50 protein-coding genes (1 of these 50 running past the window's edge) are annotated in these 57671 nt (G+C 48.3%); 36 read left to right on the forward strand and 14 right to left on the reverse strand.

The genetic code is table 11. From position 1 onward, the window contains the following. The first annotated feature begins 5 nt into the window (after positions 1-5). The 7 genes from KTH90_RS02250 (at position 6) to KTH90_RS02280 (ending at position 7176) form a co-directional block, all read left to right on the forward strand. Complete coding sequence (locus KTH90_RS02250; RefSeq protein WP_158352663.1) at positions 6-584, forward strand: Maf family protein; 579 nt, start codon at positions 6-8, stop codon at positions 582-584. Positions 585-639: 55 nt separating this feature from the next. Next, entirely contained in the window at positions 640-1290 is a 651-nt protein-coding gene (locus KTH90_RS02255; RefSeq protein ID WP_158352662.1) for an HAD family hydrolase, read from the forward strand. 46 nt (positions 1291-1336) lie between these two features. Next, positions 1337-2128, forward strand: a complete 792-nt coding sequence (locus KTH90_RS02260) for an HAD family hydrolase (protein ID WP_158352661.1) — start codon at positions 1337-1339, stop codon at positions 2126-2128. Between the two features lie 177 nt (positions 2129-2305). Next, complete coding sequence (locus tag KTH90_RS02265) at positions 2306-3121, forward strand: Cof-type HAD-IIB family hydrolase (RefSeq protein WP_158352660.1); 816 nt, start codon at positions 2306-2308, stop codon at positions 3119-3121. Positions 3122-3134: 13 nt separating this feature from the next. Then, positions 3135-3398: a glyoxalase gene (locus KTH90_RS02270; RefSeq protein WP_158352659.1), complete on the forward strand. Its 264-nt coding sequence runs from the start codon at positions 3135-3137 to the stop codon at positions 3396-3398. A gap of 32 nt (positions 3399-3430) precedes the next feature. After that, on the forward strand, positions 3431-4582 hold the full coding sequence (locus tag KTH90_RS02275; protein ID WP_158352658.1) for an exonuclease SbcCD subunit D: 1152 nt from the start codon (positions 3431-3433) through the stop codon (positions 4580-4582). Continuing rightward, the gene (locus KTH90_RS02280) at positions 4579-7176 is read left to right on the forward strand and encodes an AAA family ATPase (RefSeq protein ID WP_158352657.1); all 2598 of its coding nucleotides are present in this window, start codon (positions 4579-4581) and stop codon (positions 7174-7176) included. The genes KTH90_RS02275 and KTH90_RS02280 overlap by 4 nt, the downstream gene beginning before the upstream one ends. Positions 7177-7187: 11 nt before the next feature. Here KTH90_RS02280 and KTH90_RS02285 read toward each other — a convergent pair whose 3' ends face one another. From KTH90_RS02285 to KTH90_RS02300, 4 genes are all read right to left on the reverse strand, one after another. Next, positions 7188-9824, reverse strand: a complete 2637-nt coding sequence (locus tag KTH90_RS02285) for an ABC transporter permease (RefSeq protein WP_158352656.1) — start codon at positions 9822-9824, stop codon at positions 7188-7190. Next, positions 9824-10510 (reverse strand): ABC transporter ATP-binding protein, encoded by a 687-nt coding sequence (locus KTH90_RS02290; protein WP_158352655.1) that lies wholly within the window; start codon positions 10508-10510, stop codon positions 9824-9826. The genes KTH90_RS02285 and KTH90_RS02290 overlap by 1 nt, the downstream gene beginning before the upstream one ends. 82 nt (positions 10511-10592) lie before the next feature. Further along, positions 10593-11582: a sensor histidine kinase gene (locus KTH90_RS02295; RefSeq protein ID WP_158352654.1), complete on the reverse strand. Its 990-nt coding sequence runs from the start codon at positions 11580-11582 to the stop codon at positions 10593-10595. Beyond that, entirely contained in the window at positions 11569-12255 is a 687-nt protein-coding gene (locus KTH90_RS02300) for a response regulator transcription factor (RefSeq protein ID WP_158352653.1), read from the reverse strand. The genes KTH90_RS02295 and KTH90_RS02300 overlap by 14 nt, the downstream gene beginning before the upstream one ends. Positions 12256-12639: 384 nt before the next feature. Here KTH90_RS02300 and KTH90_RS02305 point away from each other — a divergent pair, with 384 nt between their 5' ends. The 10 genes from KTH90_RS02305 to KTH90_RS02345 all read left to right on the forward strand — a co-directional run bounded on the left by KTH90_RS02305 (position 12640) and on the right by KTH90_RS02345 (position 22475). Further along, complete coding sequence (locus KTH90_RS02305) at positions 12640-13662, forward strand: ROK family protein (RefSeq protein WP_158352652.1); 1023 nt, start codon at positions 12640-12642, stop codon at positions 13660-13662. A gap of 411 nt (positions 13663-14073) precedes the next feature. After that, the gene (locus KTH90_RS02310) at positions 14074-15099 is read left to right on the forward strand and encodes a zinc-dependent alcohol dehydrogenase (protein ID WP_158352651.1); all 1026 of its coding nucleotides are present in this window, start codon (positions 14074-14076) and stop codon (positions 15097-15099) included. Between the two features lie 137 nt (positions 15100-15236). Next, a complete protein-coding gene (locus KTH90_RS25420; protein ID WP_408626271.1) occupies positions 15237-15461 on the forward strand; it encodes a PF20097 family protein in 225 nt (74 codons plus the stop codon). 359 nt (positions 15462-15820) lie between these two features. Further along, complete coding sequence (locus KTH90_RS02315; RefSeq protein WP_158352650.1) at positions 15821-17140, forward strand: aspartate kinase; 1320 nt, start codon at positions 15821-15823, stop codon at positions 17138-17140. Between the two features lie 143 nt (positions 17141-17283). Beyond that, complete coding sequence (rny, locus tag KTH90_RS02320; RefSeq protein WP_158352649.1) at positions 17284-18831, forward strand: ribonuclease Y; 1548 nt, start codon at positions 17284-17286, stop codon at positions 18829-18831. A gap of 504 nt (positions 18832-19335) precedes the next feature. Next, a complete protein-coding gene (locus tag KTH90_RS02325) occupies positions 19336-19875 on the forward strand; it encodes an NUDIX domain-containing protein (RefSeq protein WP_158352648.1) in 540 nt (179 codons plus the stop codon). A 74-nt stretch (positions 19876-19949) separates the two neighbouring features. Continuing rightward, complete coding sequence (locus tag KTH90_RS02330; RefSeq protein ID WP_158352647.1) at positions 19950-20564, forward strand: stage II sporulation protein M; 615 nt, start codon at positions 19950-19952, stop codon at positions 20562-20564. Positions 20565-20800: 236 nt separating this feature from the next. Then, a complete protein-coding gene (xerD, locus tag KTH90_RS02335; protein WP_158352646.1) occupies positions 20801-21685 on the forward strand; it encodes a site-specific tyrosine recombinase XerD in 885 nt (294 codons plus the stop codon). Positions 21686-21900: 215 nt separating this feature from the next. After that, entirely contained in the window at positions 21901-22188 is a 288-nt protein-coding gene (locus tag KTH90_RS02340; protein ID WP_158352645.1) for a type II toxin-antitoxin system RelB/DinJ family antitoxin, read from the forward strand. A 5-nt stretch (positions 22189-22193) separates the two neighbouring features. Further along, positions 22194-22475 carry a type II toxin-antitoxin system YafQ family toxin gene (locus KTH90_RS02345; RefSeq protein WP_158352644.1) on the forward strand — a complete coding sequence of 94 codons (282 nt, stop codon included), beginning with the start codon at positions 22194-22196 and terminating at the stop codon, positions 22473-22475. Positions 22476-22522: 47 nt separating this feature from the next. Here KTH90_RS02345 and KTH90_RS02350 read toward each other — a convergent pair whose 3' ends face one another. After that, on the reverse strand, positions 22523-23551 hold the full coding sequence (locus KTH90_RS02350; protein ID WP_158352643.1) for a 3-deoxy-7-phosphoheptulonate synthase: 1029 nt from the start codon (positions 23549-23551) through the stop codon (positions 22523-22525). Between the two features lie 734 nt (positions 23552-24285). On the opposite strand from KTH90_RS02350, the gene KTH90_RS02355 reads away from it, so the two are divergent. Beyond that, the gene (locus tag KTH90_RS02355; protein ID WP_238726190.1) at positions 24286-28281 is read left to right on the forward strand and encodes an efflux RND transporter permease subunit; all 3996 of its coding nucleotides are present in this window, start codon (positions 24286-24288) and stop codon (positions 28279-28281) included. Beyond that, the gene (locus KTH90_RS02360) at positions 28281-28880 is read left to right on the forward strand and encodes a TetR/AcrR family transcriptional regulator (protein ID WP_158352641.1); all 600 of its coding nucleotides are present in this window, start codon (positions 28281-28283) and stop codon (positions 28878-28880) included. Before KTH90_RS02355 ends, KTH90_RS02360 begins: the two co-directional genes overlap by 1 nt. Before the next feature lie 116 nt (positions 28881-28996). On the opposite strand, the gene KTH90_RS02365 is transcribed toward KTH90_RS02360, so the two are convergent. After that, entirely contained in the window at positions 28997-33241 is a 4245-nt protein-coding gene (locus KTH90_RS02365) for a 2-hydroxyacyl-CoA dehydratase (RefSeq protein WP_158352640.1), read from the reverse strand. An 879-nt stretch (positions 33242-34120) separates the two neighbouring features. On the opposite strand from KTH90_RS02365, the gene KTH90_RS02370 reads away from it, so the two are divergent. The 3 genes from KTH90_RS02370 to KTH90_RS02380 all read left to right on the forward strand — a co-directional run bounded on the left by KTH90_RS02370 (position 34121) and on the right by KTH90_RS02380 (position 36458). Beyond that, positions 34121-34360 (forward strand): LysM peptidoglycan-binding domain-containing protein, encoded by a 240-nt coding sequence (locus KTH90_RS02370; protein ID WP_238726191.1) that lies wholly within the window; start codon positions 34121-34123, stop codon positions 34358-34360. Positions 34361-34435: 75 nt separating this feature from the next. After that, on the forward strand, positions 34436-35887 hold the full coding sequence (gltX, locus tag KTH90_RS02375) for a glutamate--tRNA ligase (protein ID WP_158352638.1): 1452 nt from the start codon (positions 34436-34438) through the stop codon (positions 35885-35887). Positions 35888-35966: 79 nt separating this feature from the next. Further along, positions 35967-36458 (forward strand): GNAT family N-acetyltransferase, encoded by a 492-nt coding sequence (locus KTH90_RS02380; RefSeq protein WP_158352637.1) that lies wholly within the window; start codon positions 35967-35969, stop codon positions 36456-36458. A gap of 134 nt (positions 36459-36592) precedes the next feature. Here the strand turns inward: KTH90_RS02380 and KTH90_RS02385 are convergent, their stop codons facing one another. Further along, positions 36593-36940: a DUF1292 domain-containing protein gene (locus KTH90_RS02385; RefSeq protein ID WP_158352636.1), complete on the reverse strand. Its 348-nt coding sequence runs from the start codon at positions 36938-36940 to the stop codon at positions 36593-36595. 414 nt (positions 36941-37354) lie between these two features. Between KTH90_RS02385 and KTH90_RS02390 the strand changes: the two genes are divergently transcribed. Next, positions 37355-38401, forward strand: a complete 1047-nt coding sequence (locus tag KTH90_RS02390) for a M15 family metallopeptidase (RefSeq protein WP_158352635.1) — start codon at positions 37355-37357, stop codon at positions 38399-38401. Between the two features lie 175 nt (positions 38402-38576). Next, positions 38577-40166, forward strand: a complete 1590-nt coding sequence (locus KTH90_RS02395; protein WP_158352634.1) for a peptide chain release factor 3 — start codon at positions 38577-38579, stop codon at positions 40164-40166. A gap of 173 nt (positions 40167-40339) precedes the next feature. Here the strand turns inward: KTH90_RS02395 and KTH90_RS02400 are convergent, their stop codons facing one another. From KTH90_RS02400 to KTH90_RS02415, 4 genes are all read right to left on the reverse strand, one after another. Next, positions 40340-40975 (reverse strand): ABC-2 transporter permease, encoded by a 636-nt coding sequence (locus tag KTH90_RS02400; protein ID WP_158352633.1) that lies wholly within the window; start codon positions 40973-40975, stop codon positions 40340-40342. A 75-nt stretch (positions 40976-41050) separates the two neighbouring features. Continuing rightward, on the reverse strand, positions 41051-41692 hold the full coding sequence (locus KTH90_RS02405; protein ID WP_238726192.1) for an ABC-2 transporter permease: 642 nt from the start codon (positions 41690-41692) through the stop codon (positions 41051-41053). Between the two features lies 1 nt (position 41693). Continuing rightward, positions 41694-42551: an ABC transporter ATP-binding protein gene (locus KTH90_RS02410; protein ID WP_158352631.1), complete on the reverse strand. Its 858-nt coding sequence runs from the start codon at positions 42549-42551 to the stop codon at positions 41694-41696. An 18-nt stretch (positions 42552-42569) separates the two neighbouring features. After that, the gene (locus KTH90_RS02415) at positions 42570-42941 is read right to left on the reverse strand and encodes a GntR family transcriptional regulator (protein ID WP_158352630.1); all 372 of its coding nucleotides are present in this window, start codon (positions 42939-42941) and stop codon (positions 42570-42572) included. A gap of 363 nt (positions 42942-43304) precedes the next feature. Between KTH90_RS02415 and KTH90_RS02420 the strand changes: the two genes are divergently transcribed. From KTH90_RS02420 to KTH90_RS02440, 5 genes are all read left to right on the forward strand, one after another. After that, positions 43305-43871, forward strand: a complete 567-nt coding sequence (locus KTH90_RS02420; protein ID WP_158352629.1) for a glycerol-3-phosphate responsive antiterminator — start codon at positions 43305-43307, stop codon at positions 43869-43871. Positions 43872-43992: 121 nt separating this feature from the next. Next, entirely contained in the window at positions 43993-44223 is a 231-nt protein-coding gene (locus KTH90_RS02425) for a PF20097 family protein (protein WP_238726193.1), read from the forward strand. A 286-nt stretch (positions 44224-44509) separates the two neighbouring features. Then, entirely contained in the window at positions 44510-45946 is a 1437-nt protein-coding gene (locus KTH90_RS02430) for an NAD(P)/FAD-dependent oxidoreductase (RefSeq protein ID WP_238726194.1), read from the forward strand. Between the two features lie 14 nt (positions 45947-45960). Continuing rightward, positions 45961-47235, forward strand: coding sequence for an NAD(P)/FAD-dependent oxidoreductase (locus KTH90_RS02435; RefSeq protein ID WP_238726195.1), 1275 nt, complete (start codon positions 45961-45963; stop codon positions 47233-47235). Positions 47236-47264: 29 nt separating this feature from the next. Beyond that, on the forward strand, positions 47265-47669 hold the full coding sequence (locus tag KTH90_RS02440) for a DUF1667 domain-containing protein (RefSeq protein ID WP_158352760.1): 405 nt from the start codon (positions 47265-47267) through the stop codon (positions 47667-47669). A 129-nt stretch (positions 47670-47798) separates the two neighbouring features. On the opposite strand, the gene KTH90_RS02445 is transcribed toward KTH90_RS02440, so the two are convergent. From KTH90_RS02445 to KTH90_RS02455, 3 genes are read right to left on the reverse strand one after another with little or no spacing between them, the layout of a single operon-like run. Then, complete coding sequence (locus KTH90_RS02445) at positions 47799-48320, reverse strand: hypothetical protein (RefSeq protein WP_158352625.1); 522 nt, start codon at positions 48318-48320, stop codon at positions 47799-47801. Between the two features lie 15 nt (positions 48321-48335). Continuing rightward, positions 48336-48899, reverse strand: a complete 564-nt coding sequence (locus tag KTH90_RS02450; protein WP_158352624.1) for a chromate transporter — start codon at positions 48897-48899, stop codon at positions 48336-48338. Further along, complete coding sequence (locus tag KTH90_RS02455) at positions 48896-49480, reverse strand: chromate transporter (protein WP_158352623.1); 585 nt, start codon at positions 49478-49480, stop codon at positions 48896-48898. Before KTH90_RS02455 ends, KTH90_RS02450 begins: the two co-directional genes overlap by 4 nt. A gap of 167 nt (positions 49481-49647) precedes the next feature. Here KTH90_RS02455 and KTH90_RS02460 point away from each other — a divergent pair, with 167 nt between their 5' ends. The 7 genes from KTH90_RS02460 to KTH90_RS02490 all read left to right on the forward strand — a co-directional run. Then, complete coding sequence (locus tag KTH90_RS02460) at positions 49648-50532, forward strand: LysR family transcriptional regulator (RefSeq protein ID WP_158352622.1); 885 nt, start codon at positions 49648-49650, stop codon at positions 50530-50532. A gap of 230 nt (positions 50533-50762) precedes the next feature. Next, the gene (glpK, locus tag KTH90_RS02465) at positions 50763-52250 is read left to right on the forward strand and encodes a glycerol kinase GlpK (RefSeq protein ID WP_158352621.1); all 1488 of its coding nucleotides are present in this window, start codon (positions 50763-50765) and stop codon (positions 52248-52250) included. Positions 52251-53253: 1003 nt separating this feature from the next. Beyond that, a complete protein-coding gene (cas6, locus tag KTH90_RS02470) occupies positions 53254-53994 on the forward strand; it encodes a CRISPR-associated endoribonuclease Cas6 (protein ID WP_158352620.1) in 741 nt (246 codons plus the stop codon). A 15-nt stretch (positions 53995-54009) separates the two neighbouring features. After that, positions 54010-55995, forward strand: coding sequence for a TIGR02556 family CRISPR-associated protein (locus KTH90_RS02475; protein WP_158352619.1), 1986 nt, complete (start codon positions 54010-54012; stop codon positions 55993-55995). Then, the gene (gene cas7b / locus KTH90_RS02480) at positions 55988-56863 is read left to right on the forward strand and encodes a type I-B CRISPR-associated protein Cas7/Csh2 (RefSeq protein WP_158352618.1); all 876 of its coding nucleotides are present in this window, start codon (positions 55988-55990) and stop codon (positions 56861-56863) included. Before KTH90_RS02475 ends, cas7b begins: the two co-directional genes overlap by 8 nt. Positions 56864-56873: 10 nt before the next feature. Then, complete coding sequence (gene cas5b, locus KTH90_RS02485) at positions 56874-57605, forward strand: type I-B CRISPR-associated protein Cas5b (RefSeq protein ID WP_238726196.1); 732 nt, start codon at positions 56874-56876, stop codon at positions 57603-57605. A gap of 38 nt (positions 57606-57643) precedes the next feature. After that, a protein-coding gene (locus tag KTH90_RS02490; protein WP_275061299.1) for a CRISPR-associated endonuclease Cas3'' crosses the window boundary here: on the forward strand, positions 57644-57671 show its start. 1085 nt of this gene lie beyond the right edge of the window; the window shows 28 of its 1113 coding nt (coding positions 1-28); the start codon lies at positions 57644-57646; the stop codon falls past the right edge of the window.

The following is a 57671-nucleotide window of genomic DNA, read 5'->3' on the forward strand; positions in this document are numbered from 1 at the left end:
GAAACATGAATACTCGAATTATATTGGCTTCGGCTTCACCTAGAAGACGGGAATTGTTAACGCAGATCGGTCTGAACTATGAGGTGCTGCCGAGCCGGAAAGAAGAGGCGTCCAAAGCTCTCGAACCGGCGGAGCTGGTAGCGGAACTGTCCGCTTTGAAGGCGGAGGATATCGCGTCATCCATAGAGGCTCCGGCCCTGATTATCGGGGCGGATACGATCGTTTGCCATAACGGGCGGATACTGGGCAAGCCGCAAAGTGAGGAGGAGGCCGCCGGGATGCTGGCACTTTTGCAGGGAGATACCCACCAGGTATATACGGGGGTAACGATGATTCAAAAATCCGGGAATGAAAATAGAGAGATCCATTTTGCCGAGATGACAGAGGTGGAGTTCGGGCCGATGGATGAATCTGAGATACGGGAGTATATAGCCACCGGGGAACCGATGGATAAGGCGGGGGCTTACGGAATACAGGGATTTGCGGCCCGCTATATTGTATCCGTCCGGGGAGACTACAGCAACGTGGTGGGCCTGCCGGTAGCCCGCCTCTATGGGGAACTGAAAAAGCTGGGTGTATTGTAGAGGGGAAATAAAATCGAAAGTATTACCATATAACCAAAAAGAGGAGAATGATACAATGTGGAAAGCAGTACTATTTGACCTGGACGGAACACTTGCGGATACGCTTAAATCTCTGCACTACTGCACCAATCGCTCGCTGGAATACTGCGGCCTTGCCGGACATCCCATGGAAGCCTATAAAACCATGGTCGGAGACGGCGCAGCCAAGCTTTTGGAGCGGGCGTTGATCGCAGCAGGAGATACACAACTTAAGAACATGGAGAAAATAACCGCGAAATATAAAGAGGTATTCGCTAAGGATTGTATGTATGAAGTGAAACCCTATGACGGAATTCCGGAACTGCTGGACACTCTGAAGGAGCGGGGGATTAAGATCGCGGTCTTATCCAACAAACCCCATGCCCAGACTATTAACGTGGTGGAGACACTGTTTGGAAAAGGCTATTTCGATCATGTCCAGGGACAGCAGGAGGGTATTCGCAGAAAACCTTATCCGGACGGAGCTCTGGCGATCGCCGCGGAATTCGGGATAGAGCCGGCCGACTGCCTTTATCTGGGAGATACGAATACGGATATGCAGACGGGAAATGCTGCAGGGATGCATACGGTAGGCGTTACATGGGGATTCCGGGACAGGGAAGAGCTGGAAGCTAATCACGCGCAGGATATTATCGATTATCCTATGGATCTGCGCAGGCTTTTGTAAGCATTGAAAATGTATTACAGCATGTAAGGGTTAGGAGTAAATAGATATGATACGATTAGTTGCCAGCGATCTGGACGGTACTCTGCTGTTAAACGGCAGTCAGAAGCTGAATCCGGAAGTCTTTGACCTGATCCGGGAACTTAAGAAAGCGGGTATTGTGTTTGTTGCTGCCAGCGGCAGGCAATATCCGAATTTAAAAAGACTGTTTGCGCCGGTGGCGGATGAGATCGCCTATATCGCGGAAAATGGGGCGTTGGTGCTCTATCAGGATCAGGTGCTTTCCCGAAAAACCATCGATCGGAGCCTGGGACGTGAGATTCTGACTGCCATCCAGGAGCGGGACCAGTGTGAGATTCTGCTGTCGGGCGTGAAAACCTGTTATCTTCAGCCAAAGATCCATGACTATGTGGATCATATGAAATATGTGGTGGGAAATAATGTCACCATTGTGAATGATATCATGGAAGTAGAGGAAGAATATTTAAAGATATCCGTCTATGAAAAAGGAGGCGTGGACCGGTGCGAAACTTATTTCCGGAAGCGCTTTGAGGGTCGGGTCAAGGTGGTTACCGCGGGACATGCCTGGCTGGATATGATGTCTCTGGATGCCGGAAAAGGTCCGGCTATAGATACGCTGCTGGAACATTTTAAGATCAGCCCCGGGGAAGCCATGGCTTTCGGAGACAATGAAAATGATATTGAAATGTTAGAGAATGTATTTTATAGTTATGCTATGGAGAATGCAAAGGAAAGCGTAAAAAAAGTCAGCCGGTTCCAGACAGATCTGGTGGAAAAGACACTGCGGAATCTGCTGGATGGGGGATTTCCGGTGGAATAAATGCGGCACTGGAGGAACGCGTAAGACGCATACCTGAAATAGAGCCGCAGTAAATGCGGCGCTGGAGGAACGCGTAAGACGCATACCTGAAATAAGCCGCAGTAAATGCGGCACTGGAGGAACGCGTAAGACGCATACCTGAAATGAGCCGCAGTAAATGCGGCGCTGGAGGAAATTATGATTAAATTGGTAGTTACGGACATCGATGGAACCCTGACCACGGAAGGAACTGATCAGGTCAGCGAAGAGATTTATGAACTGGTGCTGGAGATGAAGAAGCTGGGGATCGTGTTTGCGGCGGCCAGCGGACGGGAATATGACAGCATTTACCGGGTGTTCGAGCCGGTTAAGGACGAGATGATATTTATCGCGCAGAATGGCGCGTATGTGGTGTGCAGGGGTGTGGAAATTTCCAGGAAGCCGATCCGGCGGTCTGTCTTTGAAGATCTTTTGCGGACTCTGAAAGCCAGAGATGATTGTCAGTATTCTACTTCGGCGCCGGAAGGCATATATCTGGATTATCAGAATGATTATTTTTATGACGTGCTGACGAAGGGTTATAAGAATAACGTCTATATGGTGGATGATGTAACTAAGGCGGATGCGGATTTTGTGAAGGTGTCTGTGTTCCAGAAGGACGGTATAACCCAGCAGATCCGGGATGACCTGCTGATTCCTCACTGGCAGAAGGATCTGCAGGTGGTGGTTTCGGGAAAATACTGGATCGACTTCATGGACAAATCTGTGGATAAGGGCCATGCGGTGGCAGATATCCAAAAGGTACTGGGAATCTCCCGGGAGGAGACCATGGCTTTTGGAGATAACGGTAACGACATCGGGATGCTGAAACAGGCTGGTGAGAGCTATGCGGTGGCCAATGCCAGAAACAGTGTGAAAGAAGTTGCCAGGCACGTGGCCCAGGCCGGTCCCGACGGAGGCGTGATCAAAGTTCTCAAGGAACTAATCAATACAATGAAAAACGAAAACAAGTAGGAGGGTGTATCGTATGTACGAGTATGATGATGAGTGTTTGGCTACATTTCTGAGGAAGCAGTCGCAGCTGTTTGATGAACCGGTCGCGGAGACACTGGAGGAGGCGGAGGCTTTCCTGGAAGACTGTATGGCAGTGGTACTGGATTCACTCAGTGATGTCCGGGATTATTTTGATGAAAATGGTATGGATATCGATGGTATGAGCGATGATGACCTGGAGGACGCATCGGAAGTTTTCTCCCTGCCGAACGGAAAGTATCTGGTAGTGGAAGGATAGTAGCCGCAGTAAATGCGGCACAGGAGGAACGCATGAAGTTTATTCATACGGGGGATCTGCATATCGGGAAGGTATTGCATGAATGTGACTTGCTGTCTGACCAGCGGTACATACTCGGTCAGATCGCCGGGCTGGCGGTCAGGGAGAAAGTGGATGCTGTGGTACTGGCCGGGGACATCTATGACCGTTCTATTCCCACGGCGGAAGCGGTGACGGTTCTGGATGAGTTTCTGACGGATCTGATTGAGCAGGGGATCTGTGTGCTGGCGGTCAGCGGCAATCATGACTCACCGGAGCGTTTAAGCTTTGCCGGGAATATCCTGAAGCGGCAGGGGCTGCATCTGGCCGGGGTCTGTGAGAAGGAGATTCGGAAAGTCACTTTTTCTGATGATTTCGGAGAAGTGGCTTTCTTTTTGCTGCCGTTTATGAAACCGGGAGACATGAAGCTGTATCTGAAAGAAGAGGTCAAAAGCTGCAATGAAGGTGTTCAGAAAATGATCGGCCAGCTTCAGCTTGATCCAGCCGAGAGAAATGTACTGGTTACTCACTATTTTGTGACCGACGCGGGCAGTGAGCCTGAACTTTCCGACTCGGAGACGCGGGTGGTCGTGGGAGGGCTGGACCAGGTTGAGGCTTCGGTCTTTGCGTGCTTTGATTACACGGCATTGGGACATATCCATAAGCCCCAGCAGATGAAAGAGCGGCCGGTCTATTATGCGGGAACTCCGTTAAAATACTCTTTTTCGGAAGCGCTGCAGGAGAAAAGCGTGAATCTGGTGGAGATGGGAAAAAAGGGAGAGGTCCTGGTGACAAAGATTCCGTTAAAACCGCTGCGCGAGATGCGGATTCTGAGAGGAGAACTAAAGCTGCTGCTGGCCGATGCGGCTTATCAGGGTGAGGGGACGGATGATTTTATCCGCGCGGTGCTGACGGACAAGGATGAACTGGACGATCCGATCGGCAGGCTTCGGACCGTGTACCCCAATGTCCTGCAGGTCGTGGTGGAGCGGCATTACCGGGATACGGACAAGCTGAAACTGCAGGAGATCGAGAAGCCGGACAAGTCCATTCTGGAGCTGTATTCCGACTTTTATCAATATGTGACGGACGAGGAACTGGATGAGGAACGTCGGCAGATCCTGACCGAAGTCATCCGTGATTCGCTGGGGAGGGACTGCCTATGAAACCGGTCATTCTGACCATCAGTGCCTGGGGACCTTATAAGGACCGGGAAGTGATTGAGTTTGAAAATGTGGCGCGAAAAGGACTGTTTCTGATCTCGGGTCCCACCGGCGCCGGTAAGACCACGATCTTTGACGCGATTACCTTTGCCCTGTATGGGAATGTGAGCGGAAGTATCCGGGAGACCAGGCAGCTGCGCAGTGACTTTGCCCAGCCAGAGACAGATACCTACGTGGAACTGTGCTTTCTGCATAAAGGGGAAGAATACCGGATCCGGCGGACCCCGGAATATGAACGGCCGAAGCGGAAGGGAAGCGGGATGCTCCTGGCTAAGCCCACAGTGTTGTTGACGATGCCGGACGGAAAAGAGTATGACCGGCTGCTGGACGTGAAGGCGAAGGTGGAAGAACTGCTGGGCCTGGATTATGGTCAGTTCAAACAGATCTCAATGCTGGCCCAGGGGGAATATACACAGCTTCTGGTGGCGGAACCGAAAGAACGCCGTAAGATACTGAGCAAAATATTCGATCTGAATATGTACCAGCAGTTAAAATTCAGCCTGCGGGACAGGGAGCGGCGGTTGAAGGAACAGATGACCGAACTGATCAATAAAATCGATGAAGCCCTCTCAGCCGTGGTGACGGACAGGGAAGACTGGCATGCGGCTTACCGCTCTGAGAACCGGAATTATCAGGAATTGAGCCGGATCCTCCTGGATCTGATCCGGGAGGACCGGGAGAAAAGACGGATACAAAGGGAACAGTGGGAACGGCTGGAAAAGGAAGAAAACTCCATGGTGGCAGAATACACCAGGGCCCGGCAGACGAACCAGCTTTTCACACAGCTCACCCAGGTAAAAGAAGAGCTTATCCGCCTTCAAAAGCGGCAGGATGAGATAGGGCAAAAGAAAGAAAAACTCTCTTCAGCCGGCCGGGCCCGTCTGGTCAGACCATATGAAGTGGCGTATGAAAAGGCGGACCAGCAGTATAAAGAGGCGGGAGAAAAGCTAGAGAAAGCCAGAGAGAACTGGGTACGGATCAGCCGGGAAGCCCAGGCTCTCGAACTGGAGAAACAGAAGCTGCTGCCGGATGGGGAGGAACATCTGGTCCCTTTTCTCACAGCGTGCAAGGATCGTCTTACGCATATAAGTCTGTTGGAAGAACAGCAGAAGCTGCTGAAGCAGGCGGAGCAGAAGCTGGCCCAGAAGCAGAAGGAATACCTACGGCTGGAAGCGCAGGAAGAGAGAAAGCGCAGACGGTACGAGGATAAGGACCGGGCTTACCGCAGAGCCGCCATCGGTCTGGCTGCCCAGGAGCTAAAGGAAGGGGAGCCCTGTCCGCTGTGCGGTTCCACGGAGCATCCGAAGAAAGCGCGGGTGACGAAGGAGGTCCCGGACGAAGAGACCCTGAAGCGGCTGAAGCAGGAATATCAGGAGGCCGGGGAACAGCTGGCAGCAGTGCAGCAGGAAGCGGCCGGCCTGAAAGGGGAACGGGACCGTACGAAGCTTACGGTGGATCAGCACCGGAACCTGGCGAGAGTGGCCATGGATCAGGATGCTTCCGCCCTTCGAAAAGAAATCGCACATCAGATCCGGGAACTGGAGAAATTACAAAAAGCACTGCGCGCCAGCCAGCTGAAAACAGAAGGCCAGCGCACGATTCTGGAACATATGGAAGAAGAGCTCCCCGAAGCGCTTAAAAACCTGGAACAGGGGGAGAAGGAATTTCAAAAGATCCTGAACCGGCAGGGCTATGTAAGCCCGGACAGCTACCGTCTCAGCTTTCTGGACGAGAAGACGGCCGGTGCCCTTGAACGGGAGATCCGAAGCTATGAACAGCAGCTGCATCTGGCCCTGGAGAATCAAAAACGTCTGGAGCGGGAAACGAAGGGAAAAGAGATCAAAGATCTGACAGAGCTGACCCTGGCCCTGGAGGAAAAGCGCAGGGAAAAACAAAAACAGTCCAAAGAAAAGGAGACGCTGGCCGCCAGGCTGGAAGGCAACCGGCGGGCCAGCCTGTCTCTGGGAGAAAAACTGGGCGAGTGGGAACAAAAAAACGACCTGTTCGGAAAAGTCAGCGATCTGGCCCAGGTGACCAGGGGGGATGGGAAGAACCATTTGAAGCTCTTATTCGAGGATTACGTCAGCGGCAGTTATTTTGATCAGGTGCTCTATGCCGCGAACTTCCGTCTGCGGGATATGACCACCGGGCGCTATGAGCTGTCCAGGATCGACCGGGCCGCCCACGGACATGACAGCCTGGAACTGATGGTCTTCGACGCCCATACGGGAAAACACCGTCCGGTGCGGACTTTGTCCGGCGGCGAGGCTTTCCAGGCGGCCTTATCCCTGGCATTGGGGACGACGGATGTGATTCAGAATCATATGGGCGGAATCCGGATCGAGACGCTGTTCGTAGATGAGGGCTTCGGTTCGCTGGACTGCGAGGCGCTTGACCAGGCGGTGCGCACCCTGATGTCCCTGGTGGAAGGTGACCGGCTGATTGGGATCATTTCCCATGTGGGGGAATTGAAGGAGCGACTGGATAACCGGATCGAGGTGGTCCGGACACCGGCTGGAAGCCATATCAGAACCTGACGGAATTTGGATCAAGTCATGTCATCCCGCAGTGCGTCTATAATATTTTCTTTTTTGATCTTGCCGACGGCATACATCATGGTGACAAATATTACCAGGAGAACGCTGCATACGCTGATCCCGATACTGGCCCACGGGAGCGCAAAAGCAATGCTGTCTGCTCCGGCTATGAACATCCCTCTGTGAATAAGCAGGGAAGAAACAACTGCTAAAGGAAGCCCGATAAGCAGAGCTCTCATACCGTAGAATACACACTCAAAACGCATCATTTTGTTGAAATCCCGGTCGGACATACCCACAGAGCGAAGCATGGCCAGCTCCTGCCGGCGCAGCTTGATATTCGTTGAGATCGTGTTGAACACATTAGCTACCGCGATCAGGGAAATCATAATAATAAACGTATAAGCGAACACATTGGCAATAAAGACATAATTTCGGCTTTCCTCAAGCATCTCAGATGTATTCAAAAGGATATATGCGGATGTGATACCCGCGCCCTGAATCACGGTTTTCATTTCCGCCGTCGACTTCGAGGGATTTTCTGACTGAAAAGTAAGGCCTTTGACCCTGACATCTGCCGGGCTATCGGATGGAGCGAGCTTATCCTTAAGCGACCAGGGAGCCAGCGCTTGGAAAAAGTATGGTGTCTGTTCAACAGTACCTGCGATCGGGGGAGTATCCGGAGGCACTATATCCACAAAGGTAAGATTTACATTTTGTCCTATTTCCGTTTCAGACCCGTTGTTTGTTTGAGGGAAGATGGTAAAATCCATGGAGGGATCTGTGAACAGAGCGCGAAGCTGTTCAACCTTCTCCACCTGACTGCTGTTGCTCTGCATTTTGGCAACGGCGATGATCTTCCCGCTCTGCCCGGTATATTCCTCTTCAGGCAGTCCCAGGCTTTCCAGAATGCCTAGGTAAGCGCTGTCATCCAGAAACTGGATTCCCATGGACAGATGCACCGTCCCATCCGCCGACATCGCATCCGGAGACTCATCCGGAGAAATCTCATCCGGCGAACGTCCTCCAGCAGATTCCCAATAATCCTCTGAAAGTCCGTCTGCGGGGACAATACAAGAATACTCCATATATGCCTGATAGGAGCTTTCATAAACACCATCAGCGTTTTTAAGCTTGTCGTAAAGCTGCAGCATTTCGCCGTCATCCATTTCCTGTGTACCAAAACCGATGTCATAGCTGGTAACCATTTTTGTCTGATCCGAAGCTTTTTTCAGATCCATTACGAAGGCACTGGTTGATATAAACAAAACGATGCTTAAAACTAGTGACAGCACAATACTGCGATAACGTTTCCTGTTCCTTTTGAAATTCTTCAGTGCAAGGATTCCCTCCAGGCCGTATATGCGCTGCGATAGTTTTGAGGTTTTCACGGATTTGGATTCCATTTTCACTTCGTTCGTCTGGCGGATACATTCCATCACCGGCGTGCCGGCGGCCTTTTTAGCCGGAATATAGGCAGAAATCAAAATCGTAACGATACTGACGGCCGCTGCTCCCGCAATAGCGAGAGCGGATACATGCAAGGTTAAAGGAACATCGGCGTAGAGAAGGGTTCCAAAATTCTTGGCGACAACGATAATCACAAGCCCGATACTGCCAATGCCGACGAGAACACCGATGGGGATGCCGACCGCTCCGATGCAAAGCCCTTCAAAGAGCACCGAATTACGCAGTTGTTTTGCGGTGGCGCCCACAGAGGAAAGGATCCCAATCTGCCGCGTACGTTCGTTCAAGGAGATGCTGAAGGAGTTATAAATCAGAAAGATTGAGCCTATCATGATAATGGCTATCACAATTCCGCCAACTGTGTACAGAAGTCCATTGAATATCTGATCGGATGGATCGTCCGATAATCCCATAAAACGTAGAACATCATTATTCAGAATATAAGAATGGCCGTCCGCCGCAGTATCTACATACGAAAGAACCTGGCGCGGATTTTTCAGGGTGACAAATAAACTGAGATTATCCGCCGTGTCTGCAGTATCTGTCCTGGTTATCAAAGTGTAACCCGGCGAGGAATCTTTCTCAAAAACAGGTGTCTGACAGATACCGACAATCCTGTAGGTTCTCTTGGCTTCCGGCAGAAGAGTTTCATCCCCGGCTGTGTACGGATCACTCTGACCCAGCTTCTCATCTCCTTTCATGCGGCTTCCCACGGCAAGGGAAATCGTATCGCCTACCGCGTAGGATACACCGCCGTTGGACGCGACTTTCCCCGAGACCAGGATCTCGCCGCTGTTTTCAGGAAGCCTGCCTGAGAGAAGGGGGATGGGCAGGGCATCAAAGGTTTCCGGATGGTAGCCGGCTATGAAAAGATACGGTTTATCCGGATCCGAGCCGCTGTCAAGCGCTGCATAACCGATATTTTCAAAGGTTACCGTGTCTTTCACTTCTTTATTCAGCTGTTGCTCCTGTACAAAGGAAGAATCTACGTCCAAAAACGCGGCCTGCCAACCACCGTATTTTTTGGCCGCGCCCTTTGTCATATAATCCAGCAGAGAAACGCCAAAAGTGGCGACTGCCGTAATCATGGCGGCAGACAAAATAACGCCGATAATTGTCACAATCGTTCGTGTCCGGTTCTTTTTCAGACCTTGCAGGGCAACTTTATTGAAAATATTCATTACCCTTCCACCTGCCTTTCATCCCGCATCACTTTACCGTCTGCGATGGTAATGATCCGGTCTGCCTGCAAAGCGATATTTTCGTCGTGGGTGACGATGATCAAAGTCTGGTGATACTTCTCGTGGCTTTCCTTCAGCAGATGGATGATTTCCTGTCCGTTGCGGCTGTCCAGGCTGCCAGTGGGTTCATCGGCCAGCATAACTGCCGGGGCATTCATCAAGGCGCGCCCGATCGCGACACGCTGCTGCTGACCGCCGGAGAGCTGATTTGGCAGATGGGTTTTGCGGTCCTGAAGCCCTAACAGATCCAGCAGATCGTTCAGCCTTTCTTTGTTTACTTTTCGTTTGTCCATCAGAATTGGCAGGGTAATGTTTTCCACCACATTCAAAGTGGGAATGAGATTGTGAAACTGATAAATCAGACCAACCTGCCGTCTGCGGAAAATGGCAAGTTTTTCATTACTTTGCGCATATACATCCTGTCCGTTCAAATACACCTTCCCGCTTGTCGGTACGTCCACACCGGCGATGGTGTGAAGCAATGTGGATTTGCCGGAACCGGAGGAACCGATGATTGCGGTGAATTCCCCCTTTTCAATGGTAAGAGAAACATGATCCAGCGCGATAACCTGGTTTTCGTCCCTTCCGTAGACCTTGCACAGATTTTCAATTTTCAAGAACTCCATTATGTGAGCCTCCTTACTTGTGGTTTACCCATATAATAGATCTTTGCCCTTACATCATTGTGACTTTTCGGTGAGAGATTCGTCACTTTGGGAAACGGATGGTAAATACAGCGCCGCCCTGGGGATGATTTTTTGCGGTAATTGTACCGCCCTGACGGATGATAATTGTCTTGCAGAGGGCCAGTCCGATCCCATACCCCGTCGTGCTGGAATTTTTCCCGCGGTATAACCTGTCAAATACATGGGGCAAATCTTCCTGCGCAAAGCCTGCTCCGCTGTCATGGAGGGTAATACGCGTAAACAACAGGGTGTCCTCACAGACGATTTGGATCTTTCCGTCCTCACCTGCGCTTTCGATGCAATTTTTAAGGATATTTTGGATTGCCTCTGAGAGCCAGCCGGAATCGCCGGTGACCGAGATTCCTTTTGGTATTTCCGTTTGTACCTGAATATTGTGCAGCTCCATGGAAATCAGAAATGGCCGGAGTGCGGTCTGTATCAAGTCGTTCACGTCTGTTTGCTCACTTTGGAAAACCACAATACCGGCGTCCAAACGGGATAGTTTTAACAGAGAGGTAATCAGCCAGTCCATCTGTATAAACAACTCATCCGTCTCACGCAGCAGAGCCATCCGCTCTGCTTTTTCGGGGTTATTCTTCAGCAGAGAAAGAATGAGGTTCGCGGAGGTGAGGGGGGTGCGCAGCTGATGGGCAATGTCGGCCAGAGAATCCGCGAGGCGGGTTTTCTCTTTTTTCAATGCGTCGTTTTGTTCCCGGATGCGCAGCGTCATTTTAGTAATTTCGCTTTGCAATATGGAAAGCTCGCCCTCGTCCGATTCGCTGATAAATGTATGGCCGGCATTGTGAAGTACAAGATCGATCTGATCGGTAATCCGAGCAATACTTCGGTAGCGGGCTTTGGTAAACAGAAAAAATGCTGTTCCAAAGGCAATGGCTGTGACAAGAGCCAGTATCCCCGCTGCCGGATGGACAGCGAACCCCGCCGCCGCAGAGGCGGCGGTTATTAGGGCTAACAACACGGCAAACTGCCGGATCTCTCTATTCCGAAACATAGCATCCTCCCAGCCTATACCCAGTACCGCGCACGGTGAGTACAATCTGCGGATCAGCCGGGTCGTCCTCGATCTTTTCACGCAGCCGTTTGATGTAGACAGTTAGGGTATTATTATTGACAAATTCACCTGCGGCATCCCATAATTCATCCAGCAGCCGGTCACGCGTGATAATGCTTTTGGGATTATTGATGAATACCAGCAGCAAGCGGTATTCCAGTGCGGAAAGATAAACCTCTTTCCCATATTTTTTCACGACCCCGCTGGCGGTATCGGCCTGAAGCCCGTGAATCTCAAATACCGACCCGGGGCGCACGCTTCTTCGCAGAGCAGTTCCGATCCGCGCGATCAATTCACGGGGACGGAAAGGTTTGGTGATATAGTCATCCGCGCCAAGATTCAGTCCGGTAACAACGCTCCCCTCATCATCGGAAGCCGTCAGGAAGATGATGGGAATGTCCTGAGCATCTTTGATTTCCGTGCAGACCGTAAAACCATTTCCGTCAGGCAGGGAAATATCGACCAGCGCCAGGTCGAAATGATTGCCCCCAAGCGCGGCAAGAGCCTGCGCCCGCGTAGGAGCGTGGGTAACCGCGTAACCCTCAGAGCGGAGCAATCGGATAAGGTTCCTGGCGATCGCTTTATCGTCCTCGACTAAAAATATCTGTTTCATGTATTTCCTCCATCGTCAATAGGTAGTGCAGTGTAATAGGGGGGACTGCTTTCTCAGATCTATTATATTTCTTTTGACGCAAATATACCAGCAGGGGATAAAATTATCGGGGCTGCTAAAGTGTTGAAAATAAAAAAAATCTATTGTATACTTATAAAAAGAGTTTTGTAAAAGATAAAATAAAGCGGGAAGATTGAATTAAGACGCATTCACTGCGTCACTGGAGGAAATGGTTACACCATACCTGAATTAAGACGCAGTAAATGCGTCACTGGAGGAAATGTGAAAAGTTCTGGAGTTAGCATAGAAATAAAAAAACAAAACCGAAATAATATATTTAAATATATCCTTCGGAGCAAAACAACCTCACGGCAGGATATTTCTTTGGCACTGGGTCTTAGTATGCCGACGATTCTACAGAACGTTAAGGAATTGCAGGAGCTGGGAGTCGTGGAGGAGAGCGGCCGGTTTGAGTCCACAGGCGGAAGGAAAGCGAATGTAATTACAAGTATCTCAAACGCGGCGTTGTCCATCGGGGTTGAAATTACAAAGAATCACGTTCGTATCGTTCTAATTGATCTGTCGGAAAATATTTTGTTTCATAAGAGGCTGGTGTTGCCATATAGGAATACCAATGATTACTATTCAAAATTAGCCGTTATGATACAGGCCTTTATAGGTGAACATCCGATCGATACAAGGAAAATAGTCGGTCTGGGTGTTTCCATACCCGGAATATTAAATGAAGATGGAACCATCATCGCAGACTCCCATGTGTTAAATATCCGGAATGTATCCTGCAAAGCAATCAGTTCCCTGTTACCTTGGAAAACTTACTTTGTAAATGATGCAAATGCGGCGGCTTTAGCGGAATTAAGAAATCTACCGCAGGACAGTACAATGGTGTATTTATCACTTAGTAATAGTGTTGGCGGTGCGATTTTTATTAATGGAAATATTTATAGAGGGATCAACCAGAGAAGCGGTGAATTTGGGCATTTGCGAATCGTGAACAATGGCAGACAGTGCTATTGCGGACAGCAGGGTTGTGCGGATGCTTATTGCTCTGCGCTGGTGCTGACCCCTAAGGAAGAAAAACTGGAAGCCTTTTTTGATAGTTTAGGTGAAGGAAATGAGGAAAAGCAGGCTGTTTGGAATGAGTATATCGATCATCTGGCCAAACTGATCATTAATATCCGCATGTCTTTTGACTGTGATATTATTTTAGGAGGATATGTTGGATGCTATATGGATCCATGGCTTCAGGAGCTTCAGTCAAAAGTTGCCGAACTTGACCCGTTTGAACAGCCAGGGGACGTGTTCCTGTCTGCCAGCAGACTTAAGCAGGAATCAAGCGCTTTGGGCGCTGCTATTATCCCTATAGAAGAATATATTGACCAATTATAAAAGCTGCATGCAATCCTATATTAGAATTGGAAGATAGAAGGTTGAGTAAAAGATAGCAGGGTGAGTAGAGAATAGTAGGTTGAGTAAAAGATATTAGGATGAGAGTTAATAGGAAACGGGGCAGGAAAGTGCCTGTCCCCGGTTGTCCGGCTGGATGGGCCGGCTTCCGGGGACAGGCACCTTTTTCTGTTGCTGCCCCGTTGTTTTGATGTTCATCTGAAAGGACCGGCCTCCGGCATCAGTACCCTGACTGAATTCCCCTCCGGCAGAAGGCGGAGAGCGTACGGAGACTGTTTATAGGCATGAAAATTATAGCATTGTGTATTGACAATATTTTCGCAGCATGCTATTATAAAAATACTTTTATAAAACATTTAATAAAACTTTATCTAAAAGAACTGAGGTGGAAAAATGATCCAACAAGTGTTGACGGAACCTGGTGAGATCCGATTTCAAAATATTCCGGATCCGGTTGCAAAAGAAAATGAAGTAGTTGTAAAAATTAAGCGGATTGGTATCTGCGGTAGTGATATTCATGTATATCACGGCAAACATCCATTTACAAAATATCCGGTTACGCAAGGACACGAAGTCAGCGGCGAGATTGTGGAGGCAGGCAGAAATGTCAGGAACCTGAAGATCGGACAAAAAGTTACGATTCAGCCACAGGTTTTCTGCGGTAACTGTTACCCGTGTACCCACGGAAAATATAATCTCTGTGAAAATTTAAAAGTTATGGGCTTTCAGACGACAGGAGTGGCTAGTGAACTATTTGCAGTTGACGCTTCCAAAGTAACACCGCTGCCGGAAGAGATGAGCTATGACGAAGGAGCGATGATAGAGCCGCTGGCGGTAGCAGTTCATGCTGTGAACCGTGCAGGAGATATTACCGGCAGCGATATTGCTGTTATTGGCGCCGGGCCAATCGGGAATCTTGTGGCACAGGTGGCAAAAGCAAAGGGCGCCGGCAAAGTGATGGTGACAGATGTGAGTGATATCAGACTCGGCATCGCGAGGGAATGCGGGATTGACTATGCGGAGAACACCTTGGAAAGAAACTTTGGGGATGCTGTCCTGGAACACTTTGGTCCAGATAAAGCGGATGTCATATATGATTGCGCCGGAAATGATACTACGATGGGCCAGGCCATTCAATACGCCAGAAAAGGAAGCACGATTATTCTGGTCGCGGTGTATGAAGGTATGGCAAATGTGGATTTGGCGGTTCTGAATGATCATGAATTGGACCTGAACACGACGATGATGTATAGAAACGAAGACTACACAGAAGCGATTAAACTGGCAGAAGAAAAGAAAATCCGGTTACGCCCCTTAATGTCAAAACATTTTGCGTTCCGGGAATATTTACAAGCATACAAGTACATCGATGAGAATCAGGAAAAAACTATGAAGGTCCTAATCGATGTGCAAGATTAAATGATAAGGTGCGGGAGAAACTGCAGGCGGAATTCTGTGGCAGGGATAAGAAAAATATAAAAAAATAAAGTTGTAGTGTGTTCGCTTCTGTTGAAAAAGTATGCTCGTCAAATCGGAATTTAGGAGAGGGCGGTTCAATGCGGTGTCCTGTTTGCGGAAAAGAGATGGTGCAAGGTTATTTACAAAGCGGTCAACGGATGGCATGGGTCAAAGCACCACATAAAGTATCCTTACTTCCCCAAAAGGATGAGGTGCTCTTAGGCAATAATATGTTTCGTGAGCTTTCATTTGAAGCATATATTTGTAAAACATGTAAAAAGATAATGATCGATTATTCCAAAGCGGATTATAAAGAGAAATAAGAAAGTTTTCATTTAGCGGACTGTTAGCTAAGCCTTAGTGGTATCATGTATACTTGCGTTTTACTCCTTCTAAAAAGTGGCACCGGAATTGTCTGAACAGGCAGTTCCGGTGTTTGTATATGAATAAAAATGTGAATGAAACGAGAGGGAAAAAGTTATTATCGGTAAACTGCAGGCGAGACAGAGGTATTCATGAAAACCCGGTAAAAGACGAATTATTGCAAAAAAAATAGAAAATACTTGCAATTTTACTGTAAAAGAGGTATTTTATTAGCGTGTGTTTCTTGCAAAAACAAATGTACATATTATAAAGACATACGGAAAGATAGGATTACAGAGTAAGAGGGAGAAAAAGAGTAATGAAGAAAGTAGTAAAATTTGGCGGAAGTTCCCTGGCCAGTGCGGAACAGTTTAAAAAAGTAAAAAATATTATCTGCCAGGAGGATTCCAGAAGGTATGTGGTGCCATCCGCTCCCGGAAAGAGATATTCCCATGACACAAAAGTTACGGATATGCTCTATCAGTGTTATGAGGCAGCAGAAAATGGAAAAGAATTCAAAGAGTTGCTGAAAAAAATAGAAGCCAGATATGAAGAAATTATCCAGGGATTGGGCATAAAACTGTCTCTGGCCGCTGAGTTTGATAAAATCGCGGAGATGTTCGCAGGCAAAGCCGGCAGTGAATACGCGGCCTCCCGTGGGGAGTATCTAAACGGGATCGTGCTGGCGGCCTATCTGGAATACGAATTTATCGACGCGGCCACGGTGATCTTTTTCCAAAAAGACGGCAGTCTGAACGCCGAAAAAACAGATAAAAAACTGCATGACCGACTGAAGTCTGCGGAGCATGCGGTCATACCCGGATTTTACGGGGCGCTGGACGACGGTACTATCCGGACATTTTCCAGAGGGGGATCCGATATCACCGGTTCCCTGGTGGCGAAGGCGATTCATGCGGACCTTTACGAGAACTGGACCGATGTGTCCGGCTTTCTGGTTGCGGATCCCAGGATCGTCAATAATCCGGAGGTCATTGAGACCATTACCTACCGGGAATTGCGGGAGCTGGCTTATATGGGCGCCACCGTACTTCACGAGGATGCCATTTTCCCTGTGCGCAAGGAAGGGATTCCGATCAATATCCGGAACACCAACGCGCCGGATGAGAAGGGCACGCTGATCGTGGAGAGTACCTGCCGCAGTTCCAAGTATACGGTAACCGGTATCGCCGGTAAGAAGGGCTTCGCCTCCATCAGCGTGGATAAGGATCTGATGAATTCGGAGATTGGGTTTGGCAGGAAAGTTCTGGGAGTATTTGAAGACAATGGCATCTCTTTTGAACATATGCCGTCCGGTATCGATACGATGACGATTTTTGTGCAGCAGTCAGAATTTGTCGATAAAGAGCAGCAGGTGATCGCTGGAATTCACCGTGCGGTGCATCCGGACATCGTGGAACTGGAATCAGACCTGGCGCTCATCGCTGTGGTGGGACGAGGCATGAAGGCTACGCGGGGTACTGCGGGACGTATCTTCTCGGCTCTGGCCCATGCGCGGGTAAATGTTAAGATGATCGACCAGGGTTCCAGCGAATTAAATGTTATAATTGGTGTGAAAAACAGTGATTTTGAGACTGCGATTCGTGCAATTTATGATATTTTTGTAACCGCCCAACTGTGAAAATCCTGTTTTTTGTGAAATTTAGGACTTTCACAATTTATTGTGGAAAATTCTTTGGGTAACTTGACATAATGCATAAAAAAGTATAAAATTTAAGTGTTGTATTTTTACGTACAATGAAAACTAAATAAGGAGGTGCTCCTGTGCCAACTACGATCATTGTTGCTGTTGTAGTCGCGTTGGTTGTGGCTGTTATTACTTGGATCGTCGCCACTGCCTATCGGAAGAATGTAGTTGAATCCAAGATCGGTAGTGCGGAAGACAAAGCAAGAGAAATAATAGATGAAGCATTGAAAACCGCGGAAACCAAGAAAAGGGAAGCCCTGCTGGAAGCCAAAGAGGAATCTTTAAAGACCAAAAATGAACTGGAAAAAGAGACCAAGGAACGGCGGGCTGAGCTGCAACGTTATGAAAGAAGAGTACTTTCCAAGGAAGAATCTGTTGATAAAAGAGCGGACAACCTGGAAAAGCGCGAGTCTTCTATTTCAGCAAAGGAAGAAGATTTAAAAAAGAAAAAGGCAGAAGTGCAGGAACTTCATGCCAAACGTGTACAGGAACTGGAAAGAATCTCTGGACTTACCTCCGAACAAGCAAAAGAATATCTGTTGAAAACTGTTGAAGACGAAGTAAAACATGACACAGCTGTTCTCATCAAAGAGATGGAGAACAGAGCAAAAGAAGAAGCATCAAAGAAAGCGAAAGAGTATGTGGTAAACGCCATACAGAAATGTGCGGCAGACCATGTGGCTGAGACGACGATTTCCGTGGTTCAGCTGCCGAACGATGAAATGAAGGGCAGGATTATCGGCCGGGAAGGCCGGAATATCCGTACATTGGAGACGATGACCGGGGTGGATCTGATTATTGACGATACGCCGGAAGCGGTAATCCTATCAAGCTTTGACCCGATTAGACGTGAAGTAGCGAGAATCGCACTGGAGAAGTTGATTGTGGACGGTCGGATTCATCCGGCCAGAATCGAAGAGATGGTCGAAAAAGCGCAGAAGGAAGTAGAGACCATGATGCGCGAAGAGGGAGAGGCTGCGGCGCTGGAAGCAGGTGTTCACGGCGTTCATCCAGAACTTATCAGATTGTTAGGAAAGATGAAATTCAGGACGAGTTATGGCCAGAATGCTTTGAAGCATTCGGTTGAAGTGGCACTGCTGTCAGGTCTGTTGGCCAGTGAGATTGGCGTGGACGTTAGAATGGCAAAACGTGCCGGTTTATTACATGACATCGGAAAATCCATCGATCATGAAACAGAAGGCTCACATATTCAAATCGGTGTTGACTTATGCAGAAAATATAAGGAATCGGCCACGGTGATCAACGCGGTTGAATCCCACCATGGGGATGTGGAACCGGAAAGTCTGATCGCATGCCTGGTGCAGGCGGCCGATACGATTTCGGCGGCGAGACCGGGAGCGAGAAGAGAAACGTTAGAAACATATACAAACAGATTGAAACAGTTAGAAGATATCAGCAATGCCTTTAAGGGAGTGGAGAAGTCTTTTGCTATTCAGGCAGGTAGAGAGATTCGTGTAATGGTAGTTCCGGAAATGGTCAGCGATGCCGACATGGTATTAATGGCCAGAGATATATCCAAACAGATCGAGTCCGAACTGGAATATCCGGGCCAGATCAAAGTAAATGTAATCCGGGAATCCAGGGTTACAGACTATGCGAAATAAGAATATGAGAGATGCCCCAAACCGCGGTAGCGGGTTTGGGGTGTTTTTTTGTTTGCTAAGGGCCGGAGAAGGCAGGCGCGGGGCGGGACGCCGGGAGCTGGGGGACACAAGGATCGGCGGCCAAATCGCATCGGCCGGACCTAAGAACGGCTAACTACGATGGCGGGAGAACCTCTTATTGGCAGGGACCGGAACAAACTCGCCAAAAGGGCGGCTCGGACAGTGTTCCGGGCCCTGCGTGGTTCTCCCGCCATCTCCGTAACCCGTTCTAAGGTCCGGCCTCAAGCGATTTGGCCGCCGATCCTTGTGTCCCCCGGCTCCCGGCGTCCCGCCCCGCGCCTGCCTTCTCCGGCTTTGGAGAGAACGAATTTCCATGTTCGAGGACATAGTGTAAATAACCATTAATTTAGCCGGCAAATATACTTGTAAGCGACCCTGGCCGGTGGTATAATGACGCTTGGTTACTATTGGAGTTTAGAGGTTTCATTATAAGGAGCGTGTCAGATGGCGGAAGTGTATAAGAGATTAAAGAGAGAACTGATCCATAAGGGAGCGGTGATCGACTATTATAAGGACTATGTGCAGATACCCAACGGGAACGTGGCGGAGTGGGATTTTATTAAACATAAAGGGGCAGCGGCGGTGGTTCCGGTTACGAAGGAAGGGAAGATTCTGATGGTACGGCAGTATCGCAACGCCCTGGACCGATTTACACTGGAAATCCCGGCGGGAGGCAGGGACAGCGAGGCGGAAGAAACCATCGTGTGCGCGGCCAGGGAGCTGGAGGAAGAGACCGGGTACCGCTCTGAGAACCTGGAACTGCTGCTGTCGCTTCGGACAACGGTTGCTTTTTGTAATGAGTTTATCGATGTCTATGTGGCCAGAGATCTGATTCCCTCCAGACAGCATCTGGACGAGGACGAGTATGTGGATGTGGAGGAACACGAGATTGATGAGCTGGTTCAGCTCTGTTATGACGGCGTGCTTCAGGACTCGAAGACTGTGTCTGCCATACTGGCGTACAAGCTGAAATATTGCAGTTAAGACTTCAGGGTTCCAGTCTAATTCCTGCACCGGATGCATAGAATGAAAAGAGTAAGTTGGAAAGGGGCATCCATGTGCAGATTTTTCGGACAGGAAAGACAGCGGTAAATAAAAAACTGTTTATTCTGCTGTTTATGGCAGGACTGATCGGCGGAGTGCTGTTCGCGAATTTATTCGGTAAAAATTATCTGAACCAGACCGGAATTCTGAGTGATTATTTTCTCAGCAAATATAAATATATGGAAATTGATTATGGAAATCTGTTTTTCTACATATTGGGGAAACGGTCTGTGGGTATTCTTTTCCTATGGATTATGGGAGTCACGGTTTTAGGGTGCCCGGCGGTCTGGCTGTATCTCGTCTGGTACGGATTTTCCGCGGGAATGATTCTGTCCATGTCGGTGATGAAATTCGGGGTAAAGGGGCTGATGCTGTGTGTGGGAGGAATCCTGCCGCAGTATGTAGTCTATGTGCCGCTGTTGATATTCTTTCTGGTTAAGGTTCATGGGATGTCTGCCCAACTATATTATGGCAAATACCTCTCCGGCAGCAGTTACCAGCCGAAGAAGCAGCTGATTGTTCCGTATATACTGGTTTTGGTAATGACTATGGGAGGAATCCTGGCCGGGACTTTCCTGGAAACTTATGTAAATACCGGTTTTTTAAAGCTGATATTAAAAAATTTTTAATGAAATATAAACAACATATTGTGCTGCCCCCAAATGGGTCGCCGATATGTTGTATTTTTATGTCAAACCCGCATGAAACCTGGGTTTTTAAGTAAATTTACATTTGATTTTCTCGGAATTTATGCTTATAATACTAAATATAACGCAATATTATGTAAATTATACAGGGGCGTATCAGGAGAAGAGACAGTAAGGAATACAGAGGGTGTGTCAGCCGGAAAGCAAAGGATGAGTGTATGGAAAAAGAAATACAGGAATTTATTTCGTATTTGCATGAGGTAAAGAAGACCTCGAACAATACGGAAATTTCCTATCAAAGAGATTTATTGAAAATGGCCAGATTCATGTATGGTCAGGGGGTTATGGATGTAAGGAATATTACATCTACAAATATGAACTCATACATTCTGTATCTGGAGAAAAAAGGCTTTGCGGCGGCAACTATTTCCAGGAGCATCGCGTCGGCAAAGGCTTTCTTTATCTACTTATTCCGCCAGGGAATCGTAAAAGAGGATCCGGCGGAAGTGTTAAAAGCACCCAAAGTAGAGAAAAAAATACCGGATGTGCTTTCCACGGATGATGTCATTCTGCTGTTAGAGCAGCCACATGGTACCACTCCGAAGGAGATCCGGGACAAAGCCATGCTGGAACTTTTGTACGCCACCGGTATCCGCGTGACTGAGCTGATCACGTTGAAAGCATCAGATGTAAATATTCAGATGAATTATATCGTTTGCCGGGAGGGTGAGAAAGAGCGGATCATTCCGTTTGGACATGCTGCCCAGCTGGCGCTTGAGAATTATATGGAAAATGCACGAAGCCATTTCATCGGTTCAGAGGGCTGTGAAGCCTTGTTTACCAATTGTTCCGGTAAGCCTATGAGCCGTCAGGGTTTCTGGAAGCTGATCAAATATTATGCGAAGAGGGCCGGGATCGAAGCGGATATTACCCCTCATACATTACGGCATTCCTTTGCGGCCCATCTGGTGGAGAATGGGGCCGACTTAAAAGCCGTACAGGAAATGCTGGGGCATTCCGATATATCCACAACCCAGATTTATACGCATATTAACAGCAGTCATATACGGGAGGTATATGCGAAGGCTCATCCCAGGAAATAGACGTAGGCTGAGGGAGGAAGAGGCTAAGGAACGGAGCGTAGTGACGAAAGGGCTGCCGCCGCGGGAGGGATCAAATGGAACAGGTTCCAAACCGCGTCGGCAGCCCTTGCGTCACTGTGCTCCTGCATTGGTGAGAGTTTTATTAGTCCGGTTTTTACTATACGAATCGGTTTTTTTACATATAATAGTTTATAGGAGAAAGGGAGGCTCATATTATGGCTGAAACGACCAGTATCCAGGTACGGATTCATCCGGACACTAAGGAAAGAGCGGAAAAATTGTTTGCAGACATGGGTATTACTTTATCGGATGCTATTGATCTGTTTTTACGCAAATGTATAATGGAGGGAGGTCTGCCTTTTGATATGAAACAGCCTCTTTATAATACGGAAACAGAAGTTTCCATGCAGGAAGCACGAGATATCCTGGATGGAAAGGTATATACGAAAACCTATGCTTCGGCAGGGGAATTGTTTGAAGAATTAAATAAAGAAATGGGCTAAGAAGAATGCTGCAACTGGAAACCACCGGCCAATTCCGAAAGGATTATAAACGGCTGAAAAAGCGTGGCTATGACATGTGCCGGCTGGAACAGGTGATCGATATGCTGTTAGCGGAGAAGGAGCTGGCAGAGCAATACCATGATCATGCTCTGTCGGGAACTTATGCCGGATTCCGGGAGTGCCATGTTTCGAGGGATTGGCTGTTAATTTATGTAGTCAATCGGAAGAAGCTGATTTTGACCGCTTCCCGGACAGGGTCACATTCGGATCTGCTGGGAAATAGATAGAAGGGCGGCATACAGCCGCCCTTCTCATTTACTCAGCAGTACTTTTGTCAGCATAATTCTGCGATGTCCAATATTAAGCGTTTCGATTCCGGCCAGCCCAGGCAAGGATCTGTGATCGATTTTCCATAGATATGTTCTCCTACCAGCTGTGCACCGGGTTCTATGTAACTCTCGATCATAACGCCCTTGACCAGACGGTGAATACTATGGGAATGCCGCCTGCTGTGCAGAACTTCTTTTACGATACGGATCTGTTCCGCATATTGCTTATTGGAATTGGCATGATTGGCATCAATAATCGCCGCCGGATTTTTTAATTCCCGCTCATCATACATCATGAGGAGCCGGTTCAGATCCTCATAGTGATAATTGGGTATACAGGAACCATGTTTATTGACAGCTCCGCGCAAAATAACATGAGCCAGTTCATTTCCGTCCGTCTGAACTTCCCATCCCCGGTAAATAAAGCTGTGTCCGTGCTGGGCAGCCACCACCGAGTTCAGCATAACCGAATAATCTCCACTGGTTGGATTCTTCATTCCCGCCGGCACGTCAAAACCGCTGACTGTCAGCCGGTGCTGCTGATCCTCCACAGACCGTGCGCCGATGGCCACATAAGATAAAATATCCGAGAGATAACGCCAGTTTTCAGGATAGAGCATCTCGTCCGCGGCAGTCAGTCCGGTTTCCTCAATGGCCCGGATATGCATCTTCCGGATCGCGATGAGCCCACCCAGAAGATCCGGATTCTTCTCCGGGTCCGGCTGGTGTACCATCCCCTTATACCCCTCGCCGGTTGTCCTAGGTTTATTCGTATAAATTCTGGGAATCAGAATAAGCCGTTCCTTCACTTCTTCCTGAAGTTCAGCCAGCCGGCTTACATAATCGCACACCGCGTCCTCATTATCTGCGGAACAAGGCCCCACGATGACCAGGAACTTATCCGAGACACCTGTGATCACATCACGGATCTGCGTATCTCTCTGTTCCTTTATTTTCTTAATCTCTTCGCTGATCGGATACTGTTCCCGAATCTCTGAAGGGGTAGGTAATTTTTTAATAAAAGTAAATCCCATAGTTAGCACGTCCTTTCGCAATGATTATAAACTAATTATCCAGGCTTGTCGACTATTTTTTAGGGACCTTTTCAAGGAGGCGGGCGTTGGAGGGGCCGTTGGGAAAGCGGTCTGGGTGATCAGAGGCAGTACAGTACGGGCAGGCTTATAGCGGGCAGGGAATCCCCGTGCTCCCGTCTCCGGCCAGGTTTTTGTTTACCATGAAAAGACAAAGAAACGGTTACAAGTTACACTAGCTCCGGAGTCCGGAAATCCCCTATTACATTTTCCAGGGCAAACTCGCCCTGCGGGCTCTAACAGTGCCCTGAAAAATGGGGATTTCCGGACTCCTCCGCAAGTGTAACTAGTAACCGTTTCTTATGTCTTTTCATGGTAAACAAAAACCTGGCCGGAGACGGGAGCACGGGGATTCCCTGCCCGCTATAAGCCTGCCCACACTGTCTGCCTCTGATCACCCAGACCGCTTTCCCAACTACACTGGTAAGGGCTGACAGGTGAACGGCGGCCGACTGGATATAACAGGAGGAATATTGAATAGGATAGATTATTAATAATGTTAAGCTTAAACCAGTGTAGGAGAGGAAAGGGGGAGCCGGCCCTTAATATAGTTTATAAAAGTTTAATATTTGAAAGGATTGACTCAAATCAGAGGGCCCATTATAATGAGGAAAGTGACCGACCGGTTGGTCGGTCGGATTATTTTGACAGAAGAGCCAAGCGCAAGGAGGAGCGGAATGTTATCGAAGATTAGCGTGAAGAAACCGTATACGGTAGTGGTGGCTGTGGTGCTGATATTGATCCTGGGGTTCGTTTCTTTTTCGGAGATGACCACGGATCTTTTTCCAAGTATGAACCTGCCCTATGCGATCGTTATGACGACAGACCCGGGAGCCAGCCCGGAAGAAGTGGAAGAGAAAGTGACCAAACCGGTGGAATCGGCGATGGCCACCATCAGTAATATAGAGAATATTAATTCGGTTTCTTCTGATAATGTTTCCATGGTTATTCTAGAGTTCTCGGAGACCACCAATATGGATTCCGTTACCATTGAGATGCGTGAAAGTCTGGATCAGATCAAGACGTACTGGGATGATAATATCGGAGATCCGCTGATTATGAAGCTGAACCCGGATATGCTGCCGGTTATGGTGGCGGCTGTGGACGGCGCGGGTCTGAGCGCTTCGGAGCTTACAGATCTGGTAAATGACAAAGTGGTACCGGATATCGAGAGCCTGGAGGGGGTGGCCAGTGTTACAGCTACTGGTGAGATCGAGGAGAGCGTCCAGGTGATTATCCGTCAGGATAAGGTGGATGAGGCCAACGCGAAGGTGAGAGCGGCGCTGGATGACAGTTTCTCAGATGCCGAGTCGGAGATGGAGGATGCCCAGTCTGAGATTAAGGATGGGAAGAAGAAACTGGAAGATGGGCTGAATGAGGCTTCCGGTAAGATGGCGGAAGGAGAGACCCAGATTCTCAACGGAAAGCTGGATATCGCCAAGGGCGAAGTACAGATCGCAACAGCCCAGAGTCTGGTACAGATGGGTGAGAAACTGGTAAGCACGCTGGAGGATACGCTGAACGAGACGAAAGGAAAAGCTTCGGAACTGGAACAGCAGCTGAAAGCCGCAAAAGAGGGTCTTGAGGCTCTGGAACAGGCGAAAGCGCAGATACAGCAGCAGCTTGATTTCCTGAATTCCATAACACCAGGAGCGATTACACCGGAACAGGCGGCGGCCTTGCAGGGGATGTTAGCCTCGATCGATACCAGTGCGCTCACGGAAGAACAAAAAGCGGCCATGAATCAGGCGATTCAGATGGGAATCCAGAATATGCCCGTGGAGGTCCAGAAGGGGATACTGGATGCGTTAAAGAGCGGACTTCAGGGAGCACTTGATCAGATCGACCAGCAGACATCCCAGCTTCCGGTTACGAAAGAGGAACTGGCTCAGATACAGGCGGCTTATGATACCGCCAAGGCGGAGATCGGTAAACTAGAGGGGAAACTGACCGAGGCCAAGAAGGAGCTGGCGGATAATAAGGTCAAGCTACAGGAGGCACAGGATGCTTTCCCGGAAATAAAAGAGAAAACGGACGATGCAATGAAGCAGCTGGTGGAAGGACAGTCCAAGGCTGCTGTGGAGATGGGCAGTGCCAAGGCTATGCTGGAAATGGGCGAAAAGCAGATGGACACAGCCAAGGAGCAGTTCGATGATACGAAAGATACGGCGTATGATAACTCTGACCTGAATAATATAATTAATACGGATTTGATCAAGCAGATCCTGTTGGCCCAGAACTTCTCCATGCCTGCTGGTTACGTCACGGAAGACCGGGTGGATTATCTGGTAAGGGTCGGTGATAAGGTAGCTGATACGGAAGATCTGGAAAATCTGGTATTGCTGGATATGGGTATGGACGGGCTGGAGCCGATCCGGCTTTCCGATGTGGCGGATGTTATTTATACGGACAACAGTGACCAGGTATATGCGAAAATAAATGGAAATCCGGGTATTATGTTCAGCATTCAGAAACAGACCGGGTATTCTACAGGAGATGTGTCGGACCGGTTGCAGGACCGTTTCGATAAACTGGCGGCAGAAAATGAAAACCTGACGTTTACGGCCCTGATGGACCAGGGAATCTATATCGACATGGTGATCAATTCTGTCCTGGAAAATATGCTGTTCGGCGGACTTCTGGCGATCCTGATCCTATTGCTGTTCCTGAAGGATATCAGGCCCACACTGGTCATCGCCTGCTCGATACCGATCAGTATCCTGACGGCCATCGTGCTGATGTATTTTTCCGGCGTGACGATCAATATTATCTCTCTGTCCGGTCTGGCACTGGGAGTCGGTATGCTGGTAGATAACTCGATTGTTGTCATTGAAAATATCTACCGGCTGAGGAATGAGGGCATACCGGTCAAGAAGGCGGCTATTGACGGAGCGAGACAGGTGTCCGGAGCAATTATGGCGTCCACGCTGACAACCATATCCGTATTTGCGCCGATTATATTTACACAGGGAATCACGCGGCAGCTTTTCGTGGATATGGGCCTGACGATCGCTTACTCGCTGCTGGCCAGCTTGTTGATCGCGCTTACTCTGGTCCCGATGATGTCGGCCGGCCTGCTTAAGAATACCAAAGAGAAAGAGCATAAGATTCTGGACCGGCTGCAGGGCGTGTGCGGAAAAGGAATCGCATGGTCACTGCGGCATAAGGCTGTGGTCCTGATCACAGTGGTGATCCTGCTGGCAGTCAGTGCATTTGGAGCCATTTCCAGAGGAACGGCGTTTATGCCGGAGATGGAGAGCACCCAGGTGTCCGTGGAGGTGAAGATGCCGGATGGGTCCCCGCTTTCGGAGACGGCAGCTATGACAGATCAGGTGATCGAGCGGTTAACCACGATCCCGGATGTGGATACCGTGGGCGCTATGGTCAGTTCCGGTTCCATGATGGGAATGGGTAAGAGCTCCACAGACGCGGCATCCTTGTATCTGATTCTGAGGGAAGACCAGACCATGACGAATGCCGAAGTGGCGGACAGCATAGAAGAACTGACACAGGATCTGGACTGCGAAGTTACTGTAAGTACGAACACCATGGATATGAGCGCTCTGGGCGGCAGTGGGATATCCGTCCGGGTAAAAGGCCGTGATCTGGATAAGCTTCAGGAGATGGCCGGTGATGTGGCGAAGATTATAACCGATACCAAAGGGACTACGGATGTCAATGACGGTATGGATGAGACCACGCCGGAGTTCCGGATTATTGTAAATAAAGAGAAAGCCTCGGAATATAATCTGACTGTGGCGCAGGTATACCAGAAGATACAGGCCAGGCTGGCGGATGCCAAAGCGGCTACCATTCTCCAGACAGAGGCCAAGGATTATGATGTGGTCGTGAAAGATGGGGAAGATGAGGAGCTGACCCGGCAGGATCTGGAGAAGCTTACCGTAAGTGTTACGAATAAGGACAAAGAGAAAGAAGACGTGCCGCTGTCGGAACTCTGTACATTTACGGAAGGAGATGGGCTGGCGTCCATCAACCGGATTGGGAACGAACGCTGTATTACCGTATCCGCTTCCATTGATAAAGATCACAATATCGGCCTGGTCAGCAGCGAAATACAGAAGCAGCTGAATCAGTATCAGGTTCCGAACGGTTACAGTATCGAGATGGCTGGTGAGGATGAAACGATCAATGAAGCCATGGTTCAGGTAATCAAAATGCTGCTGCTGGCGCTGGTATTCATGTATCTGATCATGGTTGCCCAGTTCCAGTCACTGCTGTCGCCGTTTATCATCATGTTTACCATTCCTCTGGCCTTTACCGGCGGATTTATGGGACTGTACCTGTCCGGCAGTGAAGTTAGTGTGATTGCAATGATCGGTTTCGTCATGCTTTCCGGAATTATCGTAAACAATGGTATCGTGCTGGTGGATTATATCAATCAGCTGAGAAGAGAAGGAATGGAGAAAAAAGAGGCGATCGTGGAGGCCGGAAAGACCCGTCTTCGTCCGATCCTGATGACGGCCATGACGACCGTTCTGGGACTCTCCACTATGGCGGCTGGATTTGGCATGGGCGCGGACATGGTGCAGCCCATGGCGATCGTCACGATCGGAGGCCTGACCTATGGCACCCTGCTGACGCTGTTCGTAGTGCCGTGTATCTATGACTTGTTCAACCGGAAAGAAGACATAACGGAGGAGGAGATTGAGTAATGGAAGTGTCTGCCAAGAAAATCGCACTGTTTGACGCGGTGATCGCACTGATCGAAGACGGCGTGGATATCAATACGTTAAAAGTATCCGACATTACGAACCGGGCCGGAATCGGTAAAGGTACTGCGTATGAGTATTTCCGAAGCAAGGAAGAGATTATTATACAAGCGCTGTTCTATGACGTAGGGCAGCGCATCGAGAAGATCCGAAGGTTACTGAGGCAATATACGAATACGAAAGACCGGATCCACGCAGTTTTTCAGTGGATTGAGACCGATGCGAGACAGAAGAGTTCCTTTACCCAGCTGTTCCGAATGGCAAACGGATCGTTTGAATTTTCCAATTCCCTGAAAGAAGAGATGGCCCGCCAGGAAGGATATTGTAAAGAAATAAATGACATCCTGACGGCGTTCGTGGAAGCTGGAGTCGCTGAGGGTGTGTTTCGGCGTGAAATATCGCCGGTGCTGCAGCGCACGGCTCTTCTGTCCCAGATTATGAGCTTTATGATTTATTTCCATCAGGAAGATATTTCAGAGGCAGTGACTGTGGAAGAGATGAAAGACTTTTTATACGAGAATATCATGAGAATGTTAGGATAACTTATTCGGAAAAGATGTGATAGGACCGGAGCAAAGGTAAGGATTGGTCTTATGTAACATGGACATCCGAAATGGACATGTCCCAAACTGAAATGGACATGTCCCCTTCTGGTCTTTTATTTCTCTGCCAGATTTTTCTGGGCGGTGGAAAGCATGAGTTTGATACGGTTCAGCTGGTTTACCTCGCTGGCACCGGGGTCGTAGTCGATGGCCACGATATTTGATTTCGGATGCCTTCTGCGGATTTCTTTGATGACACCCTTTCCCACGATATGGTTCGGCAGGCAGGCGAAAGGCTGTGTACACACGATATTGTTGGTACCGCTGTGAATCAGTTCCATCATCTCACCGGTCAGAAACCATCCTTCCCCGGTCTGATTACCAAGCGAGACGATCGGCTCCGCCATTTCCGCCAGGTCTTCGATACGTGCCGGAGGGGTAAAGTGCTGGCTGGCCTCTAATGCCTTGCATGGAGCGGAACGGATCCAATTCAGGCCTTTGATTCCCAGATTGCAAAGCGCCGCGGTTTTTTTACTCATGCCCAGTTTACTGGCCTTGAAATTCGAATTATAGAAGCAGTACTGGAAGAAGTCCAGAAGGTCGGGGACAACCGCCTCTGCTCCCTCGGATTCCAGTAATTCTACCAGGTAGTTGTTTGCCGCCGGCAGGAATTTTACGAGAATTTCGCCGACCACGCCGACCTTGGGCTTTTGCACATCGGTAATCGGCAGTTTATCAAAATCCTGAATGATCTCACGGCATAATTTCTTATATTCCCCGAAGGACGGGTGCTTCTTTTGTAGAAATGTGATGCATCTGGCCTCCCATTTTTTGTGCAGCGCGTTTGCAGAACCCGGTGTGGCCTCATAGGGGCGCATCCGGTACAGGCAGCGCATGAAGATATCTCCGAATACCAGACCGAATATAGCCTTTTTCAATAATGGAAGTGTAAAGGAAAACCCCGGGTTGCTCTCTAATCCGCTCAGGTTGATGGATATAACCGGAATCTGTGGATAACCGGCTTTTTCAAGAGCCCTGCGGATGAACCCGATATAGTTGGAAGCGCGGCAGCCGCCGCCGGTCTGGGAAATTACAACCGCAGTTTTGTTCACGTCGTATTCACCGGATAAGATGGCTTCCATAATCTGCCCGACCACCATCAGAGAAGGATAGCAGGCGTCATTGTTTACATATTTTAACCCCACATCCACCGCTGCTTTATTGTCATTGGGCAGAACACGGATATTAAACCCGCAGGATTTTAACGCCGGCTCGATCAGAGCGAAATGGATCGGCGACATCTGGGGGCAGAGGATCGTGTAGTCTTTTTTCATTTCTTTGGTAAATACCACCCGGTCATAGGCGGAAGATACCACAGTCCGGCAGATCGATTTCTGTTCCCGCACCCGAATGGCGGACAGCAGCGAACGAATCCGGATTCTGGCGGCGCCCAGGTTATTTACCTCATCAATTTTCAGACAAGTGTAAATCTTACCGGACTTGGACAGAATATCGCTTACTTCGTCGGTGGTAACCGCGTCCAGACCGCAGCCAAAAGAATTTAACTGAATCAGATCCAGATTATCCCTTGTTTTTACATAATTCGCTGCCGCGTAAAGACGGGAATGATACATCCACTGATCCATAACGATCAACGGACGCTCCACCGGATACATATGGGAGATAGAATCTTCCGTCAGCACGGCCATCCCATAGGAGGTGATCAGCTCGGGAATACCGTGATGAATCTCCGGATCTACATGATAAGGACGCCCGGCCAGAACGATCCCGCGCCTGCCGTTTTCGTTCATCCAGGCCAGGGTTTCCTCCCCTTTGCGCATCATTTCCTCCCGGAAGTTCTCAAGTTCCATCCAGCCCGCGTGTACGGCCGCCCCCACCTCTTCGGCCGGAATCTGCATGTACTCCGCAAACTCTTCTTTTAACCGGTTGGAGAGGACTTCCTCACTGGTAAATGCCAGAAAAGGGTTCTTGAAATTTACCTGTCCGGAACGGATTTCTTCTATATTATTCTTTATATTTTCCGCATAGGATGTGACAATAGGGCAGTTGTAGTGGTTATTGGAATCCGGGAATTCGTTCCGCTCATAGGGAATACACGGATAGAATATCATATCCACATGCTGCTTGATCAGCCACATTACATGTCCGTGAGCCAATTTGGCCGGATAGCACTCCGACTCACTGGGAATGGATTCGATACCCAGCTCATATATTTTCCGGTTGGAAGAAGGGGATAGCACCACCCGGAATTTAAGTTTTGTGAAAAACGTATGCCAAAACGGATAATTGTCATACATATTCAATACCCTGGGAATCCCCACGGTCCCTCTCGCAGCCTCATCCTCCGGCAGAGCCTCATAGGCGAACAGCCGTTTATTCTTATATTCAAACAGATTCGGGATATTATCCTTGTTTTTTTCCTTTCCAAGCCCCCGTTCGCAGCGGTTACCCGTCACAAACTGCCGCCCGCCGGTAAAGCGGTTGATGGTCAGCAGACAGCTGTTGGTACAGCCTTTACATCTGGCCATGCTGGTGGAAAACTGAAGGGTGTTGATCTTCTCAAAGGGAAGCATGGTGGTATCCATACCTTCCTCATAGCGTTCTCTGGCGATCAGTGCCGCTCCAAAGGCACCCATAATACCGGCAATATCAGGCCGGACCGCCTCACAGTCCGCGATCTTTTCAAAGCTCCGCAGCACCGCATCATTGTAAAAAGTACCGCCCTGCACCACGATGTTCCGACCCAGGGAAGACGCATCGGAAACCTTGATTACCTTAAACAGCGCATTCTTAATAACAGAGTAAGCAAGGCCCGCAGAGATATCGGAGACCTCGGCCCCCTCTTTCTGTGCCTGCTTTACTTTAGAATTCATAAATACCGTACAGCGGGTGCCCAGATCGATTGGATGCTTGGCGAACAGCGCTGCTTTGGCAAAATCCTCCACACTGTAATTCAAGGATTTGGCAAAGGTTTCAATAAAAGAACCACAGCCTGAAGAACAGGCTTCATTTAACTGTACACTGTCTACGGTCTGATTTTTAATCCGGATACATTTCATATCCTGTCCGCCGATATCCAGAATACAGTCCACAGCTGGCTCAAAAAATGCCGCCGCATAGTAATGGGCTACGGTTTCCACCTCGCCCTCATCTAATAACAGAGCTGCCTTAATCAAAGCTTCCCCATACCCGGTAGAACAGGACCGGACAATCGAGGCGCTCGGCGGCAGCAGCGTGTAGATTTCTTTTATAGACTTAATAGTGGTAGCCAGCGGGCTGCCGTTGTTATTGCTGTAGAAGGAATATAATAAAGAACCGTCCTCACCCACCAGGGCGACTTTTGTAGTGGTAGAACCCGCATCGATTCCCAGATAGCAATTCCCCTCATAAGAAGCCAGATCTGCCGTAGCCACACAATGGCCGTTATGTCGATTTTCAAAAGCCTCATAATCCTCTGCAGAAGCGAACAGAGGCTCCATTCGTTCCACTTCGAATTCCAGTTTAATATTCCCGGATAACTTATGAATCAGGGCAGTCAGGGTAGTGCTGACCTCAGGCTTCGCATTCAGCGCAGAACCAATGGCAGCGAACAGATGAGAGTGATCCGGAGCGATCGTATGCTCCTCGTCCAGTTTCAAAGTCCTTACAAACGCCTGTTTTAACTCAGATAAAAAGTGAAGCGGCCCTCCCAAAAACGCCACATGCCCCCGAATCGGCTTTCCACAGGCTAATCCGCTGATCGTCTGGTTTACAACGGCCTGAAAAATAGAAGCGGACAAATCTTCTTTGGTGGCACCCTCATTAATCAGAGGCTGAATATCGGACTTGGCGAACACCCCGCACCGCGCCGCGATGGGATAAATGGCCTGATAATTCCTGGCATACTCATTAAGGCCGGAAGCGTCCGTCTGAAGAAGAGAAGCCATCTGGTCGATAAATGAACCGGTACCGCCCGCGCAGATACCATTCATACGCTGTTCGATATTTCCACCTTCAAAATATATAATTTTCGCATCTTCCCCGCCCAGCTCGATCGCCACATCCGTCTGGGGAGCTTCCGTCTGCAGCGCCGTAGACACGGCGATCACTTCCTGAACAAAAGGAACTTCCATATGCTTAGCCAGTGTCAGTCCGCCGGACCCGGTGATCATAGGCCAAACCTCAAAATCGCCCAGCTGTGCATGTGCCTTCTCCAAAAGAGATGCCAATGTCTCCTGAATATTAGCAAAATGGCGTTCATAATCAGAAAACAATATATTTTTATCCTGGTCCAGAAGGGCAATTTTTACCGTAGTAGAACCAATATCGATGCCCAATGTATGTAATATTTGTTTATCCATAAATAACGCAGTTGCCTGCTGTACCTCCTTACTCTAATATCAGCCTACATTATACGACAAAGTCCCCGAAAAAACAACCGGAAACATCTTCTGAGACTGGCTGGGAACTTCTGGGGGGTGGCTTTTTGGGGGGGCGGGAAGAGAGGTAAGGGGACGGGGACGAGGCGGAAAGACGCCGGGAGAAAACCGGGGGCATACTAGCCGTGTCGGAGAAACGCTTCGGGCGGGCATAAGCGGATCTAGTTCCGAAGGAGCCAGAACCCCCTATTCGCGGGTCCGGGGCAAACTCGCCAAAAAGCGGCTCAGACAGTGCCCCGGACCCGCAGGGTTCTGACTCCTTCTCCACAAGATCCGCTAATGCCCGCCCTCAAGCGTTTCTCCGACACGGCTAGTATGCCCCCGGTTTTCCCCCGGCGTCTTTCTGCCTCGTCCCCGTCCCCTTGCCTCTCTTCCCTTGTTTACAGAAAGCCGATTTCCATGTTCTTCAGCCATGAATCCATGCAAATGCCCAAAATATGGACGAATCGAAAGCCTATTTCCATTTCCTGGCCGATAGGTTACTAATATTACTAAACCCGATTATCTGTAAAACCTAACCCGGATTCACCAGAACTAAAATTTTGCCATTTTGTGTAGAAAATCATTTATAAGTGCCTAAATCATCCACAACTTTGATGCATACACTAATTGGCATTTACCAGAGCAGGAGGGAGCTGGGGCGGGGCGGAATTCCGGGCGCCCGTTACGTTTATCCCGCCCCGCCCGGAATTCCGCCCCGCCCCAGCTTCCTCCGTCCCTAAGTAAGCCTCCCCAAGTAAGCCTCCCGTAGTGATTTATCACATTCTATGCCGGAAGGCATATAATAATGAAGAAAGTTTTATGGAAAGGCGTGATGGTATGTGCAGTACGGATGTTTCTTTTGACCCGGGGAAATGGTCGAACGGGATTACTTGTGAAGGTGAGATGTATGTGGTGAAGGAAGGGGATACGCTGTACCGGATCAGCAGGCAGTTTGGCGTGAATCTGGCTAGTTTGATGGCGGCGAATCCTTATGTGAATGTGTATAATCTGCAGGAGGGGGATGAGATTTGCATCCCAAATTTTTCAAATTTCTATTAACAGGAATGGGATTGTGTGATAAAATAGGGCACATATGAAAATTATTAAAATACCGATGTGTAGGAGTGTATTAGGATGAATAAAGTAAGAACGAGATTTGCACCCAGCCCGACCGGGAGGATGCATGTGGGGAATTTGAGGACAGCGCTGTATGCCTATCTGATTGCGAAGCACGAGGGCGGGGATTTTATCCTGAGGATCGAGGATACGGATCAGGAACGGTTTGTGCCGGAAGCGCTGGATATTATTTACCGGACACTGGAGAAAACGGGGCTTAAGCATGATGAGGGCCCGGATATCGGCGGGCCTGTGGGTCCTTATGTGCAGAGTGAACGGCAGGAACAGGGGATCTATCTCGAGTATGCGAAGCAGCTGATCGAGAAGGGAGAGGCTTATTATTGCTTCTGTGATAAGGAACGGCTGGAGTCGTTGAAGCAGGAGATTAATGGAAAAGAAGTTATGGTTTACGATAAACACTGCCTGCATTTGTCGAAGGACGAGGTGGAGGAGAAGCTGGCGGCGGGAGTTCCTTTTGTGATCCGGCAGAATAATCCGCAGACCGGAACGACCACGTTCCAGGACGATATTTATGGGGATATTACCGTAGATAACGCGGAGCTGGATGATATGGTACTGATCAAGTCCGATGGGTATCCCACTTATAATTTTGCCAATGTGGTGGATGATCATCTGATGGGCATCACCCATGTGGTGCGGGGAAATGAGTATTTGTCTTCTTCCCCGAAGTATAATCGTCTGTATGAGGCGTTTGGATGGGAAGTGCCCACGTATGTACACTGCCCTCTGATTACGGATGAGGAACATAAGAAGCTGAGTAAGAGAAGCGGTCATTCTTCTTACGAGGATTTGATCGAGGCCGGTTTCCTGAATGAAGCGGTGGTGAATTTTGTCGCGCTGCTGGGCTGGAGTCCGGAGGAGAACCGGGAGATTTTCTCCCTGGAAGAGCTGGTGGAGGCGTTTGACTATCATCACATGGGTAAGGCTCCGGCTGTATTTGACGTGGTGAAGCTTGGCTGGATGAATGGGGAATACATGAAAGCCATGGATTTTGATGTCTTCTATGAGAAGGTGGAGCCGATTCTTAAGGAGGCGATCGGAAGAGACGTGGATTACCGCAAGGTGGCGGCTATGGTGAAAACCAGAATTGAGGTATTCCCGGATATACCGGAGCTGGTGGATTTTATCGCGGAGCTGCCCGAGTATGACACCGCCATGTATGCCCATAAGAAAATGAAAACAACACCAGAAACTGCCTTGGTTGTGTTAAAAGAGGTTCTTCCTCTGCTGGAGGCGCAGACGGATTACAGTAACGACGCGCTCTATGAGTCGCTGGTCGGTTTCATTAAGGAAAAAGGCTATAAGAACGGCTATGTTATGTGGCCGATCCGCACCGCTGTGTCGGGAAAACAGACTACTCCGGGCGGGGCTACGGAGCTTATGGAAGTCCTGGGAAAAGAAGAGTCTCTGAAGCGTATCCGAGTAGGGATTGGAATGCTGGAAGGCTGATTTTTTAGGAGGAATGGGCCGGGTTTCCTCCTCTTCACCGATACCGATATGTGCGGGAAAATGCACGCATGGAGGAAATATGAGAATTAAGATAAGAGCTTATGATAAAAATGATGTAAAAGACGTGGCAAAGATATGGAACCAGGTTGTGGAAGACGGGATTGCTTTTCCACAGTTGGAGATGCTTGACGAAACCTCGGGAAATGTCTTTTTCCAGGATCAGTCGTTTACCGGAGTGGCTTATGATGCGGATAACGGAAAAATCGTCGGGCTTTATATTCTTCATCCCAATAACGTGGGGCGCTGCGGCCATATTTGCAATGCCAGTTACGCGGTAGAAAAAGAAATCCGGGGACAGCATATCGGTGAAAAGTTAGTGCTTCACTGTCTGGGAAAAGCCAAAGATCTCGGTTTCCGCATTTTACAATTCAATGCGGTTGTAAAATCAAATAAATCCGCGCTGCATTTATATGAAAAACTGGGCTTTGTCAAGTTAGGCACAATTCCCGGAGGCTTTCTGATGAAAGACGGCACATATGAGGATATAATTCCCCACTATCATGTTTTATAATGAATAATATCCCGATCCCAATCCTAACCCGAATAAACCGGGCACCGGCAATAGCATCTGGGAAATCTCTCCTGATTACCCAAGTGTTATCCCGGTGCCGTTTATTGTTATATCGTGCCTGACCGCAATTTTATTTACTCGTCTTCCTCCAGTAATTCATCAAATTCTGCGCTGTCCAGAAGTTCATCGAAGGCATCCGCTACTTTTTCATATTCATCATCGTCTTCGATATTCTCCAGTTCCGGCTCACCGTCTCCGGTTTCTTTATAACGATACAGATATACTTCGCCTTCTTCGTCATCTTCTTCCGGCTCTAAGGGAAGCAGTGCGATATATTCGTTCTCACCGGCGGGGAAGATAGTCAGTACGGCGCATTCCATTTCGGAGCCGTCATCCAGTGTCAAAGTTACGGTAACTTCTTCTTCCTCGTGGCCGCATCCGCATCCACATCCGCATTCACAGTCGTGATTATGTTCACTCATATTAATACCTCTTTTCTTTCTTTGTAGGTATTTCCACTGTAGCAGACTTGTCCTGCAATTGCAAGGATTTAAATATAGAAACGAACAAAAAATTTATTGAAAGGAAAGCTTTGCTTAACGCGGCTGATTCACAGAAAACGGCGGATATACCCGGGGACTCATACCGCGAAGCAAGTCAGGGGATTTTATGCCGGATACCTGCAAAAACTGTCGGAGCTGTTCAAAAGATGTTGAACGATCTGGATAAAAATACCAGAAGGAAATAGGGTTTTGGCTTGTATAAATTCCGAAGATGAATTATAATAAGTTCATGTAAAATTATGGAAAAGCTGGCTTTCGTTACCGGTTGTGGGGGGAACACATCGGAGGATGGAAAAGGGTGTAAATACTGATTATAGGATGAGAATAGATTAAATGAGAATGAAAATGGACCAGGAGTGGGAATGGGAGTATTCCAGGGAAAAAATTAAGAAGCAGAAAAGACAGAAGAGAATGCAGCTGATCGGGCGCATGCTGTTCTTTTTTTGTGTCCTGATTGGCGGATTTGCCGCGCTGGAATTTGCATGGGGAGCGTTCGGACAGGAAGGGCCTGCCAATAATCTCCTCGGACAAAAGTATGAATTGAACGAAGTGTATGCCGCGGAAAACGTGACAGGTGGTGCTTTGGAGAAATCGGAATCCGCTTCCGGTATCGAAGCGCCGGCGGAACCGGAAGTGCAGAATCCCTTTGGGGAGTTCTATTATTACGAGAAGGACAAGCAGTACCGCTATGAGGATTATCAGCTGGAAAATCCAGATCTTCCTGCCGGGGAAGTGGTATGGAGGGTAAATGTAGGGCTGGATCAGAAATTCTATACCATGGCGGAAGCAGCCGAGGTGGTTGAGAAAGGCCCCATGCTGGTCAACAAATACCGCTATCTGCCCAAGGATTATGCTCCGGAGCAGCTGGTCAGCGTCGGAAAAGGGAAACGAATGGAAAAGACGGCGGCAGATGCCTTCAAAGAGCTGAAGAAGGCCGCGAAGGCAGCGGGGTTTTATCTGCAGCCGGTATCCGCCTTCCGTACTTATCAGTATCAGGAAAATCTACATAATAACTATATGAAGCGCCAATCAGAGGCGGAAGTGGATACCTTTAGCTCCAGAGAAGGATACTCTGAGCATCAGACCGGGCTGACGGTGGACATTAACACCGGCCAGAGCACCCTTCGGGCCTTCGCTGGAACGCAGGCCGCTGAGTGGGTGGAACAGAACTGCGGGGACTTCGGCTTCATAGTTCGTTATCCCGAAGGGGAGGAAGAGATCACAGGATATGAATACGAGCCGTGGCATATCACCTATGTAGGCGTTGAAACTGCTGCAGATATGAAGGCCAGGGGGATCAGTACTCTGGAGGAATATTATGTGAAATACATAGAACACACACCAGAGCAAACATCGGAGCAATCGGACAGTCTCCCCTAAATCCTCATTTACGAATGGTGTGAACAGTGAAATTCATCAAATTACGGCCAGGGTCTTGACTTATGGCGGATTTTGTATGATATTATTTAGAATAAGAGTGTAATGCCGGGGGCTGTGAGTACGCAGCTCCTTTTCTACGGCAACAGTGAAAGAGATTGGTAGGAGGACAGCTTAATTGGCGGATAATAAAAAAGAAATACAACGAAGAAGAACATTTGCGATTATTTCCCATCCCGATGCGGGTAAAACGACGCTGACGGAAAAACTGCTTTTATATGGAGGCGCCATTAATCTGGCGGGAAGTGTAAAAGGAAAAGCAACAGCGAGACATGCGGTGTCTGACTGGATGGAGATTGAAAAAGAAAGAGGAATCTCCGTAACGTCCTCGGTACTGCAGTTTGAGTATGACGGATATTGTATCAATATTCTGGATACCCCGGGGCATCAGGATTTCTCCGAGGACACATACCGGACGCTGATGGCGGCGGATTCTGCGGTTATGGTTATCGACGCGTCCAAGGGTGTGGAGGCCCAGACCAGAAAGCTGTTCAAGGTCTGTGTCATGCGGAAAATCCCGATCTTTACCTTTATCAATAAAATGGACCGGGAAGCCAACGATACCTTCGACCTGCTCGATGAGATCGAAAAGGAACTGGGAATCGCTACCTGCCCTATGAACTGGCCCATCGGTTCCGGGAAAGCGTTTCAGGGAGTCTATGACAGAAATGACAGGGAAGTGTCCCTGTTCAGCGATACCCAGAGAGGAACCAAAGAAGGTGAAATTACAAAGGTTTCCATCAATGACCCGAAAATCCAGGAGATCATCGGAATAGATGCATTTGGTAAGCTGACGGATGAGATTGAACTGCTGGACGGCGCCAGCACGCCATTCCGGCTGGATGAGGTCCAGGCGGGAGAACTTTCCCCGGTATTCTTTGGATCTGCGCTGACCAACTTCGGAGTCCAGACCTTTTTGGAGCATTTCCTGAAGATGACCACAGCGCCGCTCCCCAGATTTGCCGACAGCGGGATTATCGATCCGGTCAGCGAAGATTTTTCCGCCTTCGTATTTAAGATACAGGCCAACATGAATAAAGCGCACCGGGACCGTATTGCGTTCATGCGGATCTGTTCCGGGAAATTCGATGCCGCCCAGGAAGTGTACCATGTGCAGGGGGAGAAGAAAATGCGCCTTTCACAGCCCCAGCAGCTGATGGCCCAGGAGCGTAAAGTTGTGGAGGAAGCTTATGCCGGTGATATTATCGGTGTGTTTGATCCCGGTCTTTTTTCCATAGGAGATACGTTTTGCAGCCCCAGCAGGAAATTCGCATACGAGGGGATACCTACATTTGCGCCGGAGCATTTCGCCCGTGTCCGTCAGGTGGATACCATGAAGCGGAAACAGTTCGTCAAGGGGGTAACCCAGATCGCCCAGGAAGGCGCGATCCAGATCTTCCAGGAACTGCACAGCGGGCTGGAAGAGATCATCGTCGGAGTGGTGGGTGTTCTGCAGTTTGACGTCTTAAAATACCGCCTGAACAATGAGTACAACGTGGAGATCATTTTGGAAAATCTTCCTTATGAATATATCCGCTGGATCGAAAATACGGATATTGATATGGATTCCCTGACCGGAACTTCCGATATGAAGAAGATCCAGGATCTGAAGGGCCGGCCTTTGCTGCTCTTTGTGAATAGCTGGAGCATCGGGATGACTCTGGACCGGAATAAGGGGCTGATTCTTTCAGAGTTTGGGAGGTCCTAAGGCTTCGGCATTTTCGGGATCAGTATATTTTAGAAGCTTATATATATTTGGAAACGGGAGCTATAGGTTCTAAACGGAGGAAAGGAAGATGCCGCTCGCGCGGCCTGCCGCAGGAGGAGAGTTTCGCAAGCGAAACTCTCCTTTATAATTAAATGAAAGTTTATTATTAGCTATTAGAATTCCTTGCGGTGATAGAGCAGGACAGTGAGAAAGAAGGAAAGGAGCAGGAGCAGAAGAGCAGGGAAAAGCAGCAGCGGGGATGAGGCGAAATCGTGTGGGAGGATAAAAGTGATGGGCAGGGACTTCAGAAGACGGGGAAGCAGGTTGATCAGCAAGACCAGAATGATGAAGGCAGTGGTAGTCCACTGGCTGGGGAGCAGGGTGTAGCAGGGGATCAGAAGTGCCTGGAGCATGGTCAGGAAAGCTGCGGCACAGAGGATGTCGGACAGCGGGTAATAGACGGTGGGAAGAAAGGAGAAGGGAAGGGCATAGAGCAGCCCGGTGAGCAGCAGGGAGAGGAAAAAGATGGCATAGCTGTAGCCGCACCATCCCAGATAGCGGGCCAGAAGCAGACGGAGCCGGCCATAAGGGGATGTGATGAGAGTGGGGAGGGCATGGCTTTTTTCCAGGATTTTGGCGAGGGAGGAGAAGCCAAGGAATGTGGCTACGATGGTGGCGATAAATAGTCCCAGGGCGTTGGCGGGTTCCATCAGGTAGATGCCGCAGCTGATGAGAGCACCGATCAGAAGGATTCCGGTGAGAGTGTCACCGCAGAGGAGATAGTCTTTTTTGATCAGGGTACGGTACATAGAGCAGACTCCTTTCTACATAAATTTACTTTTGAGCGCTACTAATTTTTATAAGGTTCTGATTCTGCTATACACTTAATACTCTTTCGCTTTTAGACGCGGCAGGGTAAAGCGGCTGGAGAGACAGGTTACCAGGGCCGCTACTGGTATGAGGATCAGGATTAATACAGGATAGTGAAGGTGCGCAAAGAAATGGGATGCGGCCTCGCAGAGCAGGAATACCAGCAGGAAGGCCGGTAATAGGACGATCATGCCCAGGAGTGAGGCTTTTGTTTCTTCCAGCAGCATGTGAAGCGGCACAAGCAGGGCACACAGGATCGTGGTCAGCAGCAGTCCCCCGGCGAGCATGTGAAGACTCAGAGGGGGGAAAGACCGGCGGACTGATGGGATGAAACCCGGCAGGGTATACAGGAGGGTGGATGATATCCAGGTTCCGTATCCTATGAGATAACGGCTGTATAGAATGCTGGAGGGTGTCATCGGCGTGGAGAACAGCAGGGCATGGATGTGGTATTTGCTGTCGGCTTCAAACAGAAGATTGAAGATCAGGCCGGTGGTGATGCTGCAGCAGAGAAGGTATCCCAGGGAGGGGAAGATAGCGGTCACCGAGGGCAGCAGGACTGTGCTTACGAGGAGAGTCAGATAGTACTGCAGGAGCACCATTGGCAGGCTGCGCCTGATCAGGATCAGATCTTTTTTAAAAGCAGTCAGGATCATGTCAGGACCTCCCGGCGAATGCCATCATGATATCCTCTATGGTGGGTCTGGCGAAGACGGCTTTTGTCAGGCCGCGTTTTGCAGCTGCGGAATCGCAGGTCAGGCCCTCGAAGTGGAAACCGTGTTCTTCCAAATACAGGAAGGAGCTCCGCAGTTCGTGGGTCAGTTCTTCTTTACTGCCCTTGACCAGCGTATATTTTTCCAGAAGATTGTCTTTGTATTCGTCCAATACGATTTTCCCGTTGTCAATCATGACGATGCGGTCTGCGGTTTTGTCCAGGTCGGTGGTGATGTGTGTGGAAAAAAAGACGGATTTATCCCCTTCTTCCATGTATTCGCGCAGGATTCCCAGCAGTTGATTCCGAATCAGAGGATCCAGGCCCGAGGTGGGTTCATCCATGATGAGGAAGTCCGCGTGGTGGGATAGGGCCAGGGCGATGGCGTATTTCATGGTCATACCTTTGGAAAGGTCGCTGATGTGGTAGCTGAGCGGAAGCTTGAACTGGCGCGCGTAGCGTTTGAAGGTGTTCTCGTCCCAGTTTGTATAGGCCGGTGCCAGTATATTTTTCATATCGTTCAGGGACAGGTTTTCATAAAAGTAACCTTTGTCAAATACAACGCCGATGCGATTTTTAATTTCCCGCTCGCTCTCTTCCAGTGTCTGCCCGAAAAGGCGGATTTCACCCGCATCTTTTTTTACCAGACCCAGGATGGATTTGATCGTGGTTGTTTTGCCCGCCCCGTTGACTCCGATGAAGCCGGTGATCTGGCTTTGTTCCGCGGCGAAGCTGATGTCATTTAATACTGTTTTTCGATTATATTTTTTTGTAAGATGGCTGATTTCCAATACATTGCTCATAGGGTAACTTCCTTTCTGTCAGGACTCATAGAGTATCGACATCATTTCCAGCATCTCATCTTTGGTAAGGCCTGCGGATTGGCCGGTCACGTAGGCTTCCAGCAGCTTGGCTTCGACGAGCCGCAGCTTTTCTTCCCGGAACAGCTCCATGTTCGTGGAGGAGACGAAAAAACCTTTGCCGGGCACGCTGTTTACATAGCCTTCGGCTTCCAGCTCGTCGTATGCCCGCTTGGTGGTCAGGACACTGACCATGGTCTCGTTGGCCAGCTTCCGGATAGAGGGAAGTATTTCGCCCTCTTTTATCTGGCCGGTGTAGATCGCGTCCTTAATCTGATCTTTGATTTGACGGTAGATTGGTATTTCTGAGGTGTTATTTATCAGGATATCCAAAAAGTTTCACCACCTACTGTAATAGTCTGTATATAACTGTATATCATATTAATATACAGTTGTCAATAGATTTATTTTATTTCATTTTATTACAGATTTCATTACCGATCCATAATTACAGAAAGATCCGTCGATCCGATCACAGCCAAGGTTTACAGCGGCTGATAGCGGCTATATAACCGCTATATAACCGCTATAGGAGGGTTTCCTTGTCAACGGAATCGTGTTATAATAGCGGCAGACATTATATTCGCCGGAGCGCTCTCCTTAGCACGGAGTGTGTATCCTATGAAGTTATTTTGATTGCACGTAAGTGCTATATGTTACTTAGCACTGGTTTTTTAGAAGGAAAGGTGTGGTGCAGTGAAACAGACGTTTGCGGAACTGATTGAAGATTGCCCGGTAATAGCTGCGGTGAAAGATCCGGATGGATTAGAACAGAGTCTGCGGGCGGAGGGGAATATTATATTTGTTCTGTATGGAGATTTAATGAATATACAGGAGATTGTGGAACGTATTAAAGCGAGCGGGAAGACCGCCATGGTTCATGTGGATCTGATCGCTGGGCTTACCTCCAGAGAGATCGCGGTTGAATTTATCCAAAGACATACCAGAGCGGATGGTATTATTACCACGAAACCGGCTTTGGTGAAAAAAGCCTCGGAACTTGGCCTGTATACTGTTCTGCGCCATTTTATCATAGATTCCATGGCGCTTTCCAATATCGAGCGGCAGAATGACAGTGTACATCCGGATATGATTGAGATACTGCCAGGAGTCATGCCGAAGATTATACGGAAAATATGTACCTTGTCCAGGGTTCCGGTCATAGCCGGCGGACTGATCAATGATAAAGAGGATGTGATGGGAGCGTTAAGCGCGGGTGCAGCTGCGATTTCGTCGACGAATCCGGATGTTTGGTTTTTATAAGTGCAGGCACGATGGAACTGTAAGATCAGCAGGAGATATGGATTATCGTATGGAAATGATATTATCGGAACCGGATGAATGGCGTACAATGGTGTATATGAAACTAAGGGGGTAAGCATGTATGAAATGTCCCTTCTGTAATCGGGAAATGGAGAATGGATATCTCACATCAGATGCCCGTGCTATTGCATGGAGAAAAGAAAGATATCAACCAGCATTAATAAGAAAAGGCGGCGGGATCCAGTTGGCCCGGAATCCTATGGGTGGAGCAGCTGCCATAGCGAATGCGTTTTGCTGTCAGGAATGTAAGAAAATTGTGATCGATTATTCTGAAAAAGAGGGAAATGAGTAATCCATGGCGAAATAGCATGGGAGATGATTCGTGACTCCGGAACGATAAACACAAATATTTTAATAAGAAAAAGGTTGTGGCAGTTATATATTTGTGTTATAGTAAATAAAGAAAAATAGAATACATATTTGCATGAGATTAAGAGCTAAGCAAAAAACGGATCCTGGAGGATCTATTTTGGCTTAGCTTTTTTGCGTTTAAAATTAAAGATTAACCGGATTTTATAACGCAAATGAAAATTAGGATAGAAGCGAAAGAATAACTAGAAAAAAAGGAGAGAAGAAGGATGTATGATGTAGTGATTATCGGGGCCGGGGTCACCGGCTGCGCCATTGCCAGAGAACTTTCCAGATACCAGGTGAAGGCCTGCGTATTAGAAAAGTGTGAGGATGTCTGCTGCGGAACATCGAAAGCCAACAGTGCTATCGCCCATGCCGGATTCGATGCCCTGCCAGGGACGAAAAAAGCTCATTTCAACATCAGGGGAAGCGAAATGATGGAGTCGGTCTCCAAAGAGCTGGATTTTCCATTTGTCAAAAATGGATCACTGGTAGTCTGCCGGAAAGAGAAGGATCTTTCAAAACTGCAGGAGCTGTACGACCGCGGTGTCCAAAACGGTGTGAAAGATATGCGGATCATCGGCCGGGAAGAAGTACATGAGATGGAGCCGAATCTGGCAGACGGTGTGCTGGCGGCCCTCTTTGCGCCCACAGCGGGCATCGTATGTCCCTTTGGAATGACGATCGCCTATGCGGAAAACGCAGCCGTAAACGGAATTGAATTCCGGTTTGACACGGAGGTGAATGCGATCCAAAAGGAGGAAGAGGGCTATGTGATCCGTACATCCCGGGGGGATTACCGCACCAGAGCCATCGTGAACGCGGCCGGTGTCTACGCGGATGCCATCCATAATATGGTCAGCCGGGAAAAGTTACATATCACGCCCAGACGCGGGGACTACTGCCTGCTGGATCATACGGCCGGCCAGCATGTAGCCCGGACGATTTTCCCGCTGCCCGGCGAATATGGGAAAGGGGTCCTGGTAGCCCCTACGGTTCATGGCAACCTGATTCTGGGGCCCACTGCGGTAGACGTGGAAGATAAGGAAGAGACCTGTGTCAGACAGGAGGAGCTTAACTATCTGCTGGGTAAGGTGGGGCATTCTGTGAAAAATATTCCCATCCGCCAGGTGATCACTTCCTTTGCCGGACTGCGGGCTCACGAGGATTCGGATGATTTTATACTGGGGGAAGCCGGGGACGCGGAGAATTTCTACGACGCTGCGGGAATCGAATCTCCGGGATTGACCAGTGCGCCGGCTGTCGGTGTCTGGATGGCAGAGCAGCTTAGAGAAAGTCTGCGGTTATCGGAAAACCCGGAATTCGTTCCCAATAGAGAAGGAATCCTGAATCCGGCGGAACTGTCTGTGGAAGAACGAAATGAACTGATCCGGCAGCAGCCGGAATATGGAACCATCATCTGCCGTTGTGAAATGATCAGTGAAGGGGAAATTATGGACGCGATCCACAGACCCGTGGGAGCCAGATCCCTGGACGGAGTCAAGCGGAGGACCAGGGCAGGGATGGGCCGGTGCCAGTCGGGATTCTGTTCCCCCAGGACAATGGAAATCCTGGAGCGGGAACTCGGGCTGCCGATGGAAGAACTCACCAAAAGCGGCGGAGAATCGAAGATCATTGTGGGAATCAATAAGGACAGATGGTAAAGGAGGATATGAGCATGCTTTCATATGATATCGTCATCGTCGGAGGCGGACCGGCCGGGCTTGCCGCTGCGGCTTCGGCCAGGGAACAGGGGATAGAGAGTGTTCTGATACTGGAACGGGACCACACACTGGGAGGAATCTTAAATCAATGCATCCACAATGGATTCGGGCTGCATACATTCAAAGAAGAGCTGACCGGACCAGAGTACGCGGCCAGATTCATAGAGCGGGTGAAGGAGCTGGACATCGAATATAAGCTGAATACCATGGTTATGGATATCAGCAGCGGAAAATGCATTACCGCCATGAACCGGGAGGAAGGATTGTTCCAGATCCAGGCGAAAGCGGTCATACTGGCCATGGGATGCCGGGAAAGGCCAAGAGGCGCGCTGAATATTCCCGGATACCGGCCGGCCGGGATATTCTCCGCCGGAACGGCGCAGCGTCTGGTGAATATGGAAGGGTATCTGCCCGGCCGGGAGGTGGTTATCCTGGGATCAGGAGATATCGGCCTGATTATGGCCAGGAGAATGACACTGGAGGGCGCGAAGGTGAAGCTGGTGGCTGAACTTATGCCCTATTCCGGCGGATTGAAGCGGAATATCGTGCAGTGTCTGGATGATTTCGGGATACCGTTAAAATTAAGCCATACGGTGATCGATATCGACGGGAAAGAACGGGTAAAGGGCGTCACTGTGGCACAGGTGGATGAACATAGAAAGCCGATACCCGGTACGGAAGAATATATTTCCTGTGATACCCTGCTGTTATCCGTAGGCCTGATTCCGGAAAATGAATTGTCCAGAGGTATGGGTGTGGTTATGGAACCGGTCACCTCAGGTCCGGTAGTGAATGAAAGCCTGGAGACCAATGTGGAAGGGGTATTTGCCTGCGGTAACGTGCTGCATGTACATGATCTGGTGGATTATGTATCGGAGGAGGCAGCCGCAGCAGGAAAGAACGCGGCCTGCTATATCCGGGAAGGGGCGAAACGTATGGATAAAGCCGGCTGCGTGGAACTGGCCGCGGAGGATGGCGTGCGTTATACCGTACCGAAGTATATCCATACGGACAGGATGGAAGAGAAGCTGACGGTACGCTTCCGCGTGGGGGATGTATACAAAGGCTGCTATATTTGTACATATTTTGACGATACCTGCGTCAAACGGCAAAAGCGGCCGGTCATGGCGCCTGGAGAGATGGAAGAAATCAAGTTGCAAAAGCAGAAGCTGGAAGAATATCCGGATCTGAAAAAGATTACCATCCGGATCGAGAAGGGAGGGGAATGACATTGAGAGATGATTTAGCAGAGAACGGCATGAGAGAACAAAATATAGAAGAGAACAGTGGGAAAGGAAATCATTCAGAGAAAAGGGAACTGGTCTGTATCGGCTGCCCACTGGGATGCATGGTAACCGTCACATGTCAGGGTGGACAGATTCTGGCGGTCAATGGAAATACCTGCAAAAAGGGCGAGCAGTATGCGAGAAACGAAGTGACAAACCCGGAACGGATGGTGACGACCACGGTACGTCTGGCAAACCGGCCCCATGAGACCGTTTCATTAAAGAGTGAACGGAGCATACCAAAGGAGAAGATTTTTGACTTTGTAAAAGCTCTAAAAAAGGTAGAGGTGAAGGCTCCGGTCCACATCTCGGATGTCATACTATCCGATGTGGCCGGAACCGGTGTGTCGGCAGTTGCTACGGTGAACCGTTTATAAATATATTTTACAGCATTCCTTAACGAATGCCCTTTGGGCAGGATTACAGTATAGCTGCTTCATAAGGTATGCTATTTGACTAAAATCTTATACGTAAAATGAAGCAGATACATAATAACACTTGTAACGTTACACAATATCAATATCGTCCTCGTGGGACATATAATATGCCATGACGTAGATGCCGGCAAAAAACAGAGGATCCGTCTCCGGGGACAGACTCAGGATTTGATGACCCATTTTGAAAAAGGAAGAGATACTTCCCAGATCTTTCTTTGGGCTGCTGACATTTACACGGCCATCCTCCAGCCTTTGGAGGAGATAGGGACCGCCGGGAGCTTGGACGCTGATCTTTTGAATCCTTGGGGGCCGAAATAAGAACGATGGGGATACAGGTATATCCTGCAGGCTCTCCTCCGGATTCGGTACATCGGCCACGGCGAAGAGGGAGGCGCCGCGGTACATTTTATATTGTAATCCCGTATTTGGAGCCGCCGCCGGTCTCTTATCGACCGTGTATACGGCAGTACCGTCCGGGGAACAAACCGTCTTCGCCGGTCCGGTAATCCGCCCTAAGAGGCGTGCCACAACCTGATCCTGTTCATCGACCAGCTTCCACAGCAGAGGTGTTTTGACTATTTTCAGATTCATTCAGATCCCGCCTTTCTATGGTATAAAATAGAGGATACCGCCGATTACCCCGCATCCGGCCATAACCATGATGGGACTCAGTTTCCATTTCCGAAGGATAAAGAGTGCGGCGGAGAATAAAACCACCGAGGATATGTGAAGTGCGCCAAGATCTGTGACGAAGCCGCCTTCTCCCCAAAAGGCCAGGATAATCATAGTCAGTCCTGCGGAGGCGATCAGCGCCACGACTGCCGGGCGGAGTGCGTTCAGTACACCCTGGATGACGGTTAACTGCTGATATTTAAAATATAGGAAGGCCAACAGGGAGACGATGATACAGGAGGGAAGGATGCATCCCAGTGTCGAGATGACCGCCCCGCCAAAGCCGGCGATCTGGATACCGACGAAGGTGGCGGAATTCACAGCGATAGGCCCGGGGGTCATCTGGGATATGGTGATCAGGTCGGTGAATTCCGTCATGGTCAGCCAATGATGCAGATCTACCACCTGATTCTGGATCAGGGGCATGGCAGCGTAACCGCCTCCGATACTGAATAATCCGATCTGGAAGAAACTCCAGAACAGCTGCAGATATATCATGGCTGGACACTCTCCTTTTTCTTATTTTTCCAGTGTGTAATCAATGTCTGTAAAGCGCCCAGAGCACCGCAGACCAGTATGATGTACATGACGTTGATGTGGAACAGATAGGTGGCCAGAAATGCCCCGGCCATGATCAACAGATACAATAGCTTCTTTTCTTTGATAATATTGCCGCCCATGCTGATAACGACATCGGCGATGACGGCGGCTACTCCGGCCTGCATCCCGCCCAATACCGCGCTGACAATCGGATTACTCCGAAAGGCGGTATAAAAAAGCGAGAGCACGGACAGCAATAACAGCGGCGGCAGAACAGTGCCCAGAATCGAGATACCGGCCCCAATGACGCCTGCGACCCGGTAGCCCAGCAGTATCGATGCGTTGACAGCAACGGCTCCCGGCGAGGACTGGGCGATAGCGGCCATGTTCAGCATATCTTCCTCTTCCAACCACTGCAGATCATCCACGAATTTTCTTTTCATCAGCGGAATGATGACATAGCCGCCTCCAAAAGTGAAAGAGCTGAGGAAAAAGGTTGAGGTAAATAATTTCCAATATTTTTTCGGTTTATCGGTCATGAAGATTCCTCCTTGCATTTTTATTTTATACTTTACAGCCTTATATGTAAAATAATATAATAATATAAATATTATAATAATTTCTTATGAAACCAGGAGGAAGAAGGCTGAACAAAAAATGTTCACCCTGCCTGTATGTGTGGAATAACGCACGTGTGGAGGAAAAGATGACCTTACGTCACATGAGAATCTTTGTAGCGGTCTGTGAGTGCGAAAGTGTCACGGCTGCCGCGGAAAAGCTCTTTATCGCGCAGCCGGCAGCGAGCCTGGCTATCGCGGAACTGGAAGACTATTATGGAGTCAAACTGTTTGACCGGATCGCCAGAAGGCTGTATATTACAGAAGCCGGGAAACAATTTTTGCAGTACGCTATCCATATTGTATCACTGTTTGACCAGTTGGAACAGGATGTTCGGAACTGGGATCGGATCGGTGTCCTTAGAATCGGGGCCAGCATCACCATCGGAAACTATCTGCTGCCAGAGTACGCAAAGGAGTTCCAGCAGATCTATCCGGCTATGCAGATGCACGTTCAGATCGATAATACGGAAGCTGTGGAAAGGGCGGTACTGAAAAATGAGATCGATGTAGGACTGGTGGAAGGGGAGATCGCCAGCTCCTATATAGAGAAGATCCGCTTTATGGAAGATCCGCTGGTATTGATCTGTTCTGTAGATCACCCGTGGGCTGGTCGGGAGGAGATCGATATCAGCGAGCTCAGGGGAGTGAACTTCATCATGCGGGAACGGGGAAGCGCGGGCAGGGAGATCTTCGATCAGGCACTGCGGGTGAGAAAGGTAGAAGTGGTTCCCTCCTGGCAGAGCGTGAGTACCCAGGCGATTATACGCGCGGTAGCGGAAGGACTGGGCGTGTCGGTGCTGCCGAACCTGTTCGTGAAGGAGAGCCTGGAAAAGGGTGAGATCGCCAGCACCAGGATTCGGGGGCTGGATTTAAAAAGGTCCTTTTCCGTGATCCGACACAGGAATAAATTCCTCACCGAAGCGGCAAAATCCTTCATCCGTCTATGTACGGGGGAGGATAGTATGATATAATGTCGGTAGACATTATATCTGCGCCGGAGCGCCTTCCCTGGCGCGGAGTGTGCATCCTACGGAGGTATCATGATTGCGTGCAATCGTGATATAATGTCGGTAGACATTATATCTGCGCCGGAGCGCCTTCCCTGGCGCGGAGTGTCCAGCGTTTAGGGGACGGAATGAGTAGAGATTTTATAGAGTAAAACGGGGTAGTTGAAAACTATATACAGACGGAGGTTTGATCAATGAAGTACATAATGGCGTTGGATCAGGGAACCACAAGTTCCCGCTGTATTTTATTTAATGAAAAGGGCCAGATGTGCAGCGTGGCCCAGAAGGAATTTACCCAGATATACCCACAGCCCGGATGGGTAGAGCACGATCCGTTGGAGATCTGGAATTCCATGACGGAAGTGATGAAATGGGCGATGTATCAGGTGAGCGCCACAGCCGGAGAGATCGCCGGTATCGGAATCACGAATCAGAGAGAAACGACGATCGTCTGGGAGAAGGAGACGGGCCGTCCGGTGTACAATGCGATCGTCTGGCAATGCCGCCGTACCTCCGGTATCGTAGATGACCTAAAGGAGCGGGGATATGTCCCGATGATCCGGCAGAAAACCGGACTTATCCCAGACGCTTATTTTTCCGGGACGAAGATTAAGTGGATCCTGGATCATGTGGAAGGAGCCAGAGAGCGGGCGCAAAATGGAGAGTTGCTGTTCGGTACCGTGGATACCTGGCTGATCTGGAACCTGACCAAGGGCCAGTGCTTTGTGACCGACTATACCAATGCATCCCGTACGATGCTGTACGATATACATAACCTTTGCTGGGATAGGGAAATCCTGGAGCTGCTGGATATTCCGGCGGCGATGCTGCCGGAAGTGAAACCGTCCAGTTGTATCTATGGCTATACGGACACCTCGGTAATCGGCGGGCAGATACCGGTGGCGGGAGCAGCCGGAGACCAGCAGGCCGCGCTGTTCGGTCAGTGCTGCTTTAAACCGGGAGAGGTCAAGAACACCTATGGTACCGGATGCTTTCTGCTGATGAATACCGGTGAAGAAGCAGTAGCTTCCAGTAACGGACTATTGACCACAATCGCGGTTGGTCTGGATGGAAAAGTGGAATATGCGCTGGAGGGCAGCGTATTCGTGGCAGGTGCGGCGATCCAGTGGCTGCGGGATGAACTCAAAGTGATCGATTCCTCTCCCCAGTCCGAAGAATACGCCATGTCTGTATCGGATACGGAGGGAGCTTATGTAGTGCCGGCGTTTACAGGGCTGGGCGCCCCCTATTGGGATCAGTATGCCAGAGGTGCGATTGTGGGACTGACCCGTGGATTTAACCGGGCTCATCTGGTGAGAGCGACCCTGGAATCTCTGGCCTATCAGACCTACGATCTGTGTAAGGCCATGGAGAGCGATGCCAATATTAAGCTGGTGAGCCTCAAAGTGGACGGCGGAGCCTGTGCCAATAACTTCCTGATGCAGTTCCAGGCGGATATCCTGGATACGGATGTGCTGCGGCCGGATTGTATCGAGACGACTGCTTTGGGAGCGGCATATCTGGCCGGATTGGCGGTTGGATTCTGGAAGAGCAGAGAGGAGATTCGAAGTAATTGGGCCTTGTCTCAGACGTTTAGCCCGAAGATCGAGGATGAGAAACGGGAAAAACTGCTGCGGGGGTGGAAAAAGGCTGTGAAGTGTGCGTTTGGATGGGCGGAATAGAAGGTGCATTGTAAATAAATTATCTACCAGTGTGATATGGCATATCGTATGTTGATGGATAGCTTAGATTGTACGGTTTATGTCAACTGATTTAACAGAAAGGCAGCTGATGTAATGGAATCCTACCCGATGAAATAGAAAACCAGCCGATATAACTATCTTTATATGTCATGAAACTGATAATAGAATAATAATTACGGTATTCAGAGGTTGCCCAAGGGGGCAGACGGATGGGTACCGTATTTTTATTCGTATATGAAAGAGATGCTATGGGATAAAATCACTTGTGGGCTTCCAGGTGCTTTTGGAAGAGAGTCGGCTTGTCCTGGTGGCTTCCACGAAGCACCATCTGGAAAACTTATCAATGGCAGTGTACTGGAAGAACTGCTTCCCAATGACCCTGCTGTTTATAAGACAGGCGGAAGGGACAAATTTCACATCCACCGGGATACGCTGACCGGGATACTCTATCTTCTCATTCTCCTTTGTTTATGTTGTGGTTGTGGTGACTAAAATACAACGCAAAAGAGAAATCCCTACATTTTAATTATTCAGTTGTAACACATGTATTGTAATCCTACAATTTATGGATTGAGCTTGACTGATATTTGGTTGAATGTTAAGCTGATTTCATAGGTTGCTTCCTGATCAGAAGTAAGAGGGAGTAATTTCTTTGAATTTATTACTGATTATAGTTGGCTTGATGGTATGTGTAAGGTGCAGAATTTCTATAAGAGATTGAAATTTAGTTATTGATTAGTATATTTTAGTTATACCTATAAGGATTGTGTAAAGAGTACTACATAGGAGATAGATAGAATTGCACGATGGAAACCAGCATGGTTGTGAACGAAGGATTCATATGACGGAATTTATTGGGTATGAATAAGTAAATAAATATATTAATTTATTAGTAATGGAATAGTAAATATAAAAGTTCTTGACGGCAGAACCAACAAGTGCTATTGTTAATTTAAGAAGTTTATACGAAGGAGAACAATTGATGAAATACAAATTTACATTTCCTTTAAAAGATCCTCTAACTTTGAATACCAGCTACAATCATATATTACAGGCGGCGCTGTTAACCTGGTTAAATGATAAAAATTACCAGAGCTTTCTCCATGATACGGGGTATGAAGCGGGAAAAAGAAGTTATAAATTATTCTCGTTTTCAAAGATTTTCGGTAATCATCGAATCATTCCCGGGCAGCACAAGATCATTTACCAGGATCAAATTCATTTTTATATTTCTTCTTACGACTCTAAATTCGTGACCTATCTGGCAGAAAACATTATATCCCAATCACAATTAAACTTAAACGGTACTTACTTGACACCTTCCTCGTTCGAAACAATAGCAGAAGAATATGATGATCGATGTGAAATACAGACTCTCTCCCCCATTTGTATCTATTCTACACTTGCAAATCACGAAGGAGTAAAGAAAACCTATTATTACACACCTTATGAGCAGGAATATTCAGAGCTGATTCGTAAAAATTTAATACATAAATACGAATCCTATTATGGTACTGCGCCTGAGAATACCCAATTTCGGATCAAACCCATGAATCGGTCCTGTCGGGAAAGCGTCATATTTTATAAGAAAACAGTGATAAAGGGATGGAACGGAAAATTCCTGCTCACCGGCTCGAAAGAACTGATGGATATAGCAGTCAATGCGGGGCTGGGTTCCAAGAATTCTCAGGGGTTTGGCTGTGTCATTGTAAATAAACGATAGGAGGCGAAAAGAGATATGCAGGAAGGCATGATACAGATCGGAAAAACACTTATGAATGACGGAAGCAGTATTCTGGATAACCTCATCACAGAATTAGCTCCGGTACGCCGGGATGCCAAAGGAAATGAACTACAGCTATATATGCTGAAATTTGATTTTTCAACAGATGAATGCCGGGTATCAGTTGATGTCAATGAGCAGATGAGTGAGAATTCCGCAAGAAGGTATTGTTATATCGGTTCAGCTCCGGGAGCCAATTCCAAACAATGGTATTGTACATCGGGCAATAGTTTTTATCATCTCTCAGAGACAATTCCGAACTTATGTGAGTTAGATTTAGGCGACGAGTTAAATAGTAAGCTTACATTTATCAGGGATACCTATTTCGTAGATCTGGGTGAAGATTTTAAGAGTAATAAGAACAGGTATACTTTTCATGTAGGACTTCTATCAAATGATAATTATGATATCAAGGCATATCGGGATACTTTGCGTGACTTACCGGAAAAGGAACAGAAAGCGCTGCTGAAGAAGGAAGTGACAGAAGCTTTTGATCAGTATCTGGCAGTCCACTATGGAATGAAACTTCAGAAGAATTTTGGATTATTCACTATACTCATTGATGCTGAGCCATTGTGTGAACGTGAGGAATATAAGGCAGCCATATTGAAAGAAAAGGAGGGGACATCGGGTAAGCAGGATAACAAAAAGAATTTGATCGAGGGGCATTGCTACAACTGTGGAACCACGACGCAGCTGCGGGATGATATTATAATAGAAATCAAAAGCTACACTACAAATTTATACGGATTTGCCAGTGGGGTGGATAAGAAAAATTATCGAAAGAATATGCTTCTGTGTCAGGATTGTTTAAATGCGTATCTGGCAGGTGAGAAATATGTAAAAAATAATATGAATTTGTCTCTGGCAAGATTCCACGTATACCTGTATCCGCATTTTATTTGGGGAGAACCTTTGGACAGGGAAGGACTCGACATCATCTGTGACCGTATTAAGCATAAATTTAAAACGATTTCCAATGTAGAAACGGTGCAGCAATTAAAGGAAAGTATTGATGATGAGTTGGCTTATCAGGAAAGAGAAGATGAGACCTGTTATTCGATCAATCTTATATTTTACAAACAGGCACAGAAGGCCACTAAAATCCAAAGATTTATTAAAGACGTGGCGCCCTCCAGGTTCGATTTCATTGCTAACTGCCTGGATCGAACTCAGGATCTCTATTTGCGGTTGTTGGGAGGCAGAACAGATCGGACGATATTGAATCTTCGGATGATATATTACCTTATGCCAATCCGGCTGGATGAAAAAAATGAGGCAAGAGAATTCAGAAATCTTTTAGGATTATACGACGCTATATTATCAGGAAAGTTGCTGAAAAAGCAGTATATTATCAGGAATCTCAATGCATGTGCGAAAGTTATCTATTATGAGGAAAAGGGGTTTAATATAAGCGGCAGTGAACTGGAAGCCACAGTAGTAAGAGGTACAGCGCTGTTGAAGTTTCTGGAATTTATGCAATTAATCAAAGGAGGAGTGGAAATGGAGGTAAAAAGTCTGCATTGCGGGGATGAGCTCAAAGAATTTATCCGTGAAATGGGATATAAGCAGGAGGAGGCGGCACTGTTTTTGTTGGGTACCCTGATGGGTACCATTGGTGTGGAGCAATATAAAAGAACGAAGAATACTTCCTCCAAGAATAAGCCGATTTTGAACAAGCTTAATTTTGGGGGGATGGATAAAAACAAAATACTCCGTTTGGCGGGAGATGTATTTGCCAAGTTAAAGCAGGAAAAACTGCTGGAATCTAAGACAGAGCTGATCTATTCCGATTTTACAGAGCTTTGTACGCCCCAGTTATCGAATTGGGGCTTGTCAAAGGAAGAAAATTTGTTCTGTATTTTAAGCGGTTATTCTTATACGACCAGAAAAGCTATTTTAGGCAAGAAAAAAGAGAATGGAGGAAAGGAAAATGAATAACAGTGAAATCCTATTTTTGTATGATGCGAAATTAACAAATCCAAACGGTGATCCTGACGAGGAAAACCGTCCCCGTATGGATTATGAAAGAGGGATCAATATGGTGTCTGATCTGCGGCTGAAAAGATATGTCAGGGATTATCTGGCCGACCAGGGGTATCCATTGTTTGTACAGAAAATGGATGGCTCACCAGTTACCGCAGAGACTAGGATTAAGAAGCTGGGGACTTCAAATGATCAGGAAATATTGGATCAGTTGATTGATGTGCGGCTGTTTGGGGCTACGATGCCTATAGCGAAGGACAATAAGCAGTTTATTGGACCAGTCCAGTTTAATTGGGGATATTCCCTGAATACGGTAAAGGTATTGGAGTCTAGCATTACTTCTACGTTTGCTTCCTCTGATAATAATAAGCAGGGAGCGATTGGCAAGGATTTCAGAGTCGCATATTCTTTTATCGCTTTTTCCGGTGTAATATCTGCAAATCGGGGAAAAGCAACGTCTTTGAAGGAAGAGGATATCGCTGAACTGGATCGGGCGCTCAGATATGCGATTCCGCTTCAGGTAACAAGAAGTAAGATTGGACAGTATCCCAGGCTGTATCTGAGAGTGGAATATAAAAGCGATATGACTATTTTAGGAGATATGCGGGATTATATTTCATTAAAAGAAAAGACGGAAGATATTCGGGATATTTCAGAAACAGCATTAGAAGTTGGAAAACTCGTTGATTTTCTAAAGGAAAATATTGGTAAAATTGACTCGATTCACTATTTCTGTGATAGCAAATGTATATTGTTAAACCATGATGTGGAAGTCACTTTCCAACAGGCTTTCGATGGTTTTACTCTGATCGAAGTAGAATAGGATGATGAAAATGAAAGTACTGGTATTCGATGTCTCGGGCCGATATGCCCATTTTCGAAAATACTATACGAATTCTTCTTCGCTCACATATTTGGTCCCCCCGAGAACGACGTTATGCGGTCTGGCTGCAGGAATCCTTGGTATAGAACGGGATGCGTATTATGATCAGTTTGTACCTGGAAAGGTGGATATAGGTGTACAGATTCTGAAGCCAGCCAGGAAAATCATGCAGACAGTTAACTATATGAAAATCGAAGGGCCAAAGGATTTTATCCAACCGAAGAACCATACACAGATTCCGTTCGAAATTTTGACTGGGGACGATGGAGTAGCATACCGGATTTATTTTTCCAGTAACCAGGCAGAGATTATGGACAGGATGACGGAATCTGTCAGGGAAGGATGGAGTTGGTATCCCCCATACCTCGGATCTGCCCCATTTCAATGTTCCTTAACATATGTCTGCGATACAGAGGCAGACTATGGAGTAAAAGATGGACGGATACGAGTATCTTCGCTGGTACGTGTAGAATCCATAAAGGAGAAGACATTAGACATATTATCAGAGCCAGTGAGTCTGTATCGGGAGAATATGCCCAGATACTTTGACAATGGAAGAACTTTACACGAGACCGCGTCATATCTTTATGATGTAAATGGAAAAGCGCTCAAAATGGAGGTTAAGGAGCCTGTTTTGAGCTTGGAAATTTGTAATGAGCAGGTTTGTGTCACTTTCATGTAAAATAGAAATTGATATTATGAATAAGAGGGAATACGATCATGATTCGGTTTGAATCACATATTGATA

The organism is Diplocloster modestus, from assembly GCF_019042245.1.
Classification (GTDB): Bacteria; Bacillota; Clostridia; order Lachnospirales; family Lachnospiraceae; genus Diplocloster; species Diplocloster modestus.

Coding starts and splice junctions, on each gene's coding strand:
- KTH90_RS02290 (WP_158352655.1), bottom strand. CDS start 10,510: ATGGAGTTCTTGAAAATTGAAAATCTGTGCAAGGTCTACGGAAGGGAC.
- KTH90_RS02315 (WP_158352650.1), top strand. CDS start 15,821: ATGAAGAAAGTAGTAAAATTTGGCGGAAGTTCCCTGGCCAGTGCGGAA.
- xerD (WP_158352646.1), top strand. CDS start 20,801: ATGGAAAAAGAAATACAGGAATTTATTTCGTATTTGCATGAGGTAAAG.
- cas5b (WP_238726196.1), top strand. CDS start 56,874: ATGAAAGTACTGGTATTCGATGTCTCGGGCCGATATGCCCATTTTCGA.
- KTH90_RS02405 (WP_238726192.1), bottom strand. CDS start 41,692: ATGATCCTGACTGCTTTTAAAAAAGATCTGATCCTGATCAGGCGCAGC.
- KTH90_RS02260 (WP_158352661.1), top strand. CDS start 1,337: ATGATACGATTAGTTGCCAGCGATCTGGACGGTACTCTGCTGTTAAAC.
- KTH90_RS02450 (WP_158352624.1), bottom strand. CDS start 48,899: ATGATATATCTGCAGCTGTTCTGGAGTTTCTTCCAGATCGGATTATTC.
- KTH90_RS02255 (WP_158352662.1), top strand. CDS start 640: ATGTGGAAAGCAGTACTATTTGACCTGGACGGAACACTTGCGGATACG.
- KTH90_RS02360 (WP_158352641.1), top strand. CDS start 28,281: ATGGAAGTGTCTGCCAAGAAAATCGCACTGTTTGACGCGGTGATCGCA.
- KTH90_RS02425 (WP_238726193.1), top strand. CDS start 43,993: ATGAAATGTCCCTTCTGTAATCGGGAAATGGAGAATGGATATCTCACA.
- KTH90_RS02400 (WP_158352633.1), bottom strand. CDS start 40,975: ATGTACCGTACCCTGATCAAAAAAGACTATCTCCTCTGCGGTGACACT.
- glpK (WP_158352621.1), top strand. CDS start 50,763: ATGAAGTACATAATGGCGTTGGATCAGGGAACCACAAGTTCCCGCTGT.
- KTH90_RS02325 (WP_158352648.1), top strand. CDS start 19,336: ATGGCGGAAGTGTATAAGAGATTAAAGAGAGAACTGATCCATAAGGGA.
- KTH90_RS02265 (WP_158352660.1), top strand. CDS start 2,306: ATGATTAAATTGGTAGTTACGGACATCGATGGAACCCTGACCACGGAA.
- KTH90_RS02270 (WP_158352659.1), top strand. CDS start 3,135: ATGTACGAGTATGATGATGAGTGTTTGGCTACATTTCTGAGGAAGCAG.
- KTH90_RS02285 (WP_158352656.1), bottom strand. CDS start 9,824: ATGAATATTTTCAATAAAGTTGCCCTGCAAGGTCTGAAAAAGAACCGG.
- KTH90_RS02435 (WP_238726195.1), top strand. CDS start 45,961: ATGCTTTCATATGATATCGTCATCGTCGGAGGCGGACCGGCCGGGCTT.
- KTH90_RS02295 (WP_158352654.1), bottom strand. CDS start 11,582: ATGTTTCGGAATAGAGAGATCCGGCAGTTTGCCGTGTTGTTAGCCCTA.
- KTH90_RS02365 (WP_158352640.1), bottom strand. CDS start 33,241: ATGGATAAACAAATATTACATACATTGGGCATCGATATTGGTTCTACT.
- KTH90_RS02445 (WP_158352625.1), bottom strand. CDS start 48,320: ATGAATCTGAAAATAGTCAAAACACCTCTGCTGTGGAAGCTGGTCGAT.
- KTH90_RS02410 (WP_158352631.1), bottom strand. CDS start 42,551: ATGAGCAATGTATTGGAAATCAGCCATCTTACAAAAAAATATAATCGA.
- KTH90_RS02280 (WP_158352657.1), top strand. CDS start 4,579: ATGAAACCGGTCATTCTGACCATCAGTGCCTGGGGACCTTATAAGGAC.
- cas7b (WP_158352618.1), top strand. CDS start 55,988: ATGAATAACAGTGAAATCCTATTTTTGTATGATGCGAAATTAACAAAT.
- KTH90_RS02390 (WP_158352635.1), top strand. CDS start 37,355: ATGAGAATGAAAATGGACCAGGAGTGGGAATGGGAGTATTCCAGGGAA.
- KTH90_RS25420 (WP_408626271.1), top strand. CDS start 15,237: ATGCGGTGTCCTGTTTGCGGAAAAGAGATGGTGCAAGGTTATTTACAA.
- KTH90_RS02345 (WP_158352644.1), top strand. CDS start 22,194: ATGCTGCAACTGGAAACCACCGGCCAATTCCGAAAGGATTATAAACGG.
- KTH90_RS02340 (WP_158352645.1), top strand. CDS start 21,901: ATGGCTGAAACGACCAGTATCCAGGTACGGATTCATCCGGACACTAAG.
- gltX (WP_158352638.1), top strand. CDS start 34,436: ATGAATAAAGTAAGAACGAGATTTGCACCCAGCCCGACCGGGAGGATG.
- KTH90_RS02440 (WP_158352760.1), top strand. CDS start 47,265: ATGAGAGAACAAAATATAGAAGAGAACAGTGGGAAAGGAAATCATTCA.
- KTH90_RS02370 (WP_238726191.1), top strand. CDS start 34,121: ATGGAAAGGCGTGATGGTATGTGCAGTACGGATGTTTCTTTTGACCCG.
- cas6 (WP_158352620.1), top strand. CDS start 53,254: ATGAAATACAAATTTACATTTCCTTTAAAAGATCCTCTAACTTTGAAT.
- KTH90_RS02475 (WP_158352619.1), top strand. CDS start 54,010: ATGCAGGAAGGCATGATACAGATCGGAAAAACACTTATGAATGACGGA.
- KTH90_RS02460 (WP_158352622.1), top strand. CDS start 49,648: ATGACCTTACGTCACATGAGAATCTTTGTAGCGGTCTGTGAGTGCGAA.
- KTH90_RS02275 (WP_158352658.1), top strand. CDS start 3,431: ATGAAGTTTATTCATACGGGGGATCTGCATATCGGGAAGGTATTGCAT.
- KTH90_RS02350 (WP_158352643.1), bottom strand. CDS start 23,551: ATGGGATTTACTTTTATTAAAAAATTACCTACCCCTTCAGAGATTCGG.
- KTH90_RS02355 (WP_238726190.1), top strand. CDS start 24,286: ATGTTATCGAAGATTAGCGTGAAGAAACCGTATACGGTAGTGGTGGCT.
- KTH90_RS02380 (WP_158352637.1), top strand. CDS start 35,967: ATGAGAATTAAGATAAGAGCTTATGATAAAAATGATGTAAAAGACGTG.
- KTH90_RS02250 (WP_158352663.1), top strand. CDS start 6: ATGAATACTCGAATTATATTGGCTTCGGCTTCACCTAGAAGACGGGAA.
- KTH90_RS02455 (WP_158352623.1), bottom strand. CDS start 49,480: ATGACCGATAAACCGAAAAAATATTGGAAATTATTTACCTCAACCTTT.
- KTH90_RS02310 (WP_158352651.1), top strand. CDS start 14,074: ATGATCCAACAAGTGTTGACGGAACCTGGTGAGATCCGATTTCAAAAT.
- KTH90_RS02385 (WP_158352636.1), bottom strand. CDS start 36,940: ATGAGTGAACATAATCACGACTGTGAATGCGGATGTGGATGCGGATGC.
- KTH90_RS02300 (WP_158352653.1), bottom strand. CDS start 12,255: ATGAAACAGATATTTTTAGTCGAGGACGATAAAGCGATCGCCAGGAAC.
- KTH90_RS02430 (WP_238726194.1), top strand. CDS start 44,510: ATGTATGATGTAGTGATTATCGGGGCCGGGGTCACCGGCTGCGCCATT.